Origin of the sequence: Streptomyces beihaiensis (assembly GCF_026274175.1) — a bacterium.
GTDB classification, from domain to species: Bacteria; Actinomycetota; Actinomycetes; order Streptomycetales; family Streptomycetaceae; genus Streptomyces; species Streptomyces beihaiensis.
The window spans coordinates 1-55,814 of record NZ_JAPHNL010000024.1; the positions used below are offsets into that span (position 1 = coordinate 1).

General features: G+C 70.4%; 59 protein-coding genes and 3 pseudogenes (1 of these 62 running past the window's edge). 22 read left to right on the forward strand and 40 right to left on the reverse strand.

Annotated elements, in window-relative coordinates; translation table 11 throughout:
• The 4 genes and pseudogenes from OFY01_RS03565 to OFY01_RS03580 form a co-directional block, all read left to right on the forward strand.
• A pseudogene (locus OFY01_RS03565) lies at positions 1–371 on the forward strand (hypothetical protein); the annotation flags it as partial.
• A 73-nt stretch (positions 372–444) separates the two neighbouring features.
• Complete coding sequence (locus OFY01_RS03570; RefSeq protein WP_266596197.1) at positions 445–852, forward strand: VOC family protein; 408 nt, start codon at positions 445–447, stop codon at positions 850–852.
• A 162-nt stretch (positions 853–1,014) separates the two neighbouring features.
• Positions 1,015–2,133 carry an SLOG cluster 4 domain-containing protein gene (locus OFY01_RS03575; RefSeq protein WP_266596301.1) on the forward strand — a complete coding sequence of 373 codons (1,119 nt, stop codon included), beginning with the start codon at positions 1,015–1,017 and terminating at the stop codon, positions 2,131–2,133.
• A 363-nt stretch (positions 2,134–2,496) separates the two neighbouring features.
• Positions 2,497–3,198: an LAETG motif-containing sortase-dependent surface protein gene (locus tag OFY01_RS03580; protein WP_266596198.1), complete on the forward strand. Its 702-nt coding sequence runs from the start codon at positions 2,497–2,499 to the stop codon at positions 3,196–3,198.
• Positions 3,199–3,284: 86 nt separating this feature from the next.
• Here OFY01_RS03580 and OFY01_RS03585 read toward each other — a convergent pair whose 3' ends face one another.
• The 7 genes and pseudogenes from OFY01_RS03585 to OFY01_RS03615 all read right to left on the reverse strand — a co-directional run bounded on the left by OFY01_RS03585 (position 3,285) and on the right by OFY01_RS03615 (position 11,452).
• Positions 3,285–4,109: a maleylpyruvate isomerase family mycothiol-dependent enzyme gene (locus tag OFY01_RS03585; protein WP_266596199.1), complete on the reverse strand. Its 825-nt coding sequence runs from the start codon at positions 4,107–4,109 to the stop codon at positions 3,285–3,287.
• Between the two features lie 125 nt (positions 4,110–4,234).
• Positions 4,235–4,517 (reverse strand): annotated as a pseudogene (locus OFY01_RS03590) (helix-turn-helix domain-containing protein); the annotation flags it as partial.
• A 123-nt stretch (positions 4,518–4,640) separates the two neighbouring features.
• Entirely contained in the window at positions 4,641–5,789 is a 1,149-nt protein-coding gene (locus tag OFY01_RS03595; RefSeq protein ID WP_266596200.1) for an ABC transporter ATP-binding protein, read from the reverse strand.
• Positions 5,790–5,797: 8 nt separating this feature from the next.
• A complete protein-coding gene (locus tag OFY01_RS03600; RefSeq protein WP_266596303.1) occupies positions 5,798–7,447 on the reverse strand; it encodes an ABC transporter permease in 1,650 nt (549 codons plus the stop codon).
• A 62-nt stretch (positions 7,448–7,509) separates the two neighbouring features.
• On the reverse strand, positions 7,510–8,559 hold the full coding sequence (locus OFY01_RS03605; protein ID WP_266596305.1) for a thiamine ABC transporter substrate-binding protein: 1,050 nt from the start codon (positions 8,557–8,559) through the stop codon (positions 7,510–7,512).
• A 316-nt stretch (positions 8,560–8,875) separates the two neighbouring features.
• Entirely contained in the window at positions 8,876–9,982 is a 1,107-nt protein-coding gene (gene rlmN / locus OFY01_RS03610) for a 23S rRNA (adenine(2503)-C(2))-methyltransferase RlmN (RefSeq protein ID WP_266596201.1), read from the reverse strand.
• Between the two features lie 168 nt (positions 9,983–10,150).
• A complete protein-coding gene (locus tag OFY01_RS03615; RefSeq protein WP_266596202.1) occupies positions 10,151–11,452 on the reverse strand; it encodes a restriction endonuclease in 1,302 nt (433 codons plus the stop codon).
• 608 nt (positions 11,453–12,060) lie between these two features.
• Between OFY01_RS03615 and OFY01_RS03620 the strand changes: the two genes are divergently transcribed.
• Positions 12,061–12,408, forward strand: coding sequence for a hypothetical protein (locus OFY01_RS03620; protein WP_266596203.1), 348 nt, complete (start codon positions 12,061–12,063; stop codon positions 12,406–12,408).
• Between the two features lie 293 nt (positions 12,409–12,701).
• Here the strand turns inward: OFY01_RS03620 and OFY01_RS03625 are convergent, their stop codons facing one another.
• Entirely contained in the window at positions 12,702–13,472 is a 771-nt protein-coding gene (locus OFY01_RS03625) for a hypothetical protein (RefSeq protein ID WP_266596204.1), read from the reverse strand.
• Positions 13,473–14,284: 812 nt separating this feature from the next.
• Between OFY01_RS03625 and OFY01_RS03630 the strand changes: the two genes are divergently transcribed.
• Entirely contained in the window at positions 14,285–14,845 is a 561-nt protein-coding gene (locus tag OFY01_RS03630; RefSeq protein ID WP_266596205.1) for an HD domain-containing protein, read from the forward strand.
• On the opposite strand, the gene OFY01_RS03635 is transcribed toward OFY01_RS03630, so the two are convergent.
• Positions 14,833–15,303, reverse strand: coding sequence for an NUDIX hydrolase (locus OFY01_RS03635; protein ID WP_266596206.1), 471 nt, complete (start codon positions 15,301–15,303; stop codon positions 14,833–14,835). The genes OFY01_RS03630 and OFY01_RS03635 overlap by 13 nt on opposite strands.
• A gap of 48 nt (positions 15,304–15,351) precedes the next feature.
• Positions 15,352–16,083: an XRE family transcriptional regulator gene (locus tag OFY01_RS03640; RefSeq protein ID WP_266596207.1), complete on the reverse strand. Its 732-nt coding sequence runs from the start codon at positions 16,081–16,083 to the stop codon at positions 15,352–15,354.
• 162 nt (positions 16,084–16,245) lie between these two features.
• Between OFY01_RS03640 and OFY01_RS03645 the strand changes: the two genes are divergently transcribed.
• The 13 genes from OFY01_RS03645 (at position 16,246) to OFY01_RS03705 (ending at position 23,721) form a co-directional block, all read left to right on the forward strand.
• Entirely contained in the window at positions 16,246–16,602 is a 357-nt protein-coding gene (locus tag OFY01_RS03645; protein WP_266596208.1) for an SCO3933 family regulatory protein, read from the forward strand.
• Positions 16,603–16,605: 3 nt separating this feature from the next.
• On the forward strand, positions 16,606–17,961 hold the full coding sequence (locus OFY01_RS03650) for an FtsK/SpoIIIE domain-containing protein (RefSeq protein ID WP_266596209.1): 1,356 nt from the start codon (positions 16,606–16,608) through the stop codon (positions 17,959–17,961).
• A gap of 82 nt (positions 17,962–18,043) precedes the next feature.
• Positions 18,044–18,250: a hypothetical protein gene (locus OFY01_RS03655; protein WP_266596210.1), complete on the forward strand. Its 207-nt coding sequence runs from the start codon at positions 18,044–18,046 to the stop codon at positions 18,248–18,250.
• Between the two features lie 2 nt (positions 18,251–18,252).
• The gene (locus tag OFY01_RS03660) at positions 18,253–18,447 is read left to right on the forward strand and encodes a hypothetical protein (protein WP_266596211.1); all 195 of its coding nucleotides are present in this window, start codon (positions 18,253–18,255) and stop codon (positions 18,445–18,447) included.
• Between the two features lie 74 nt (positions 18,448–18,521).
• A complete protein-coding gene (locus tag OFY01_RS03665; protein ID WP_266596212.1) occupies positions 18,522–19,172 on the forward strand; it encodes a DUF2637 domain-containing protein in 651 nt (216 codons plus the stop codon).
• Positions 19,173–19,191: 19 nt separating this feature from the next.
• Positions 19,192–19,383: a mobile element transfer protein gene (locus OFY01_RS03670; protein ID WP_266596213.1), complete on the forward strand. Its 192-nt coding sequence runs from the start codon at positions 19,192–19,194 to the stop codon at positions 19,381–19,383.
• A gap of 13 nt (positions 19,384–19,396) precedes the next feature.
• The gene (locus tag OFY01_RS03675; RefSeq protein ID WP_266596214.1) at positions 19,397–19,552 is read left to right on the forward strand and encodes a hypothetical protein; all 156 of its coding nucleotides are present in this window, start codon (positions 19,397–19,399) and stop codon (positions 19,550–19,552) included.
• 24 nt (positions 19,553–19,576) lie between these two features.
• Positions 19,577–19,894, forward strand: coding sequence for a SpdD-like protein (locus OFY01_RS03680; protein WP_266596215.1), 318 nt, complete (start codon positions 19,577–19,579; stop codon positions 19,892–19,894).
• Between the two features lie 90 nt (positions 19,895–19,984).
• On the forward strand, positions 19,985–20,185 hold the full coding sequence (locus OFY01_RS03685; RefSeq protein ID WP_266596216.1) for a hypothetical protein: 201 nt from the start codon (positions 19,985–19,987) through the stop codon (positions 20,183–20,185).
• A complete protein-coding gene (locus OFY01_RS03690) occupies positions 20,182–20,874 on the forward strand; it encodes a DNA cytosine methyltransferase (protein ID WP_266596217.1) in 693 nt (230 codons plus the stop codon). The genes OFY01_RS03685 and OFY01_RS03690 overlap by 4 nt, the downstream gene beginning before the upstream one ends.
• Complete coding sequence (repSA, locus tag OFY01_RS03695) at positions 20,871–22,259, forward strand: replication initiator protein RepSA (protein WP_266596218.1); 1,389 nt, start codon at positions 20,871–20,873, stop codon at positions 22,257–22,259. Before OFY01_RS03690 ends, repSA begins: the two co-directional genes overlap by 4 nt.
• A 2-nt stretch (positions 22,260–22,261) precedes the next feature.
• The gene (locus tag OFY01_RS03700; RefSeq protein ID WP_266596219.1) at positions 22,262–22,459 is read left to right on the forward strand and encodes a helix-turn-helix transcriptional regulator; all 198 of its coding nucleotides are present in this window, start codon (positions 22,262–22,264) and stop codon (positions 22,457–22,459) included.
• Positions 22,459–23,721, forward strand: a complete 1,263-nt coding sequence (locus OFY01_RS03705) for a tyrosine-type recombinase/integrase (RefSeq protein WP_266596221.1) — start codon at positions 22,459–22,461, stop codon at positions 23,719–23,721. The genes OFY01_RS03700 and OFY01_RS03705 overlap by 1 nt, the downstream gene beginning before the upstream one ends.
• Positions 23,722–23,893: 172 nt before the next feature.
• On the opposite strand, the gene OFY01_RS03710 is transcribed toward OFY01_RS03705, so the two are convergent.
• The 6 genes from OFY01_RS03710 to rpsB all read right to left on the reverse strand — a co-directional run bounded on the left by OFY01_RS03710 (position 23,894) and on the right by rpsB (position 29,315).
• On the reverse strand, positions 23,894–24,340 hold the full coding sequence (locus tag OFY01_RS03710; RefSeq protein ID WP_266596223.1) for an SRPBCC family protein: 447 nt from the start codon (positions 24,338–24,340) through the stop codon (positions 23,894–23,896).
• A 173-nt stretch (positions 24,341–24,513) separates the two neighbouring features.
• A complete protein-coding gene (locus OFY01_RS03715; protein ID WP_266596225.1) occupies positions 24,514–25,710 on the reverse strand; it encodes a phosphatidate cytidylyltransferase in 1,197 nt (398 codons plus the stop codon).
• A gap of 32 nt (positions 25,711–25,742) precedes the next feature.
• Complete coding sequence (gene frr, locus OFY01_RS03720) at positions 25,743–26,300, reverse strand: ribosome recycling factor (RefSeq protein WP_266596227.1); 558 nt, start codon at positions 26,298–26,300, stop codon at positions 25,743–25,745.
• 158 nt (positions 26,301–26,458) lie between these two features.
• Entirely contained in the window at positions 26,459–27,229 is a 771-nt protein-coding gene (pyrH, locus tag OFY01_RS03725) for a UMP kinase (RefSeq protein WP_266596229.1), read from the reverse strand.
• Between the two features lie 171 nt (positions 27,230–27,400).
• Positions 27,401–28,237, reverse strand: a complete 837-nt coding sequence (gene tsf / locus OFY01_RS03730; RefSeq protein ID WP_266596231.1) for a translation elongation factor Ts — start codon at positions 28,235–28,237, stop codon at positions 27,401–27,403.
• A gap of 175 nt (positions 28,238–28,412) precedes the next feature.
• Positions 28,413–29,315, reverse strand: coding sequence for a 30S ribosomal protein S2 (gene rpsB / locus OFY01_RS03735; RefSeq protein ID WP_266596233.1), 903 nt, complete (start codon positions 29,313–29,315; stop codon positions 28,413–28,415).
• A gap of 47 nt (positions 29,316–29,362) precedes the next feature.
• Here rpsB and OFY01_RS03740 point away from each other — a divergent pair, with 47 nt between their 5' ends.
• Positions 29,363–29,548 (forward strand): hypothetical protein, encoded by a 186-nt coding sequence (locus OFY01_RS03740; RefSeq protein ID WP_266596235.1) that lies wholly within the window; start codon positions 29,363–29,365, stop codon positions 29,546–29,548.
• A 134-nt stretch (positions 29,549–29,682) separates the two neighbouring features.
• Positions 29,683–30,570: pseudogene (locus tag OFY01_RS32505) on the forward strand (peptidoglycan DD-metalloendopeptidase family protein); the annotation flags it as partial.
• Between the two features lie 94 nt (positions 30,571–30,664).
• On the opposite strand, the gene OFY01_RS03750 reads toward OFY01_RS32505, so the two are convergent.
• From OFY01_RS03750 to proS, 18 genes are all read right to left on the reverse strand, one after another.
• Positions 30,665–31,222: a TetR/AcrR family transcriptional regulator gene (locus tag OFY01_RS03750; protein WP_266596237.1), complete on the reverse strand. Its 558-nt coding sequence runs from the start codon at positions 31,220–31,222 to the stop codon at positions 30,665–30,667.
• Positions 31,223–31,389: 167 nt separating this feature from the next.
• Positions 31,390–32,229, reverse strand: coding sequence for an RNA polymerase sigma factor WhiG (whiG, locus tag OFY01_RS03755; protein ID WP_266596239.1), 840 nt, complete (start codon positions 32,227–32,229; stop codon positions 31,390–31,392).
• A 319-nt stretch (positions 32,230–32,548) separates the two neighbouring features.
• Positions 32,549–33,769 carry a DNA-processing protein DprA gene (gene dprA, locus OFY01_RS03760; RefSeq protein ID WP_266596241.1) on the reverse strand — a complete coding sequence of 407 codons (1,221 nt, stop codon included), beginning with the start codon at positions 33,767–33,769 and terminating at the stop codon, positions 32,549–32,551.
• A gap of 305 nt (positions 33,770–34,074) precedes the next feature.
• The gene (locus tag OFY01_RS03765; RefSeq protein WP_266596243.1) at positions 34,075–35,694 is read right to left on the reverse strand and encodes a YifB family Mg chelatase-like AAA ATPase; all 1,620 of its coding nucleotides are present in this window, start codon (positions 35,692–35,694) and stop codon (positions 34,075–34,077) included.
• The gene (locus tag OFY01_RS03770) at positions 35,694–36,116 is read right to left on the reverse strand and encodes a YraN family protein (protein WP_266596245.1); all 423 of its coding nucleotides are present in this window, start codon (positions 36,114–36,116) and stop codon (positions 35,694–35,696) included. Before OFY01_RS03770 ends, OFY01_RS03765 begins: the two co-directional genes overlap by 1 nt.
• 58 nt (positions 36,117–36,174) lie before the next feature.
• Positions 36,175–36,483 carry a DUF2469 domain-containing protein gene (locus OFY01_RS03775; protein WP_003965949.1) on the reverse strand — a complete coding sequence of 103 codons (309 nt, stop codon included), beginning with the start codon at positions 36,481–36,483 and terminating at the stop codon, positions 36,175–36,177.
• Positions 36,484–36,538: 55 nt separating this feature from the next.
• Positions 36,539–37,027, reverse strand: coding sequence for an NUDIX hydrolase (locus OFY01_RS03780; RefSeq protein ID WP_266596307.1), 489 nt, complete (start codon positions 37,025–37,027; stop codon positions 36,539–36,541).
• A gap of 103 nt (positions 37,028–37,130) precedes the next feature.
• Positions 37,131–37,871, reverse strand: a complete 741-nt coding sequence (gene lepB, locus OFY01_RS03785; RefSeq protein ID WP_266596247.1) for a signal peptidase I — start codon at positions 37,869–37,871, stop codon at positions 37,131–37,133.
• 92 nt (positions 37,872–37,963) lie between these two features.
• A complete protein-coding gene (gene lepB / locus OFY01_RS03790; RefSeq protein ID WP_407700272.1) occupies positions 37,964–38,851 on the reverse strand; it encodes a signal peptidase I in 888 nt (295 codons plus the stop codon).
• Between the two features lie 4 nt (positions 38,852–38,855).
• The gene (gene lepB / locus OFY01_RS03795; RefSeq protein ID WP_266596251.1) at positions 38,856–39,980 is read right to left on the reverse strand and encodes a signal peptidase I; all 1,125 of its coding nucleotides are present in this window, start codon (positions 39,978–39,980) and stop codon (positions 38,856–38,858) included.
• Positions 39,973–40,695, reverse strand: coding sequence for a signal peptidase I (gene lepB, locus OFY01_RS03800; RefSeq protein WP_266596253.1), 723 nt, complete (start codon positions 40,693–40,695; stop codon positions 39,973–39,975). Before lepB (OFY01_RS03800) ends, lepB (OFY01_RS03795) begins: the two co-directional genes overlap by 8 nt.
• 78 nt (positions 40,696–40,773) lie before the next feature.
• Positions 40,774–41,124, reverse strand: coding sequence for a 50S ribosomal protein L19 (gene rplS / locus OFY01_RS03805; protein WP_266596255.1), 351 nt, complete (start codon positions 41,122–41,124; stop codon positions 40,774–40,776).
• A gap of 132 nt (positions 41,125–41,256) precedes the next feature.
• Positions 41,257–42,078: a tRNA (guanosine(37)-N1)-methyltransferase TrmD gene (gene trmD, locus OFY01_RS03810; RefSeq protein WP_266596257.1), complete on the reverse strand. Its 822-nt coding sequence runs from the start codon at positions 42,076–42,078 to the stop codon at positions 41,257–41,259.
• Positions 42,075–42,629 (reverse strand): ribosome maturation factor RimM, encoded by a 555-nt coding sequence (gene rimM / locus OFY01_RS03815; protein ID WP_266596259.1) that lies wholly within the window; start codon positions 42,627–42,629, stop codon positions 42,075–42,077. Before rimM ends, trmD begins: the two co-directional genes overlap by 4 nt.
• Before the next feature lie 81 nt (positions 42,630–42,710).
• Positions 42,711–42,950, reverse strand: coding sequence for an RNA-binding protein (locus tag OFY01_RS03820; protein ID WP_014176063.1), 240 nt, complete (start codon positions 42,948–42,950; stop codon positions 42,711–42,713).
• A 2-nt stretch (positions 42,951–42,952) separates the two neighbouring features.
• Positions 42,953–43,372: a 30S ribosomal protein S16 gene (rpsP, locus tag OFY01_RS03825; RefSeq protein ID WP_266596261.1), complete on the reverse strand. Its 420-nt coding sequence runs from the start codon at positions 43,370–43,372 to the stop codon at positions 42,953–42,955.
• A 203-nt stretch (positions 43,373–43,575) separates the two neighbouring features.
• Complete coding sequence (locus tag OFY01_RS03830; RefSeq protein ID WP_266596263.1) at positions 43,576–44,172, reverse strand: hypothetical protein; 597 nt, start codon at positions 44,170–44,172, stop codon at positions 43,576–43,578.
• A 240-nt stretch (positions 44,173–44,412) separates the two neighbouring features.
• A complete protein-coding gene (gene proS / locus OFY01_RS03835; RefSeq protein ID WP_266596265.1) occupies positions 44,413–45,834 on the reverse strand; it encodes a proline--tRNA ligase in 1,422 nt (473 codons plus the stop codon).
• 180 nt (positions 45,835–46,014) lie between these two features.
• Between proS and OFY01_RS03840 the strand changes: the two genes are divergently transcribed.
• Positions 46,015–46,908 carry an SAM-dependent methyltransferase gene (locus tag OFY01_RS03840; protein WP_266596267.1) on the forward strand — a complete coding sequence of 298 codons (894 nt, stop codon included), beginning with the start codon at positions 46,015–46,017 and terminating at the stop codon, positions 46,906–46,908.
• Positions 46,909–46,923: 15 nt separating this feature from the next.
• On the opposite strand, the gene ftsH is transcribed toward OFY01_RS03840, so the two are convergent.
• The 6 genes from ftsH to nsdA all read right to left on the reverse strand — a co-directional run.
• Complete coding sequence (ftsH, locus tag OFY01_RS03845; RefSeq protein WP_266596269.1) at positions 46,924–48,864, reverse strand: ATP-dependent zinc metalloprotease FtsH; 1,941 nt, start codon at positions 48,862–48,864, stop codon at positions 46,924–46,926.
• Positions 48,865–49,105: 241 nt separating this feature from the next.
• The gene (ffh, locus tag OFY01_RS03850) at positions 49,106–50,665 is read right to left on the reverse strand and encodes a signal recognition particle protein (protein ID WP_266596271.1); all 1,560 of its coding nucleotides are present in this window, start codon (positions 50,663–50,665) and stop codon (positions 49,106–49,108) included.
• A gap of 177 nt (positions 50,666–50,842) precedes the next feature.
• A complete protein-coding gene (locus OFY01_RS03855) occupies positions 50,843–53,371 on the reverse strand; it encodes a [protein-PII] uridylyltransferase (protein WP_456115281.1) in 2,529 nt (842 codons plus the stop codon).
• Between the two features lie 53 nt (positions 53,372–53,424).
• Entirely contained in the window at positions 53,425–53,763 is a 339-nt protein-coding gene (locus OFY01_RS03860; RefSeq protein WP_266596273.1) for a P-II family nitrogen regulator, read from the reverse strand.
• Positions 53,760–55,055 carry an ammonium transporter gene (locus OFY01_RS03865; RefSeq protein ID WP_266596274.1) on the reverse strand — a complete coding sequence of 432 codons (1,296 nt, stop codon included), beginning with the start codon at positions 55,053–55,055 and terminating at the stop codon, positions 53,760–53,762. Before OFY01_RS03865 ends, OFY01_RS03860 begins: the two co-directional genes overlap by 4 nt.
• A gap of 379 nt (positions 55,056–55,434) precedes the next feature.
• Positions 55,435–55,814 carry the 3' portion of a transcriptional repressor NsdA gene (gene nsdA, locus OFY01_RS03870; protein WP_266596275.1) on the reverse strand. Its footprint extends 1,105 nt past the window's final position, so the window shows 380 of its 1,485 coding nt (coding positions 1,106–1,485); its start codon lies beyond the right edge, outside the window; it ends in the stop codon at positions 55,435–55,437.

A 55,814-nucleotide genomic window follows, 5' to 3' on the forward strand; every position in this document is an offset into this window, starting at 1 on the left:
GGCTGCTGGCCGGGCGGGTGCTCCAGGAAGAGGCGCGGCGCATCGGCCGCCCGCTCGGCGTGGTGTGCGCGGTCGCCTCGGCGGCGTACGCGGCGGGCGCGCTGTACGGCGCGGCCACGCCGGACCTCGGGCCACTGACGGCCCTCGGCTCCCTCCTTGTGGCGGGCTGCGCCGTGGCGACCCTGGCCACGGCGGCCGTGGAGGCACGTCAGGCCCGCAGGCACACCGTGACCGCCCTGCTGCGCCTCGGCGCGCCCGCGACGATGCTGCGCGGCGCCGCGGCCCTGCGCGCGGGCGCCCTGCTGGCCGTATTCGGACCGCTGACCTGGGTCGTCGCCGAACTTTCGGCGGTTCCGCTGATCCGGCGATGAGTTTCGCGGGGTGCGCGGGTCTCCACCCACGTACGACATGACACCACCGCACGGAGAAAGCGCAGGACATCAGATGTTCCAGCAGATGATCTTCCCGAACCTGGCCGTGAGCGACCTCGAAGCGGCCAAGAAGTTCTTCACCGACCTCGGCTACTCGATCAACCCGCAGTTCTCCGACGACACCGCGGCCTCCGTGGTCATCAGCGAGCACATCGTGATCATGCTGCTCACCAAGGAGAAGTACGCGAGCTTCACGAAGAAGACCATCGTCGACTCGCGCACCGACAGTGAGGTGATGCTCGCGCTGAACGCCGAGAGCCGGGAGAAGGTCGACGAGCTCGTCGAGAAGGCGATCGCCGCGGGCGGTTCCGAGACCGGCGAGAAGCAGGACCACGGCTTCATGTACGGGCGCGCCTTCGACGACCTGGACGGCCACACCTTCGAGGTGCTCTGGATGGACCCGGCGGCCGTCCAGGGCTGAGCGGGAGGGCCGGGTCCGGCCGGCGCGCGAGACGCGGCTGCCTAGCATGGCCGGGTGCAGCCGACACCGTCTTCACCCACACCCCAGCAGCCGCCTCGCCCACCCGAGTCCGGGCTCGAATCCGAGTCCGGGTCCGGGTCCGGGTCCGGGTCCGGGTCCGGGCTGGAGCCTGCCCTGCCCGCCACGTCCTTCGACCGGGAGATCGGGACGCTCGCCGAGTTCGACGCGGTGCTCGCCGAGCGCGGCACGCTCGCCGGGCACCGGGTGCAGGCCGTGGACCTGACGGGCCGTACGAGCGCGCTGCTCACCGCCGACGTCTCGGGCGCCGTCTTCCTGGGCTGCCCGATGGAACCCCGGGCGGGGGCGCGGGTCAGGGCGGCCGGGGCCCTGGTCTTCCCGCCGGTCCCGGGGCTGCCGTTCGACCCGTACCGGGCTCACCTCTACGCGCCCGACGAACTCTTCGCGGGACTCGCCGGCGAAGGCGGGTACGAGGCGACTCCCGACGCCCGCGCCTACGCGTGGTTCCGGCGCACCAAGGCCGACGGGGACGTGTTCGCCTCGATGCTGCGAGCCGTGCACGACGACTCCGTCTCGGACGCACTCGACGAACTCCTCGCCGGCGCAAGGGTAGTGGGTGTCATGGGCGGGCACGCCATGGGCCGCGGCACCGACGCGTACGCCGGTGCGGCCCGGCTCGGCCGCTGCCTCGCGCGGGCCGGTTTCACGGTCGCCACGGGCGGCGGCCCCGGAGCCATGGAGGCCGCCAACCTCGGCGCGTACGCGGCGCCGCACGACGACAAGATGCTCGCCGCGGCGCTGCAACTCCTGGCCAGGACAGCGACGTTCACGCCGTCGGTCACCGCGTGGGCGCGCGCCGCGTTCGAGGTCCGCGAACGGTTCCCGGACGGCGGCACCTCCGTCGGCATCCCCACCTGGTTCTACGGTCACGAGCCGCCGAACGCGTTCGCCTCGCACCTCGCCAAGTACTTCGCCAACGCCACGCGCGAGGACGGCCTGCTCGCCCGTTCCGGCGCCGGTGTCGTCTTCCTGCCCGGCGCGGCGGGCACGGTGCAGGAGATCTTCGACAACGCCACGCCCAACTATTACGAGTCGCGCGGCGAGCCGACCCCGATGGTCCTGGTCGACGAGGCGCACTGGACGCGGCACCTGCCTGCCTGGCCGCTGCTGCGGGCACTGGCGCGCGACCGCGCCATGAAGGGGCGTATCGCCCTCGTCGAGTCGGTGGACGACGCGGCCGGAGCGCTGGAAGCGATGGGCTGAGAGCAGGTCCGACGGAAACGGGCGCTGGACGGAGACGAGCGCTGGACGGAGACGAGCGCTGGACGGAAACGGCCCCGACGTGGAAACGAACTCGATGGGGAAACGGACTCGGGGCTGAAACGAAACCGGAGTTGAAACGGACCCGGAGTTGAAACGCACGCCGGGTCAAGGTCCGGTCAAGTCTCCCTGCGTGGGCCTGGTTTGGCCCGGTAGCGTATTGACGCTGCGTCGCCGTCCCTTATAGACGTGAGGTGACCGTGGGGGACTTGAGGTGAAAGTGTCCGGGGGTGTTTCCGCGCGGCCGCCTCGCTCCTCCTCCGCAGGTGCTTCGCGCCTGACTCCCGCAAAGGACGATCACCGACCGTGTCCCGAACCCCTCACACCATTCCGCGCGCCCTGCGCATCGCAGGAACCACCGGCGCCGCGGCGGCCCTGATCTTCGGCGTCGCCGGTTCCGCCTCCGCCTGCACCATCGGCGAGTTCACCGCCGCCGCGACATGCACCGGCGGCAAGGGCGCCATCACCGTCACCGACAAGGACGCCTCAGGCACCCAGGCCACCGTCTCCGTCTACCGCGCGTCGGGCGGCGCCGAGAAGCTGGTCGGCACCAAGGAGGTCACGGGCTCCCTCAAGGGCGTCACCGTGTCGTTCGCCGAGGACTGGCAGCCGAACACGACGTACCGCGTGCACGTCAAGGCCGGTACCTATGTCGACCAGGACATCAAGCCCGTCCTGACCACGCCCGCCAAGGGCTGCGCCACCGCGACGCCGAGCCCCTCCACCAGCGGGACGCCGTCCGGCACCCCTAGCCCGAGCGCGTCGGCACCGTCGGCCACCGCGACCCCGAGCGCCTCCGCGTCGCACTCCAGCGCCGCGTCGCACTCCAGCGCCGCGTCGCCGGTTCCCTCCGCGCCCAACTCGGCCTCTCCCGCCGGAGGTTCGAACCTGGCCGAGACCGGAGCCGACTCCCACACCCCGGTGATCGCGGGCATCGCCGCGGCTCTCGTCGTCGCGGGCGGCGCCGTGGTGTTCGCGCTGCGTCGCCGTGGTGCGTCGCAGAAGTAGCGAGCCGGTGTACGAAAGGGGCGCTCGGTCGTCACGGCCGACCGCCCCTTTTTCGTGTCGCCCGAGGCGACGACGATCCGGCGAGGTCACGCGAAAGCGGACCGCTCCAGCCAGAAGTCGATCAGCTCGCGGTCGCCGAGCACCTCGACGCGGCCACCGTCGGTGAGCGGCTCGCGGCGCAGGAGGGTGAGCAGCACATCGGTGAGCGGGCCCCGCAACGCGGCGTCGGCCTTCTCATGGGCACGGCTCCATGCGATGCCGTCGTCGCCCAGCTCGATCAGCCACTCGGCGGCGATCTCCGGGGCCGTGTCGGTGGCGTGCAGGTGGAGGGTGCGGCCGCCCGCCTTCAGCTGCGCGATGTCCTCCTTGATGCCGGCGTCCTGGAAGAAGCGGACGATGCGCAGCCACTCGTCGAGCGCGTCGGCGGCGACCTCGGGGGCCGCCTCGTACGCGGCGCCCACGGTGAGCGCGGCGTCGGCACGGTGGATCAGCGTCTCGTGGGTCATGCGGCGGGCCCAGAACCCGGAGTGCGACTCCCAGCCCCAGCTCCAGCAGGCGAGGCCGGGACCGGCCTCGCGCAACACGTCCACCAGCAGCCGTGCGCCCTCGGCGAGCCAGGCGTCCAGGGCGGCCGGGTCGCCGTCCCTGACCGGTTCGACGGCACTGAGGATCTCTCGCAGGGAGACCCGTTCGGTGGCCCTCGTCCGCACGATCGTCTCCACCCAGCGGTGCGCGCCGCCGACATGCGCGGCAAGGTCACGCAGCGTCCAGTCGGGGCAGGTGGGCACGGCCATGCCGAGGTCGGCACCGGTCAGGTGGGATCTCAACAGGTCGGTCTGGGCGATGATTTCGTCACAGTAGCGGTCGTGCGAGAGGCGTCCGGGGGCGTGGCGCATGTCGTCGTCGGTCATGTGTACGAGCCTAGGGTCTGCCCGACGGGTCAGGACGGGATTCGGTCGCACGCGTGCGACCGGCGCTGCCGAGCGGGGTCCGGCCTACTCCGCTCTCCCCCGGCTCTCACGGGCCCGGGGAAGCTCAGGCCCGCGATGCGGGCCGGTCCCGGCGGCGCAGCAGACGGACCTTGACGATCCGCCGCCCGGTGCGGGTCGGGGTCCGCCGTGGGCTGGGGCGGGGGCGGCTGAGGCGGTCGGTCATGCCCGCCTCGCCGTGCTGCCGGTAGCGGTCGGCCCACCGCTTGGCGGTGCTCGCGGAGACCTGGAAGCGTTCCGCGGCCCGCCGCGGGGCCAGTCGTCGTCCACCACGCAGCGGGCCAGGCGCAGGCGTCCAGTCTCGGTCAGCGGTGCGTAACGGTCAGGCATGAGGGCCTTTCTGGTCGCCGGTGCAGATCTCGCAATCCGCACCGAGCCAGAAGGCCCTCACTCATTTCGAGATCGGTCAACCGTGAGCCCTGTCACCGTCCACAACCTCCCGGGACAGAACACCTATGGCGCCAGGTCCCCGCCCAACACCACGATTTCCGCCGGGTCGAAGGTGACACCCACCTCGGCTCCCGGCTCCGGGGCCTCGCGCAGGGCGCACGCCGCCTCGATACCGGGGCTGTCACCGCGGGGCCGCAGGTGCAGGGCGACGTGGGTGCCGCGGAAGGTGCGGGCGGTGACGGTGCAGGTCAGCGCGGCGTCGGACGGGTCGGCAAGGCGTACGCCCGCGGGCCGTACGAGGAGGTGGCGCGCGCCTCCCGCGGGGGCCGCGCCCTGCCGGGGCCCGGCGGGGAGCCGGAGCCTGCCCCAGGGCGTGTCGGCGGTGTCCCCGGCAGCGGCCACCTTCGCCTCGACCACGTTGTCGAAGCCGAGGAAACGGGCCACGAAGGCGTCCGCCGGGTGCTGCCACACTTCGAGCGGGGTGCCGGACTGGGCGATCCGGCCGTCCCGCATCACCACGACCCGGTCGGCCAGGGCGAACGCCTCGCCCTGGTCGTGCGTGACCGCGAGTACGGTGGTCCCCAACTCGCCGAAGAGTTGCCGCAGTTCGACCACCAGGCGTTCACGCAGGGAGCGGTCGAGCTGACCGAGCGGCTCGTCGAGCATCAGCAGCCGGGGGCGCGGTGCCAGGGCGCGGGCGAGCGCCACGCGCTGCTGCTCGCCGCCGGAGAGCGCGGAGACGGCGCGGCGCTCGGCGCCGGGCAGGCCGACGAGTGCCAGCAACTCCCGTACGTGTTCGGCCTGTTCGCGTCGGTCGACGCCGCGCACACGCAGGCCGAAGGCGACGTTGCCGCCGACGTCACGCTGCGGGAAGAGCTGGTGGTCCTGGAACATCAGGCCGACGCCGCGCCGGTGTGCCGGCACCCCACGCTGGTCGTGACCGTCGAGCGAGATCCGGCCGCCGTCCAGGTGCTGAAGCCCGGCGACGGCACGCAGCAGCGTCGACTTGCCGCTGCCGCTGGGCCCGAGCACGCAGACGATCTCGTGCCGGGCGACCTCCAGGTCGACGGCGTCGAGCGCCGCGCGACCGCCGAACCGTACGGTCGCGTCGTCCAGCCTGAGCAGCGCCGAAGCGCCGTCGGCCGGGGCCGGGCCCCGGGCCGGAGCACGGGCCGGGGCGGGCGGGCCTTGGACCTTCTTCAGCTCGGTCATGGGACTCCTCAGAACTCCCCTGTCGAGGCCTTGGCGGGCCGCAAGCGTTCAAGGACCAGCAGTGCGACCGCGCAGACGATCATGAGGACCGTCGAAAGGGCCATCGCCTGCCCGTAGTTGAGGTCACCGGCCCGCCCGAGCAGCCGCGCCACCGCCACCGGCAGCGTGGGCCGGTCGGGCCGCGCGATGAACACGGTCGCGCCGAACTCGCCGAGCGACACGGCGAACGCGAACCCCGCCGCGATCAGCATCGCCCGCCGCACCATCGGCAGGTCGACCTCCCGCCACACCCGCAGCGGCGACGCCCCGAGCACGGCCGCGGCCTCCCGCAGCCGCCCGTCGACGGCCCGCAGCACCGGCAGCATGGTCCGCACCACGAACGGCACTCCGACCAGCGCCTGCGCCAGCGGCACCAGAATCCAGGAGCTGCGCAGGTCGAGCGGCGGCTTGTCCAGGGTGATCAGGAAGCCGAAGCCGACGGTCACGGCGGAGACGCCGAGCGGCAGCATCAGCAGCGCGTCGAGCCCGCGCACGAGCCGCCCGGCGGAGGTGGTCCCCCCGGTCGAGTCCGTTCGGGGCCGGGGGAGGGTGAGCGCGGCGGCGGCGAGCGAGCCGATGACGAGCGCGATGGCGGTGGCGGCGAACGCGTACCGCAGCGAGTTCCCGATCGCGTCGATCGGCGGCACGAGGAAGGTCCCGCCGTCGGCCGAGGTCAGCGCCCTGTAGTACGCGAACCCGTACCCGCCGGGGGTGTCGAGAGAACGGGCCACGAGCACGCCGAGCGGAAGCAGAAGGAGCAGGCCGATCGTGGCGAGAACACCGGCCAGGAGCCCCCACTGCCCCGCGCCGCGCGGCCTGCGCGCGGTGTGCGCGGCGTCGACGAGCCGCAGCGCGCTCTCCCGCCGCCGCACGGTCCGGGCGTGCACGGCGAGGATCAGCCCGACGGCGGCGAACTGGACGATGGTCAAGGCGGCGGCGGTGGACAGGTCGAAGATCTGCGCGGTCTGCCGGTAGATCTCGACTTCGAGGGTCGAGTAGCCGGGGCCGCCGAGAATCTGCACGACACCGAACGAGGTGAAGGTGAACAGGAACACCATCAGCGCGGCCGCGGCGACGGCCGGGCCGAGCGCGGGCAGCGTGACCTTCCGCCAGGCGGCGAACCGCGAGGCACCGAGCATCCGGGCGGCCTCCTCCTGGCGCGGGTCGAGCTGCGCCCACAGACCGCCGACCGTGCGCACCACGACGGCGTAGTTGAAGAAGACGTGCGCGATCAGGATCGCCCACACCGTGGTGTCGAGCCGCACGCCCCACAGCTGGTCGAGCAGCCCGCCCTGCCCGAGCAGCGCGAGGAACGCGGTGCCCGCGACGACGGTCGGCAGCACGAACGGCACCGTCACCACGGCCCGCAGCACCTGCTTGCCGGGGAAGTCGAGGCGGGCGAAGACGTACGCGCCCGGCAGTGCGACCAGCAGCGTCAGCGCGGTCGAGGCGAGCGCCTGCCACACGGTGAACCACAGCACGTGCCGGACGTCCGGCTGGCCGAGCACGTCGAGGATCCGTCCGGCCCGCCGGCCTCCGTCGCCGTACAGGCCGCGCCGGACGATCGCGACGACGGGGTAGGCGAAGAACACGCCGAAGAACGCGACGGGCCCGGCCATGAGGACGAGCCGCGCCGCGCCGCCCCGGCGACTTGCGTCGGCCGGGGCACTCTTCACGGGACCTACTTCAGGACGATCGAGGACCACGACTTGACCCAGTCGTCACGGTTGTCGGCGATCTTGCGTGGGCTCATCGTCTCGGGGTGGGCCACCTTCACCTCGTACTTGGTGTAGTCGGCGGGCGGGGTGGCGTTCTCGGTCACCGGGTCCACGAACATGTTCAGCGGCATGTCCTGCTGGAACTCCTTGGTGAGCAGGAAGTCGATGAAGGACTTGGCGCCCTTCACGTTCTTCGCGCCGTGCAGCACCCCGGCGAACTCGATCTGCCGGAAGCACGTCCCCGTGGAGACGCCGACCGGCGACGTCTCGGGCTCGGGCTTGGTGTAGATGGCCTCGGCGGGCGGCGAGGAGGCGTAGGAGACGACGAGCGGGCGCCGACCGCCGGCCTTCTTGCCCGCGGAGCTGCCGGAGAACTCCTTGTTGTATGCCTGCTCCCAGCCGTCGACGACCTTCACACCGTTGGCCTTGAGCTTCTTCCAGTAGCTCTGCCAGCCGTTGTCACCGTACTGGGCGGCGCTGCCGAGCAGGAACCCGAGGCCGGGCGACGACGTGGAGGCGTTCTCGGTGACGAGGAGGTTCTTGTACGCGGGCTTGGTCAGGTCGGCGAACGACGTCGGCGGCGTCAGCTTGTGGTCGGCGAAGTACTTCTTGTCGTAGTTGACGCAGATGGAGCCGGAGTCGATGGGCGTGACCCGGTGCTTGGCGGCGTCGAGCTGGTACCTCGCGGGGACCTGGTCCAGGCCCTTGGCCCGGTACGGCGTGAACAGGCCGTTGTCGAGGGCCCGGGAGAGCAGGGTGTTGTCGACGCCGAAGAAGACGTCGCCCTGCGGGTTGTCCTTGGTCAGGATCGCCTTGTTGACGGCCTCGCCCGCGTCGCCGTCCTTGAGGACCCTCACCTTGTACCCGGACGTCTTCTCGAAGTCCTTGAGCACCTTGTCGGAGACGGCCCACGAGTCGTGGCTGACGAGGGTGACGGTCTTGGACCCGCCGCCGTCGGCGCTGCCACTGCCCGAGCCGCCCGAGGACGACCCGCACGCGGACAGCGCCACCATTCCGAGGCCGGTGGCCACGGCCACGGCGGCGTATGTCTTCTTGCTCGTGTTCTTCACGTTGCTCACGTTGCTCACGTGAAATTCCTCCTGGAGTGACCAGGAGAAGACGCGGCCCCGCCCGGGGCCCCGAAGGGCCGCCGGGCAGGGCGCAACAGCTTGAGTGGTGACCGAACTTCCTACCCAGAATGACCTGGGCGAGGTTCAGAGGGTCTGCGGCCCGGTGGTTCCCTTTCGGACTCCCGGCGGCCGCACTCTCAGCGCTGTGGCGCTCCCCTGTCGGAATATGCGGATGTGTGTACGGGGTCAGGCTACCGTGCTACCGCTCGGTGGCGGCGAGCTGTCCACAGGCTCCGTCGATCTCCTGGCCACGGGTGTCCCGGATCGTCACCGGTACGCCGTGCGCGGCGATGGCCTCGACGAACGCCTTCTCGTCCTCGGGCCGCGAGGCGGTCCACTGGGAGCCGGGCGTCGGGTTGAGCGGGATGAGGTTGACGTGCACGGGCTTGCCCTTGAGCAGCCGCCCGAGCCGGTCACCGCGCCATGCCTGGTCGTTGATGTCACGGATGAGCGCGTACTCGATGGACAGCCGACGCCCCGACTTCGCGGCGTACTCGAACCCGGCGTCGAGCACCTCGCGCACCTTCCACCGCGTGTTCACGGGGACGAGGGTGTCGCGCAGCTCGTCGTCGGGCGCGTGCAGCGAGATGGCGAGCCGGCACTTGAAGCCCTCGTCGGAGAACCGGTTGATGGCGGGCACGAGCCCGACGGTCGACACGGTGATGCCGCGCTGCGAGAGCCCGAGCCCGTCCGGCTCGGGGTCGGTGAGCGCGCGGATGGCCCCGACGACCCGCTTGTAGTTCGCGAGCGGCTCTCCCATCCCCATGAACACGATGTTGCTGAGCCGTGCGGGTCCGCCCGGGATCTCGCCGTCCCGCAGCGCCCGCATCCCGTCGACGATCTGGTGCACGATCTCGCCGGTCGACAGGTTCCGGTCGAGTCCGGCCTGCCCGGTGGCGCAGAACGGACAGTTCATGCCGCACCCGGCCTGCGACGAGATGCACATGGTGACCCGGTCCGGGTAGCGCATGAGCACGGACTCGACGAGCGTGCCGTCGAACAGCCGCCACAGGGTCTTGCGGGTGGTGTCGTTGTCGGTCGACAGGTGGCGGACGACCGTCATCAGCTCGGGGAAGAGCGCCTCGCGCAGCTTCTCCCGCGATCCGGCCGGGATGTCGGTCCACTCGGCCGGGTCGTGCGCGAACCGCGCGAAGTAGTGCTGCGAGAGCTGCTTGGCGCGAAACGGCTTCTCCCCGACGGCGGCGACCGCCTCCTTCCGCTCGGCGGGCGAGAGGTCGGCGAGGTGCCGCGGGGGCTTCTTGGCTCCGCGCGGGGCGACAAAGGTGAGTTCTCCGGGCTTAGGCATAGCTTTACCAGTGTCGCAGATGAATGGGCGTGACCTGGAGCCGTCGTCCTGGACACCTGTCACTGACGGTCGCCGCTGGTCACTGCTGAGCGGCCTCGGACGGCCCAGAGACGGCCCAGAGCTTGCAGCTGCCCCATGGTCTGACCAGCGGGCATCCCTTCTGAACCGCTACTCGAGCAGAATCTCCTCGGGCCGCCGGTTCGTGACCGCGGTCTCACGCTGGGCGAGTGTGTACTCGATACAGGCTTCCAGGTCTCCCCCGTGATCGTCCCGGGCCATGCCCCTGAGCTCCCGAGCCAGGTCCAGCCCATTGATCAACACGATGGGGTACTGATCTTCGATCATCTCCGTCTGCGCAGGTACGGAGTACGCCCCGGTCGTGACGTACACCCCGATCCAGCCGCGGCGGAGGCGGGCCACCACACGAGCGATCTGCTCCGCGGTGACCAAATTATCGAGCTTGACGCACTTGGCCTGCCCGAGAACGACAAGGCTGGTCCCCGCCAGCCCGCTGCCGATGTCGAGCCGGCCTACGAAGTCCGCTCCCCCATCGCCTGACCTGCGAGTCAGCCAGCCTTCAACGTAGCTGTTACCAGCTCCGCGCAGTACGCGTGCTGCGACCGCAGAGGCCACAGCCTCGAAGTCGTGCTTCCGCCCGTCGAAATACTTGTAGATCAGCTCCAGGTCCTTGGCCTCAGGGGAGCCCGGCTTAGGTCGCTGCTCGGGCACCTTGGTGACCTTGGCCCGAGCCACCCGCCGGCGGAGCCTGGGCAGGGCCGAGTGCCCATGCTTGACCCACTCGCGCCAAGCCTGAGGGGCGAGCTCAAGCGTCTGCGCGTCGGCCACGTTCTTGTCCCGCCGGGCGTCGATCCACGCCCAGTCAACCTTGTCGTCCTCAGCAGTGAGATCGATAAGGGCGATGTCATAGACGTAGTTCGTGAACGTCGTGTGGTCGGCGCCGCCCCACTGCACGAGCCGCTCAGCCCGCTCGATCACCCCCAGCCCGCAGAACTCGACGTGCCCCTTGACCTTGCCGCTCCGTGAGACCGCGCGGAACAAGAGCAGCGGAACGGCGCTGGCTCGCTCCGCGGGGGTGCGCCCCTGGTGCCCCGTGAACGCGTCGAGCAGAGCTGCGTTGCCCGTGGTCTTGCCGGGCGCCACGGTGGTGGTCGCCTTGTGATCGCCGAAGTAGCGGACGTGCCCGTTGTCCATGTCGAACACGTCGTGCCACGGCGTCTGCTCGGAGCCAGCCTTCCAGGGACTCGACCGGATGAGGATCACGGGCCGGCGCTCACCGCCCGCCGTCCGAACCTTGGCCATACCGTTGATCCCTGCCTCTAGCAGGGCTCGCACGCGTTCCGGCGAGTGAGTCACGTGATGGAAGTTGGGGAACCCCTCGATCGTTGGCGGCTTCGGATCCTTCCCCGTCGCGTAGCGAAAGACCTGACCCACACGCAACTGACCACCCACGTGAACCCCCGTATCAGAACCAGCTTGACGATCTCCACGACTGTAACGGCCCGCACTGACAGTGGCTGTCTCTCGGGCTCTGAGCTTGGGAAGCTCGGTTTTTGTAAGGGGAGTTGGGCGCCTGAGCTGCGGGGGAGCGCCGCCCTAACAGCTCTACGACACGGCCGGCCTACTGCCCACCGTTCCCCGTGGGTCCCCGTCCAACCTGGCACGTGTCTGGCACGGGCAACTGCCGGGGTCCGGTGGGGACTACTCAGGACGCCGATCGTGCGTCACGCGTGCGACCACCCCGCGAGCCGCCTCTTACTCCCACTGGTTTGGCTTCCGCCTGGGGCGCCCCCGGGCGCCGGTTGTCGGGACAGGATGGCAGTACAGTGCTACGGCGCCGAGCTCGGCGGCTTTGTCAGCCGACGGCTTCGTCCCGAAGTAACTTGAATGGGTGCGCTGCCTTGGGCTCGTAAGCCTCTTACCCGTGCTGATGGTCCGTAGGTGTCCGCGCTCGTTCGCCACTGTTCGTCGGCGCTGTCACGCAGTTAGACACTCACCACGGCGCCGACGCCAACGACCAAGGCTTCCCTGCCACTCAGTGGTCACCGCATAGTGCAAGGGTGAAACTAGCGATCACCATCCTGACTGTAGCCAGCGGCGCACTGCCGGCGCTTGGCGTCTGGCTGCTGTGGCGGCGGATTGACGGCCGACGAGATCACCTCAGGCGGAAACTCCGAAGGTACGAAGAGATCATGGGAGATCCTGAACTCTCAGAGGAAGAGCGTAGGACCAGGCTGGAACGGGAGGCACCCAGCGAGAGCACGATCGGGGACCTTCTGCACATCCGAGAGCGGATCGAGCTTGTAGGTCTTGAGCAGTCCCCAGACTTCACAGCTCCCGCCGTCCTCGCTTCCATCGGCCTGATATGCGCGACTATCGCGGGTCTGCTGTCGACGTGGTTTGACTGACGTCGCGCGCGTCCACAGCAAGCCCAGCTGTCCTTCCACGGCCCAGGACGGCCCGCGAGGCGCTCGTGCGTGATCACCGTTTTAGGAGCGAGGTTGGGTGATTAGGTGTATGACCTGCGGATTCCATGCCTTGGGCGGAGTCTGGCTGCGCACACCCCTGCTTATCTCGATTCCCCGTGAGCCCCCGTCCGTTCTGGCACGAGAGTGGCACGCCTAGGGGGCCGTGCCATCACTGGGCTCCGCCCGGTTGTTGTGGCGTCGTTCACCCTGCCCTTGCGGTCGCTGGCAGTAAGTCAGGGGCGCGGACTGCCGTTGAGGGACGCGGTCTGTCTCTTCGGTCTCCGCTTATTCGGCTTCGGATTTTTCGGTTCCTCTTTCCAACCGAGGCGCTGGGGCCCGCTGTCAAGGATCTTGGTGATGATCTGCTTCCGTACCTCGTCCTGATGCTGCTCACCCAGTTTGCCCGCGATGCGCTCGGCGGCCAGGTGGTAGCCGTTCAACACCGGCTGGTCGAAGTAGCGGTTCAGCTGCCCGATCGATTCCTTGTACAGGGTTAGATAGGTTCGGTTGAGGTAGCCGGACAGGAGTGTGCTGAGTGTGGCGAGACCGCCGATGAACCAGCGGACCTGCTCGAACGGCACCCAAGCTCCTGCTACGGCTGCGCCGACCAGGAGGAGCATGCCCAAGCTCATCGCGATACGAGACGACTTGAAAGATTTGTCGGCCTGGCCGGTGACGATGCGGTGGTAGGTATCAATCTGTTCCTGGTTCAACTGCATGAGCGTTGCCAGTTCGCTGGCCTGCTTCAGCTTCTCCATCGCCTGCGTGTGGAGTTCCCGTTCTTCTTTGAGGCGTTGGGCGAACGTGACGTTCTGGTTCTGCATATAGGTGCGGCGAGCGATGAACCAGGGGATCGACGCGGCCACGATCAGTAGTAGGGTGACGAGCCCGATGATTTCGAAGATGCGGATCGTGCCCGGCGAAAGGGAGGCCCCTTTCTGGTCGCCACCGAGCAACGGCGCCAATGCAGATAAGAGGGCGGCGACTGCCGCCGACGTGGCCATGGACAGAGAAAACCGACCTGACCGTGCCCTCGTGGAGGCGTGCACCGCTGCCTCCCTCCGGCGTAGGCGATCTGCGAGATCTTGTTCGCGTGCACGCGCGCGTCTGTATTCGCTTTGGAGAGAGGCCGTGCGAGCGGCGTCATCTGATGGTTTGCTATCTGGCATTTGTGCCCCCGGCGTGTATAAGGCGGCAGAGTAGCCCCTGGCCACTCCTGGCGACAGGAGCTCTTCACGTTCCGTACCCGGTTCGTTACCACGTCACCGACCGCCTGGACCGCAGCTCCTAGCCCAGTCCTCGTCCCACCACTCACCCTGCTCCCATCCCGTCCGCCGTCGACCCACACATCTGTGGAGCGGGCGTGGTTCAGGGGCGTCAAGGTGGAGCGCGCCACTGTACGAACGACCTTGACGCCCCTGGGCCGCGTCTGCTCGGCTTTGCCTGGGTCGACGGTGGACGGGATGGGAGCCCACTAGGCTCGCCACGATGCGCCCGCGGCCGGGAACGGCGCCCCCTCCCTACCCGGTGCCGGCCGATCCCCCGCCGGAGGCATCGTCTGTGACCGTGGGCCGAAGCCGTCGGGCGCTCGACTCATGACCTCCGGGCCTATCCACAGTGGGCGGGCGTCGGCGCAGCCGGGGCAGCGCGGGCCGAAGGCATGAGCGCAGCCCCGAGCGGAGCCGGAAAGCCCGCCCGGAGGAGCGGAGCGACGACGGGTGCTTGATGAAGTAGGGAAAGTTCCACCGCACGGGGCCCGGCGCTGCGGCTCCATCGGCCTGTCGGCTACCTGCCCTTTTGGGCTACGGTGCGGTTCATGCCCTCTTCACTGGACACGCCCCAAGGCGCGGCTCGGCTGGCTGAGTCGCTGTTGCCCCCGCTCGGGAACCGCTGGCTGCACACACAGGCCGTAGCGGCCCGTGCGCGTGCGGCTTCGACGGCTGTGTCTGAAGAGGACCGGGATCTACTCGTCGCCGCTGCGTGGCTGCACGACATCGGCTATGCGCCGGAGCTGCGGGCAACTGGGTTCCATCCGCTCGATGGTGCGCGTCACCTGGAGACTCTCGGTGCGCCGTCGCGACTCGTACGGCTGGTCGCTCACCACTCCGGCGCCGTGTATGAGGCTGAACAACGTGGCCTGTCGGCTGAGCTGGCCGTGTATGAGCGGGAGGACTCCCCGGTCCTGGACGCGTTGATCTACTCCGACATGACGACCGGGCCCGCCGGCCAGTCGTTCGACTTCGACGGGCGCATTGATGAGATCTTGGAGCGGTACGAGCCGGGTAGTGAAGTGCACACCGCGATCAGCAAAGCCCGCCCGTACCTCAGTGCCGCCGTTGAGCGGACGCGGGCACGCCTCAGCGATCAGCCAATGTAGGGCTCGGACCGGTCGGCCAAGCCGTGATCAATCCGCATCCGCATGGACGGATGGATGTTGAGCTGGTCGAGTCGGCTCGGGTGCACGAACGCCACCTCTTTGCTCTCGCTGCTGGTCCGTAGCTCACCGCCGGTGATCCGTGTGCGGAAGCAGATGGAGAACTGTTGGCGCACCTCGCCGTCGTCGTACGCCATGACGTGCGCGGGGTTGGTGTAGATGCCGACCAGACCCGTCACCTCGACGTCGAAGCCGGTCTCTTCCTTCGTCTCGCGTACGGCAGCGTCGGGTGCGGATTCGCCGACATCGACGCCGCCGCCGGGAACGGCCCACAGATCGTTGTCCGTCTTGTGGATCAAGAGGACTTCGCCCGCTTCGTTGAGCGCTACAGCAGTGACCGACGGCACGATGCTGTTCGCCTTCGGGGCGTTGGGGTCGTTGAAGTAGTCGACTCGGGCCATGCCTCAAGCGTCGCATGTCCGGCTGTCGAACGTGTCAGCCGGTCTCGCCTACGCGGGCCGACCGCGCTCCCAGGTGTAGTCAAAGCTCCGCATGTAGTGCCGGAACGTCCGGGCGCCGGGAAGGTACCGGAAGTGCAGAACCGGGTTCTGCCCCGCCGGGGCTCCGAGCACGTGAGGGTTCACCAACACGTCATCGTCGAACCGGTAGATCGAGTTGTAGAGGATCGTGTCGTGAAGCCGGACCTCGACGCCGGGCGTCGTCATGGCGGGTTCGAGGTAGCGCCGCGTGATCCGGGCTCGCGCGGCCAGGTCGCCGCCGATGCCCTCCTCTTCGCCCCGCTGCTGGACCATCGCCGACTCGGGGTCACCGAGCAGCACGCGAACCTGCGCCCCGGCCTTGGCCTTCTCAGCCAACTGATCCGGCAGGTCCGGGTGGCTGTCGAAGAGGAACAGCCCTGCGTACACGAGGATTTCGACTTGGCTCGTTGCCTTCTCGATCAGCGATGACCAGAGCGACGCCGGGACCGCGCCCCGGTGCGGGTAGTACGTGATCAGCTCGGACGTGCTCGCGGCCTCGGCTCGCTTCTCCACGGAGGGCCAGAGGTAGACCTCATCGGCTCCAAGGAAACTGGCTGCCTTCCAGCGGTGCCCACGGTGAGGTGTGCGGTTGGTCGTGATCCAGCGCTCCACGCTTTTCGGGTCGACGCCGACGTGTTGAGCCAAGGATTGGATGGTCTCGCCCTGTGCTGAAATCGCCGCGCGCAGACGCTCGTTCGCCATGACGTGCCCTCTCCTAGGACGTCTCAGGGACGTTTTGACGATAGCTCAGACGTCCCTAAACGTCCATACGGACCGTGATACGTCCACCACCTTCTGCGGTCTTCTGGTCTCACCGACGAACGGTCGGTTCCAAAACTCTCCGCGAGATCAGGAGAACAGACGATGCGTCAGATCCCCGTCGACACGAACGCCGCTCAGGTCATGGCCGCTGGGCCCGCTGAGCCGAAGGTCAACCGTCAGACCGGTGAGGTCCAGACGGACCGCGAGACCGGCGCGAAGCTCGTCACCGTGAACGTGATGTTCGCTCTGGAGGGCAACGCCCCGGAGATCCTCACCGTGACCGTCCCGGACACCGGCGTGACCGGTGAGCTGACCATGGGTACCCCGGTCGCGCTCACGGGTCTGGTTGCCCGGCCGTGGGAGAACGAGTTCAACGGTCAGAAGCGCAGCGGTATCGCCTTCCGTGCGGTCGCCGTCACCTCGCTCGCTGCCGGTGCCTCGAAGCCGAAGGCGGCCTGAGCCATGAACTGGCTGGCCGTGGTGCTGTTGCTGGTCGTCGCTGCTGCGGTTGTTCTGCGGTGGCGGCGCCCTGCCTGGTACTGGATGAGCTTCGGCGTCACGCTGGCCGTGGTGCGGGTCCTGTTCCGCTACGCCTCGGTCATGGACGCCTGCGGGCTCACCGTCCCGCCCCCGCGCTGGCGCCTGACGCTGGCCCGGCTGACGAACCGGCCGGTTCCCCGTCCTCGTGCCCCGCGCGTCCTGCGGGTGCGGCCGACCCGTACGGGCCTGGCGCTGAAGCTCAAGCTCCGGCCCGGTCAGGATGCCTTCGATGTGGCGGCCTCGTGTGACCGGCTGCGGCACTCGTTCGCGATGTACGGCGTCACCTCCCGCGAACTGCGCTCCGGCGTGGTGGAGGTGCGGATGACCGGCTACGACGTGCTCAAGCGGGTGCAGATGCCCGCCAAGACCGACACCCGCCCAATGCGGGTCCCAGTCGCCCTGCGCGAAGACGGAGCCGTGCACTACCGCGACTACCGAGCCGTCCCGCACGCGCTCACCATCGGCGCCACGGAGTCCGGCAAGTCCGTCTACCAGCGCAACCTGGTGGCCGGCCTGGCGCCGATGAACGTCGCGCTCGTCGGCATCGACTGCAAGCAAGGGGTCGAGCTGTTCCCGCTGGCCCGCCGGTTCTCCGCACTCGCCGACAACCCTGACACCGCCGCCGACCTCTTGGACGCGCTGGTGTCGTACATGGAGGACGTGTATCAGCTCATCCGTGCTGAGCAGCGGATCACGTCGGATGTGCCGGACGCGGAGATCGCCTCCGACATCTGGGACCTGCCCGCCGGCCTGCGGCCGGTGCCGGTCGTGGTCATGGTCGACGAGGTGGCCGAGCTGGCTCTGTTCGCGACCAAGGCGGAGGAGAAGCGGCGGGACCAGATCATCACCGCGCTCGCCCGCCTGGCCCAGCTCGGCCGTGCCGCCGGGATCTACCTGGAGGTCTGCGGGCAGCGCTTCGGCTCCGAGCTCGGTAAGGGCATCACTATGCTCCGCGCCCAGCTCACCGGCCGCACCGCCCACCGCGTCAACGACGAATCCTCCGCGAACATGGCCTTCGCCGACATCGCCCCGGACGCCGTCCTCGCCGCGATCCAGATCCCGACCGACATGCCCGGTGTCGCCATCACGGGCGATGCGACCGGCGGCTGGGCCCGTATCCGCGCCCCGCACACGTCCCTGCGGCAGGCCGTGAACACCTGCAACCGGTACGCCGACCTGACCCCGGACCTGCCTGCCCTGGCACCGTTCCGGCCCGTCCTCGGCATCCCCGCCCCCAAGGACGCTCCGGCCGTCGAGTCCATCCCGGCCACCGTCTGACCCTCACCGCACCACGGTCGGCGTGACCGCATCACGCCAGGTCCCTACCCGAGCCATGCCCGAACGAAGGAGATCACCCGCCATGTGCCCGCACTGCGACGACTACGCCCGCACCGTGGTGATGCTCGGCGACCTCGCCCTCTACGCCGACATGACCAGCGCGGACCAGCACTTCGTCGACGTCATCGGCCCGTCGCTCGCGGCTTCTCTGCCCGAGCCGCCGCCCGGCGTCTTCCCGGCCGGCTACGACCCGAACGAGGGCCCCGAGTACCCCGGTCAGGGGTGGTGACCATGCCCGCCGCGAAGAAACCCACACGCCGCAAGACCGCCCCGGCCAAGCCCGAACCCGCCAAGTGTCCGGCCTGCGACGGCACCGGAGAAGCGTCCCGCGCCGTCCGGGTCGGCGCCCGCAAAGGCCGCCTCACCGACCACCAGCAGACCGGACTCTGCCTCACCTGCTGGGGCACCGGCGAAGCCACCGACTGAAGCCGCCGTGACGGGGCGGCCGGACATCGATCCCCGCCCCGCCCCTGGCCCAACCCGTAAAGGGAGGTGACGACATGACCCGCTCGATCCGACCGGACGCCGTTCTCGTACAGGCCGTGATCGCCGGAGCCCTGTCCTTCGCCCACCTGCACGACCTTGCCTCGGCGGCCGGACAGTCCGGCTGGAAAGCCTGGGCCTACCCCGTCTCGGTCGACCTACTCCTTGTCGCCGCCTGGCGACGGCTTCGCACCGATGGCCCGTCCCGGCTGGCCTGGTGCTGGTTCCTCGTCGCCCTGGTCGCATCCCTCGGCGCCAACATCGCCACCGCCGGATTCCTCGACCTGAACCACCCGCCGGCCCTGCTCCGCCTCGGCATCGCCGGATGGCCCGCACTCGCCTTCCTCGGCGGCACCCTCCTCGCCCACTCCCCGAACCAATCCGCCAGGCATCAGGCGCCGGTTCCTCCGGCACCCACAGTCCCGGCCCCCGTACCCGACCCGGAGCCGGCCCCCGTCGTGGAGCCTGAATCGGCCCCGGCTCTGCCCGTCGCCGACCCGGAGCCTGCTCCGGCGGTGCCGGTGCCTGCCGCGTTGGTCGAGCACGCCCGCAAGGTCGCTGCCGACCACGAGGGCCGTACCGGCGCCCGCATCGACACCGACACCCTGCGCGCCCGCCTCGGCGTTCCCGCCCCGATGGCCGAAGCCATCGCCGCACAACTCGCCTGACAGATAAGGAGATCAGCTCATGCCTGCCCGCGACTTCTTCCACTCCGTGATGAGCATCGGCCCCGTCCAGCTCGGCACCCACCGTGACCGGCACGGCCGTACCAAGTACGCCGCCGTGTGCACCACCGATGACTGCGGCTGGTCCGCCGACTACTCCACGCAGTCCGCCGCCCAGCTCGCCGCCCGCACCCACCGCTGCAAGGTCCGCTAAGGAGGCCACTGTCATGCAGGTTCCGCTCTGGCTCGCTCTCCTCGTCGTCGGCTACCTCGGCGTCAAGCTCATGCGCCCGCCCGCCTGGCTCATCGCCGTACTCCTCCTCGGCGGCTTCCTCCTCGCCGACAGCGTCCTCGCCCCCGCAATCAACAGCCTCATCAAGTAGCGCAGCCCAGAAGGGAGATCACTCGTGTTCCGTCCCAAGGTCCCGACCATGCCCACCCCGACCGGCGTGACCACCCCACCCGCCGTCGCCGAGCCGACCACCATCGTCCCGAGCACCCCGGCCCCGCCGATCACACCGGTAACCCCGGCGCCCTCGCGGCCCACGGTCCAGCTCACACCCGGCACCGCGCTCGCCCTCGTCGGGGGCGGCACCGCTGTGGTCCTGGTCGTCGGCGCCGTCCTGGTCTCGCTCCTGCTTGCCGTCGCCGTCACCGGCGCCTCGGTCGCCTTCTGCGCGCTCGTCGTGCGCTCCCTGCTCGCCTCCGAGGCCAAGCGGCGCTGACCGGCCTCCGGGCGGCCTCCACTGCCAGGTTTCCGCCGCCCGGACGCCGTGCCCCTGCCCGAACCAACCGATCCGGAAGGAACCTCCATCATGACTCGTCCCACCGCCTCGACCGGCCGCAACGAGCGGATCTGCAAGAACTGCGACGGCTTCGCCTCCATCAAGGTCACCCTCGGCGGACGCGACCGCCACGGCCACCTGCGCACCATCACCGTCCACTGCACCACCTGCCACGGCACCGGCACCCGCACCCCGCGTCAGACCCGCGCCGGCCTGGAGGTCTCGGCATGAACCATCTCCGGGTCCTGGACCTGTTCTGCTGCGCTGGCGGCGCCGGTCGGGGCTACCAGCTCGCCGGCTTCGATGTCGACGGCTGCGACATCGCCGACCGGCCCCGCTACCCGTTCGCCTACCACCGAGGCGACGCGCTCGAATACCTCGCCCACCTCACCGCGACGGGCGAGATCGAGCGGTACGCGCTCGTGCACGCCTCCCCGCCCTGCCAAGCCGGCTGCGCACTGACCGTCGGCACGAACCAGTCGCAGGGATGGGGCGGAACTCACGCAGACCTCGTCACCGCCGCCCGTGAACTCCTCGACGCGACCGGCCTGCCGTACGTGCTGGAACAGCCCAACGGACGGGCCAGGATCCGCAAGGACGTGTCCCTGTGCGGCGAGATGTTCCACCTCGGCGTGATCCGCCACCGCAACTTCGAACTGGGCCGCTGGGCCACCGCCGCGCCGGTACACCCCAAACACCGGGGCCACGTACGCGGCTGGCGCCACGGCATCTACCGCGACGGTCCGTACGTCGCCGCGTACGGGAACGGCGGCGGCAAGGCCACCATCGCAGAGATGCAACAGGCGATGGGGATCACCTGGACCGGCGTCCACGAGGAACTGACCGAAGCCATCCCGCCCGCCTACACCGCATGGCTCGGCACCGCCTTCCTGACCGCTCGTCAGGAGGTGCTGGTATGAGCGACACCGCCACCATGACGGGCCTGGACCCGGCCACCCTCACCGACCTGCTGAGGGTGGCCGGGCAACCGGGCTTCGACCGCTGGCAGGACCAGATTCGCCGCACCGGCGGCTGCTCCAACCCCATCCACCTGCAAGGTTGGGTCCTGCACAAGGACAAGACGACCGGCGAAACCCTGCACCACTACACCACCGAGGGTGAACCCGGCGGCCGGCTCCGTGTCGCCTGCGGCAACCGGCGCGCCTCCCGCTGCCCGGCCTGCGCCTTCACCTACTCCGGCGACACCTACCACCTCATCCGTGCCGGACTCGCCGGCGACATCGACAAGGACGTCCCGGCCACCGTTCGCGATCACCCACGCGTCTTCGTCACCTTCACCGCCCCCTCGTTCGGTCCAGTCCACAACCGGCCCGACCGTGGCACCTGCCGGTGCGGCACCCGCCACACCGAGGACGATCCCGCCCTCGGTACGGCGCTCGATCCCGCGTCGTACGACTACGCGGGCGCCGTCCTCTTCAACAACCATGCCGGGGATCTGTGGATGCGCCTGGTCAACCGGCTCCGCCGCGAGATCGCCCAACGCGCCGGGCTCACACAGCGCGAACTCGCCGACGCCTGCCGCGTCTCCTACGGCAAGGTCGCCGAATTCCAAAAGCGCGGCGCCATCCACTTCCACGCCGTGATCCGCCTCGACGGCCCCGACGGCCCCGACTCCCCACCCCCGTCCTGGGCCGGCACCGACCTGCTCACCGACGCCATCCGCGCCGCCGCCGCACACGCCTACACGAGCGTCAGCGTCCCGACCGCCGGTGACCAACCGGCCCGGACCTTCCGCTGGGGCACACAGCTCGACATCCGCCCCGTGAAGGCGTTCGGCGACGGCTCCGACCTCACCGAACAAGCCGTCGCCTCCTACGTCGCCAAGTACGCGACCAAAGCAGCCGAGAACACGGGCACCCTGGACCGCCGGATCGGTGAACTCGCCGAACTCGACCGCCACGGCGTCCCGGACCATGCCCGCCGCCTGATCACCGCATGCCGCGACCTCGACAAGCTGTACCCCGAGCGGCGGCTGTGGGCCTGGGCTCACATGCTCGGCTTCCGCGGCCACTTCTCCTCCAAGTCCCGCCGCTACTCGACCACCCTCGGCGCCCTCCGCCAGGCACGCGCCGACTACCGCGCCGCCCAGGAACGCGAAGCCCTCGGCCTCGACGGCAACGAGCCGGACACCGTCCTCGTCCTCGCCGACTGGCAGTACGCCGGACACGGCCACACACCCGGCGAATCCGCCCTCGCCGCCGCCATCGCCCGCGACATCCAACTCAACCGCGAGACCGCCCGCGAAGCCCTGCACGACCAACTCACTCATGAAAGGGAGTGCTGACCATGCCCTCAGACCTGCCGCACCGGTTCCTGACCCCTGACGACCTGGTAGAGATGTTCGAGCTCCCCAGCGTCGAGACGGTCTACCAGTGGCGCCGCAAGCACACCGGCCCCCGCGGATTCCGCGTCGGCCGCCACCTGCGCTTCGACCCGACGGACGTGCGGATATGGGTCGACTCCCAGCTTGGGGAGGCTGCCTGATGGCTGGCCACATCCAAGACCGCTGGTTCAAGACCGAGCCCGGCCCGGACGGCAAGCCGCGCAAGGTCAAGAGCGACCGCCACGGGCTCGGCCTCCGCTACCGCGCCCGCTACATCGGGCCCGACGGCACCGAGAAGTCCAAGAGCTTCCCGGACCGCCAGAAGCGACGCGCCGAGGACTGGCTGACCAACATCGCGTCGGACATGTCGCGCGGCTCCTACATCGACCCTCGCGCCGCGCGGATCACCTTCAAGAGGTACGCCGAGAAGTGGCTCAAGGCTCACACCTCGGACGTCTCCAGTCAGATCGTCACCGAGCAGCGGCTACGCCTGCACGCGTTCCCGGTCATCGGCGCGCGACCGCTGGACTCGTTCCGTCCCGAGCACATCCGACAACTCACGAGTGCCCTGGAGGCCAACCCTGCCGTGAGTGGGGCGTACGCGCGCAACATCTACGGCGACGTACGAGCCGTGCTGAGTGCGGCCGTGGACGACGGCCTCCTCTCCCGCAATCCTTGCTCTGCGAAGTCCGTACGACCGCCGACCGCTGAGCGGCGGCGCGTCGTCCCCTGGCTGCCCACACAGGTGCAGGCGGTTCGTCAGGCTCTCCCCGAGCGCTATCGGGCCATGGTGGACACGGGCGCCGGGTGCGGACTGCGTCAGGGAGAGATCGTCGGACTCGCCGAGGATGCGATCGACTTCGAGGGCGGCATCCTGCGCGTGGTCCGTCAGGTGAAGCTCATCCGGGGCAAAGCCGTGTTCGCCCCGCCGAAGTGCGGCAAGGAGCGGGATGTCCCGCTGCCGTCGTACGTCGCTGAGGCGCTGCGTATCCACATGGATGCCTTCAAGCCAGTTGAGATCACGTTGCCGTGGCGGAAGCCGGACGGCCCCAAGGTGACGGCCCGTCTTCTGTTCACGAATGCCGCGAACGGGATCGTGTGGCGCAGCAACTTCAACGTGCAGGACTGGAAGCCCGCCCTCGCGCTCGCTGGCCTCATCCCGGACGCCGGGCCCGACGGCAAGTACGAGTCGGCACGCGAGCACGGCATGCACGCGCTCAGGCACTTCTACGCGTCCGTCCTCCTGGACGCCGGGGAGAGCATCAAGGCCGTGAGCCAGTACCTCGGGCATACAGACCCCGCACTGACGCTCCGGGTGTACGCGCACCTGATGCCGTCGAGTCAGGAGCGCACGCGCAACGCCGTCGACCGGGTGTTCCTGCCGCCGCCTCACGAGCCTGACGGCCCAGGGACGGCCCAGTAGCTCGAAACGGGCCCCTGATCCGCGCTTAACGCGCAGGTCGGGGGCCCTTTTGCTGCCCGGCTGCTGCCAGTTCTCCGGGCTTAGGCATGGCTGTACCAGTGTCGCACGCGTCCGGGCCCCTCCCGGTCGGCCGCGGTGGGTGGTGACCGGGCTCAGCGGGTCCCCGGCGCTCTCAGCCCTGTTCCAGGTGCTCCTTGAGGCGCCGCTCGCTGTCCGGCAGCTCCTTGCGGGCCTGCGGGCGCACGACGAGCGGGACCAGGGCCTTGCCGACGCCGTGGCCCTCGAAGTCGAGTTCCAGGGTCACGCGGGAACGCCGTCCGTCGTCGAGCGGGGCGACCTCGCCGTGGACGTGTCCCCGTACGGGGCCGTCGATGCCGCGCAGGCTGAAGGCGCGGGGCGGTTCGAACTCGGTGACCTCCATCGTCATGGGGATGTCGCGCTGACCCACGTGCCGGGTGACCCTGATGCGGGAGCCGACGCCGTAAGGGCCTTCTTCGCCGACTCGTTGCGAGGAGAGGGCGCTCTTCTGCCACTCGGGCAGGCGGGACGGATCGGTCATGTACGTGAAGACATCCTCCGGGGTCCGGTCGACCACGATGTCTTCTCGGATGGCGGACATGCTGCCCTCCTTCCAGAAACCCTCACCTCACGCCGATGGCGGCCTCGGGGGGTTCGGGGGCTTACTTCCATATCCTCCCACCGTCGTCGTCCTGCCCACCACCCCGGCCAGGACGCGCGTGTGCCCCCGCCCGTCCCATGGGCGAGGGCACACGCGGAGGAACCGTGGAGCGGTCAGCCGCCTCCCACGAACAGCACCATCAGCAGCCATACGACCGGCGCCGTCGGCAGCAGCGAGTCGAGCCGGTCCATGATCCCGCCGTGGCCGGGCAGCAGGGTGCCCATGTCCTTGATCCCGAGGTCCCGCTTGATCATGGACTCGCCCAGGTCGCCGAGGGTCGCGCTGGCGGCGACACAGGCACCGAGGACGAGGCCCTGCCACCACTGACCGTCGTCGATCAGGAACTGCATGCACAGCACGCCCGCCACCATCGCGAACGTGACCGCGCCGACGAGGCCCTCGCGCGTCTTGCCCGGGCTGATCCGCGGCGCGAGTTTGTGCTTGCCGAACCGCCAGCCGACGGCGTACGCCCCGGTGTCGCTGACCACGGTGAGGATGAGGAACGTGAGCACGCGCCACGCCCCGTCCTCCGCGGTGAGCAGCAACGCCACGAACGTGGCGAGGAACGGCACGTAGAACGCGGCGAAGACGCCCGCCGTGACGTCCCTGAGGTATCCCTCGGGCGGCTCGGTCATCCGCCAGACCAGCACCGCGAGCGCGGTCAGCGCCATCGCCACCCAGGCGCCCTCGGTGCCGCGTACGTACCCGGCGACGACCATCGCGGCGCCGCCCACGGCGAGCGGAACGAGCGGCGCCTTGATGCCCTTGCGCTCGTCGAGCCGCGAGGTCAGCTCCCACAGGCCGACGACGACGGCGACCGCGATGACGCCGACGAAGACCGCCTTGACGATGAAGAGCGACGCGATGATCACGGCGCCGAGGCCGACACCGACCCCTATGGCGGCGCCGAGGTCGCGGCCCGCGCTCTTCTTCTGCTTCGGCTGCGACTGCGGCTCCGGCTGCTGCGGCGGCGTGGCGCTGGGCATGGGCTCCTGCGGCGTCTCGGGAATCTCGTCACGGAACAAGGGGCCGCTCAGCCGAGCGGCCCCCCGGTCACCGTCCTGGTCAGCGGCTCCACCGCCGATGGACGCGTCGGGCATGTCGGGCACGATGGGCATGGGCCGAGTCTGTTCGACCGCGTGCCGTTCGTACGCGGGACCCGCCGGGGCGCGTCCCTGGTCGTACGCCGGGTCATACGCCGGGTCGTACGCCGGGCGCTCGGGGCTCCGACCTGGCAGGGGCCCCTGGCCGCCGTCGGCCGGCCCCCACTGTCCGGGTCCGGCCGGCGCCCCCCAGGAAGAGTCGTTCACGGATTCCTCGAACCTCGATGTCCTGAACCGGCTCAGACTTCGAGCAGCTCGGCTTCCTTGTGCTTGAGCAGCTCGTCCACCTGCGCCACGTACTTGGCGGTGGTGTCGTCGAGTTCCTTCTCGGCGCGGCGGCCCTCGTCCTCGCCGACCTCGCCGTCCTTGATCGCCTTGTCGATGGTGTCCTTGGCCTTGCGGCGGACCGAGCGGATGGACACCTTGGCGTCCTCGCCCTTGGTCTTGGCGACCTTGATGTAGTCGCGGCGGCGCTCCTCGGTCAGCTCCGGGAAGACCACTCGGATGATGCTGCCGTCGTTGCTCGGGTTGACGCCGAGGTCGGAGTCACGGATCGCCTGCTCGATGTTGCGCAGTGCGCTCTTGTCGAACGGAGTCACCACGGCCATCCGCGGCTCGGGCACCGAGAACGAGGCCAGCTGGTTGATCGGCGTCAGCGCGCCGTAGTAGTCGGCCACGATCTTGTTGAACATCGCCGGGTGCGCACGACCGGTGCGGATCGCGGCGAAGTCCTCCTTGGCGACCACGACGGCCTTCTCCATTTTCTCCTCGGCCTCGAGGAGGGTCTCTTCGATCACCACTTGCTCCTGCGTGTCTTGAGTGAGGCCCGGCCGGGCACGGGGCGCGGTCGGCCAAGTCGCGTGTCTTTCCTGCACGGTGTCCGACCGTCAGGACATTGTCCATCCCCCGATGAGCCGTCCCCCGGAGGGCGGAGGGCTCATCGGAGGCGGAGGGGTCAGGCGCGGGTGCCCTGGTCGCCCACGAGCGTCCCGATCTTCTCACCCTTGACGGCGCGCGCGATATTGCCCGCGGCGAGCATCTCGAAGACGAGGATCGGGAGCTTGTTGTCCCGGCACAGGGTGATCGCGGTCGCGTCGGCGACCTTGAGGTCGCGGGTGATGACCTCGCTGTAGCTGAGGGCGTCGAACTTGACGGCCTCGGGGTTGGCCTTGGGGTCCGAGTCGTAGACGCCGTCGACACCGTTCTTACCCATGAGCAGCGCCTGGGCGTGGATCTCCAGGGCGCGCTGCGCGGCGGTGGTGTCGGTGGAGAAGTACGGCATGCCCATACCGGCGCCGAAGATGACGACGCGGCCCTTCTCCAGGTGGCGTACGGCACGCAGCGGAATGTACGGCTCGGCGACCTGGCCCATGGTGATGGCGGTCTGGACGCGGCTGTCGATGCCCTCCTTCTCCAGGAAGTCCTGGAGAGCCAGGCAGTTCATGACGGTGCCGAGCATGCCCATGTAGTCGGAGCGGGCCCGGTCCATGCCGCGCTGCTGGAGCTCGGCGCCGCGGAAGAAGTTGCCGCCGCCGATGACGACGGCGATCTGCGCCCCGCCGCGCACCACGGCCGCGATCTCACGCGCGATGGCGTGCACCACGTCGGGGTCGACTCCCAGACCCCCGCCGCCGGCGAACGCCTCGCCGGAAAGCTTCAGCAAAAAGCGCCCCGCGCCTTTGCCGTCGTCGCTCTTGTCGCCTTTGTCGGCCTGGGTGGTGGTCATGGAAATCTCGCCTCTTTTGCTCGGCACACATACGAAGAAGGCCATTGCCGGTGGGGTGGTTCTCATCCCATGCTCGGCAACGGCCTCCTCGTCACATCTGCGGTCGTCCGGCGGGTTCCCGGACGACTGCTGTCGACCCTAGCGGGGTCTCGCGTCTGGCGCGGTACTGCCTCAGATGCCGACCTTGATGCGCGAGAAGCGCTTCAGGGTGACACCGGCCTCCTGGAGGACCTTCTCGACGGTCTTCTTGTTGTCGAGAGCGTACGGCTGGCCGAGCAGCGTGGCGTCCTTGAAGAAGCCGTTGACGCGCCCCTCGACGATCTTCGGCAGGGCGGCCTCGGGCTTGCCCTCGGCGCGGGTGGTCTCCTCGGCGATGCGGCGCTCGGACTCGACGACCTCGGCCGGCACGTCCTCCTTGGAGAGGTACTTCGGCGCGAAGGCGGCGATGTGCTGCGCGACGCCCTTGGCGACCTCGGCGTTCTCCTTGTCGAGCTCGACGAGGACACCGATCTGCGGCGGCAGGTCGGGCATCGTGCGGTGCATGTACGCGGTGACGTAGCCGCCGGAGAACTGCGCGAAGCGGTCCAGGACGATCTTCTCGCCGAGGTTGGCGTTGGCCTCGTCGACGAAGGCCTGAACGGTCTTGCCGGCCTCGATCTCGGAGGCGAGCAGCGACTCGATGTCGGCCGGGTTCGTCTTGGCGACGTGCGCGGCCAGCTGGCCCGCGACGGCCTGGAACTTCTCGCCCTTGGCGACGAAGTCCGTCTCGCACTTCAGCTCGACGATGACACCGGAGGTGTTGTCGTCGGCGATGAGGGAGACGACGGCGCCGTTCTCGGCGGAGCGGCCCTCGCGCTTGGCGACGCCCTTCTGGCCCTTGATGCGCAGCGCCTCGACGGCCTTGTCGACGTTGCCGTCGGCCTCGTCGAGCGCCTTCTTGCAGTCCATCATGCCGGCGCCCGTGAGCTCACGGAGCTTCTTGACGTCAGCGGCGGTGTAGTTCGCCATGATCCTGGTTCTCTCTACGAAGTCTTCAGCGTCTTCAGCGAAGTCCGGGGAGTTCTGGGAAGTGCGGGGTCGGTCGTGGGTGAACGGCGGGGGCCGCAGTGGCCCCCGCCGTCCTCACGCTTCACCAGGATTCACCCGGGATGCCGGAGCCCGGCCGGGTGGGCCGGGTCCGGTGTCAGGCCTGCTCGGCGTCGGCGGCCGGAGCCTCGGTGGCCGGGGCCTCCGCGGCCGGAGCCTCGGCGGGCTTCTCGTCGGCCTGCTCGGCCTTGGCCTCGTCGGCCTTCGCGTCGTCGGCCTTCTTCTCGCCCTCGAGCAGGTCGCGCTCCCACTCGGCCAGCGGCTCGCCCTGGGCCTTCTCGCCCGGCTTCTGGTCGCCCGCGGCGACACCGGAGCGGGCGATGAGGCCCTCGGCGACGGCGTCGGCGATCACGCGGGTGAGCAGGGTGACGGAGCGGATCGCGTCGTCGTTGCCCGGGATCTTGTAGTCGACCTCGTCGGGGTCGCAGTTCGTGTCGAGGATCGCGACGACCGGGATATTGAGCTTCCGGGCCTCGCCGACAGCGATGTGCTCCTTCTTGGTGTCCACGATCCAGACGGCGCTGGGAACCTTGGACATCTCGCGGATACCGCCGAGGGTCTTCTCCAGCTTGGCCTTCTCGCGCGAGAGCACGAGAAGCTCCTTCTTGGTGAGACCCGAGGAGGCGACGTCCTCGAAGTCGATCTGCTCGAGCTCCTTGAGGCGCTGCAGACGCTTGTAGACGGTCGAGAAGTTGGTGAGCATGCCGCCCAGCCAGCGCTGGTTGACGTAGGGCATGCCGACGCGGGTGGCCTGCTCGGCGATGGCCTCCTGCGCCTGCTTCTTCGTGCCGACGAACATGACCGTGCCGCCGTGGGCGACGGTCTCCTTGACGAACTCGTAGGCGCGGTCGATGTACGACAGCGACTGGAGCAGGTCGATGATGTAGATGCCGTTGCGCTCGGTGAAGATGAAGCGCTTCATCTTCGGGTTCCAACGGCGGGTCTGGTGACCGAAGTGGACGCCGCTCTCCAGCAGCTCCCGCATCGTGACGACGGCCATGGCCGTACTCCTCGTGTGTTCTCGGTTGTGTCCTGACGCCCCGATGCGTGTGCCTGCCGCGTACGCTCACGCTCGTCGCGCTCGTGCTCGAACCTGAGCCCGTGCTCGCTGAGCTGGTCGTACGGGGACCGATAGGCCACATGACACAGAGCCCGCGCATCCCGTCGCTGACGGTCGCCGGGCCCGGTGTCGGGGCGTGCGAAGTCGATCCGGTGGCCCGGATCGCCACATGAAGTGTACGGGACCCGGGAGGTGCCGGGTGACGCCGATGTCCACAACCGCTCGGTAGTCCACATTTCCCGGCCATGATCCCCGCGGCCCGAGCGGGCGGTGGATCGTGTGAGCCATGCGAAAACTACTCAGCGTGATGACACTGCTGGCGCTGGCCTCGGTGGGTCCGGTGACCGATTCCTCGGCGGTTCGCGCGTCGGGGGCGTACTGGCCTGCGGTGCGTGCGTCGGCGGTGTACTCGCCGGTGGTGCGTGCGTCGGGGGCGGATACGTCAGGGGCGCGCGCGTCAGGGGCGCATACGTCCGTGGGGGCGCGCACGCCCGTGGGGGCGCGCGCGTCGGCAAGGGCGCAGGCGCCGGTGATTGATGTGGGGCATGTGGCGGCGGGCAACGGGGGCTCGGGCTGGAGGGCGTATCCGCCGTCGGGGCCGCACACACCGTCGGTCGGCGGCACGTGGGCGGCCGGACAAGGGGCGCCTCGGGCGAGCGCGGGCGTGGGCGCGGGCTCAAGGGCGTACGTGCCGTCGGGAGCGGGTTCACGGACGCCAGGGGAGGTGCCGGCGGCGGGGCACGGAACGCCTGCCGCGTACGCGGGGCCGAGGGCGTATCCCGGGGCGTACGGCGGGGCCTACGCGGTTTCCGGCGACTACGCGGTTTCCGGGGCGGTCTGGCCCGTGGGGGATCCGCCCGAGGTGGTCCGGGGGTGGTCTCCGCCCGCGACGGAGTACGGGCCGGGACACCGGGGCGTCGACCTCGCGGCACCGATCGGCGCCCCCGTGCGCGCGGTGGCGGCCGGCCGCGTCGCGTTCGCGGGCGAGGTGGCGGGGCGGGGCGTGGTCTCGCTCGAACTCGACGCCACGGGGCAGCCGCCCTTGCGCACGACCTATGAGCCGGTGACGCCCACGGTCCGCCGCGGCGACTGGGTCACGGCCGGTGCGCTCCTGGGCACCCTGCAACTTCCGACGGGCCACTGCCCACCGGTGGCACCGTCCTGCCTCCACTGGGGCCTGCGCAGGGGCACCACGTACCTGAACCCTGTCCTGCTGCTGCCGCCCCGGCTCCTGCCCGGTCTGCCGCCGAGGCTGCTTCCCCTCTGGTCCGGCCGAGGGGACGCGGGGCTCAGCCTCGAACCCCTCGCAGGGCCATTCCGACGGTCGCCTCCACGACGGCTGCCGGCTCCTCCGCCGCGCCGAGCTCGATCCGGCGTACCGCCGCGTCCACCATGCCCTGCAACAGCATCGCGGCGAGCCGCGGCTGCTCGTGGCCCATCGCCTCGAGCGCCTCGACGATCATCGCCACGAGTCCGCCGTGCGCCGCCCGGATCTTCTCCCGGGCGCCGGCGTCCAGCTCACTCGCGGAGATGGCGACGACCGCCCGGTGCCGCCGGTCCCCCACCAGCGCCAGCTGCTCGCGCACATACGCCTCGACCTTGCCCTCGGGGGTCATGGCCCGCGCCATCCCTGCCTCGACCTCAGCGGCCCACACCGGGAAGTCGACCGCGCACAACTCCTCGACCACGGCCGCGCGGGACTTGAAGTACTCGTACACGGACGACCGCGCGAGCCCCGTCCGCTCGGCCAACGCCGGGAACGTCAATGCCTCCGTACCGCCTTCGGACAGCAGAGAACGCGCCGCGTCCAGAAGGGCGCCGCGCTGCATCGACCGGTGCTCGGCCACTGAGGCCGCTCGAATCCTTGGCACATCTCCACTCTACGGACGGCGAGCCCCGGGCGGGACCCTCTCCCGCCCGCCCGGACCGCCCCGGGCCCGCGGACCGGCCACCGCTCGGCCGCCCGGCCGAGCGTCGGGCAGGGACGATTCGCCACGGCCGCGCACCACGGTGGTCAGCGACCGAAACTGGCCAGTTTCGCGCGCAACTGCAGCACCGACTTCGTGTGGATCTGACTGACCCGACTCTCTGTGACCCCGAGCACATTGCCGATCTCGGCGAGGGTGAGCCCTTCGTAGTAGTAGAGCGTGACCACGGTCTTCTCCCGGTCCGGCAAGGTATTGATGGCCCGTGCCAGAAAGCGCCGCAGTTCGCGGTCCTCGGCGACCTCGACGGGGTTGTCGGCGTCGCGATCCTCGAGCGTGTCCATGAAGCTGAGCCCGTCGCCGCCCTCCCCGCCGACGTGCAGCAGCTCCTCCAGCGCCACGACGTTCGCGAGGGACAACTGGCTGAAAACCGCGTGCAGTTCCTCAAGCCCGACACCCATTTCGGCGGCCACCTCGGCCTCCGTGGGCGTGCGCCGCAGCTTCGCTTCGAGCGTGGCGTAGGCCCGTTCGACATTGCGGGCCTTCTGGCGCACCGAGCGCGGGATCCAGTCGAGGGCGCGCAGCTCGTCGATCATCGCGCCGCGGATCCGGGTGATCGCGTACGTCTCGAACTTGATCTCGCGCTCGATGTCGAACTTCTCGATCGCGTCGATCAGCCCGAAGACGCCGGACGAGACGAAGTCCGCCTGCTCCACGTTGGACGGCAGGCCCACGCTGACCCGGCCGGCGACATACTTCACCAGCGGCGAGTAGTGGAGGATCAGCTGCTCGCGCAGCCGCTCGTCGCCCGTCGCCTTGTACGACCTCCACAGCTCCTCAAGGGAGGAGGGAGCCGGAGGCCGCGCGTCGGAGGCACGGGCCGCGGGGGGTACCGCGGCCCGGTCCGACCCTGAGGTGTGCTGTGGCATGCGCCGCCTTGTGCCGTTCTGCTGTGTCGTGGTGTCTTGGATCGCTCTGCTGATGTGGATGCCTCGTTGCCCGTCTGGTGATGACTGGTACCGAGCTGCCTGCCTGATTCCGGATCGGGCGACAAACCCGAATCCTGGTGAGCGTAGCGTGACTGAGGCGTCGCGCTGCGCGAAGGCTAGGGGATCGTACCCGCGCAGATACGTTCCGTTGATCGGCCCGCCGAGCCCTCTTCCGCTCGGTGCTCGGTCACGCTCATGCCTCAACTCCCGGAATTGCCAAGGTCATCGGGGTGTCATCCGGACGGCGCAACGCTCCGCGTCAGGAAACCTCGCCTTCCGGAAAGACGGATCGGACCGCCTGGCGTGTCAACTTCCAGCCATCGCCATGTCGTTCGACGAACCCCAACGAGCGCAGTTCGTACAGCCTCGCCACCGCGTCGTCCGTCCCCCGCCCGGCCGCCCGGCCGATCTGCTCACCCGTGCGGGTGCCCTTCGCCGGCAGTATCGCGAGGACACGCGCGGTTTCGGGCGGGAGCAGGTCACGGGGCACCATGGGTCCGCGTCGCTCCGGAGCAAGATCACCCATCTCTCCGACGAGCTCGACGACTTCCGCGGCATCGGTCACCAGGACTGCCTCGTGCCGGAGCAGTTCGTGGACGCCCGCGGAGACACCGCTGGTCACCGGCCCGGGCACGCCCATCACATGGCGGCCGAGACGTCGCGCCCAGCGGGCCGTGCCCAGCGCACCGCTCCGGTAGGCCGCCTCGACGACCACGGTGCCGGCGGTGAGCGCCGCGATCACCCTGTTGCGGAGGATGAACCGGCTGGGCGTGGGGTGCGCGCCCAGCGGCAATTCGCCGATCACGAGGCCCTGTTCCACGATCCGGTCGATCAACTGGACGTGCCCGCGCGGGTAGGCGCGATCGATGCCGCAGGCCAGGACCGCCACGGTGGCGCCGGTGACCCCGAGGGCGCCGCGGTGCGCCGCCGCGTCGACTCCGTAGGCCCCGCCGGAGACGACGACCCAGCCGCGTTCGGCGAGCCCGGCGCCGAGGCTCGCGCCCATCCGCACACCGTAGTCGGTGCAGGCCCGCGCACCCACCACGGCGACGGAGCGCAGCGCCCAGATCCTCAGGTTGGGGGCTCCCCGCACCCACAGGCCCACCGGCCGCGCGTCCCCCAGCTCGTCCAGGCCTCCTGGCCACTCGGCGTCCCCCGGGCACACGAACCGTGCCCCGATCCGAGCGGCCCGCTCCAGCTCCCGCTCCCCCGGTGGCGTCTCACGGGCCCGGCCGAGTAGCCCGGCCCACCGCTCGGCACGCACCCCGGGAAGCGGCGCCGCTTCCCGCCCGGCGCCGATGAGCCGAGCCGTCTCCTCGGCCCCGAACTCCCGCAGCCAGCGTCCGGCCGTCTCCCAGCCAGGTTCCAAGATCCGCGCAAGCCACGCCCGCGCACACCGCTCCCCGTCCCCCGCGCTCGAACCGAGCCCGGCCCCGTCCGTGGGAGGCCCGCCTGAGTACGTCCCACCCGCACAGGCCATGCCGGAACCCGGCCCGGCCGCGCCCGGACCGCCCGAGCAATCTCCGCTTGAAGTCGCCGGGCCCACACCGGCCTCACTCGAACCGGGCCCACGCGGGCCTGACTGGCCTGACCGGTCCGAAGGCGGTTCGGCCGGGGTGTTCCGGCCCGGGGTGTTCCGGTCCGGGGTGTTCCGGTCCGGGGTGTTCTCGGTCCGGCCGGCTCCAGAGCGGTCGGTTCCAGAGCGGTCGGTTCCAGACCGGTCGGATCCAGGCCGGTCCGTTGCCGTCTCGGCGTCATGTTTCGCCCCCGTGGGGCGCCTGTCGGTCATGCCATCGCCTCGATCGCCGTCGGCGCGCCGCGCGAGATGCCGGTGCGAAGTTGCAGGGCCAGCGCCACCTCCTGCGCTCCGGGCCGGTCGTGGCCCGTGAGGTCGGCGACGGTCCAGGCGACCCGGAGCACCCGGTCGAGTCCGCGAGCGGTCAGGAAGCCGCGTTCCAGGTCCAGCTCGGCCTCCTGAAGCGCTCCCGGGGCGGCGGGCCAACGACTGCGCAGGGCGTGGCCGGGCACCTCGCTGTTGGTCCGCCACGGCGTGCCGTCGAGCCGGGCGGCAGCCCGCTGCCTGGCCTCGCGCACCCGGTCGGCGACGGTCCGCGTGCTCTCCCCCGGCGGCCCGCTCCCGACCAGCTGTGCGCGGGTGATCGCGTCCACGTCGACGCGGAGGTCGACTCGGTCGAGCAGCGGGCCGGACAGACGGGCCTGATAGCGCCGCACCGTGGCGGGCGGGCATTCGCACTCGCCGGCCGAGACGCGGTACTGCCCGCACGGGCACGGGTTCGAGGCGAGCACCATCAGGAATCGGGCGGGCAGCCGCACCACTCCCGCGCTGCGGGCGATCACCACGTGTCCGGACTCGAGGGGCTGACGCAGGGCGTCGAGCGCCTGGCCGCTGAACTCGGGGGCCTCGTCCAGGAAAAGTACGCCGCGATGCGCCAGAGAGACCGCTCCCGGCCGCGCCGTGCCCGGACCGCCGCCGACGAGTGACTGCATGGTCGCCGAGTGGTGCGGGGCACAGTAGGGCGGGGTCTCGATGGTCGACCTGCCCGCGGGCAGCATCCCGGCCACGGAATGGATCGCGGTGACCTCCAGGGATTCCTCACGGGTGAGCCGGGGCATGATCGCCGGGAGTCGCTCGGCGAGCATCGTCTTGCCCGCACCGGGCGGCCCGGAGAGCAGGACGTGATGCCCGCCGGCCGCGGCGACCTCGATCGCCGTGCGCGCGGGCTGCTGTCCGACGACGTCGGCGAGGTCGAGCCCCAGCCCTTCGTGTCCCGGCCCCGCCAGGCCGGTGGCGTCGCAGCTGCCGGGCATGGTCAGGCCGGCGAGCAGAGGGTCGGGGCGGCCCCGCTCCGCCGGTTCCTCCTCCGGCACGGGCTCGTCCGTGAGCACCGCGATGAGCTGGCGCAGGCTGCGTACCCCGAGGACCGAAACGCCCGGCACCAGGGCCGCCTCGCCCGCGGTGCACTCCGGCACGACCACCTGTTCGTAGCCCGCGTCCGCGGCGGCGAGGACGGCCGGGAGCACGCCGCGTACCGGTCGGACGCGCCCGTCGAGGCCGAGTTCGCCGATCATCACGATGTCCGCGAGGACTCTCGGGTCGATACGCTCGGCGGCCCCCAGGACGGCGCTGGCCACAGCGAGGTCGAATCCGCTGCCGCTCTTGGGCACGGAAGCCGGGCTGAGTCCCACAGTGAGCTTCTTCTGCGGCCACTCGGCGCCCGAGTTGACCACCGCGGCCCGGACCCTGTCCCGGCTCTCCACCAGGCTCTTGTCCGGGAGGCCCACGAGCGTGAACGCGGCGACTCCCGCCTCCAGGTCGGCCTGTACCTCGACGACGACGCCCTCGACGCCGACGAGGGCCACGGAGCACGTGCGCGCGAATCCCATCAGGACACCCCCCGCACGTGCTCGACGAGCGGCGCGCCGCGCTCCGGCAGCACGACGCCGATCAGGTCGATGCGGATGCCGCCCGGTGGCGCGCCGCCGTGCTCGTGGGCCCAGCGCTCGGCCAGCTGACGCAGCCTGTGGGCCTTGTCCGGCGTGATGGCGGCCATGGGGTGCTCGAAGGCCCGGCCGCGCCCTTCGCCCCGTCCGCCGCGCCCTGCGCGGCGCGTCTTGACCTCGCACACGACGACCGCGTCGCCGTCCCGGGCCACGATGTCGATCTCTCCCGACCTGCCCGCGCGCCAGTTGCGCGCGAGCACGGTCATTCCGGCCTCGGCCAGCCTCCTCGCGGCCAGCTCCTCGCCGTACTTCCCCACTGCACCTCGTGCGTTCACGTCGGCACCACCTCCGGCACCCACACTCACGCACGACCCCACCCAAAGTGGATCTTGGTGCATTACTCACGGGTTGTGGAAAACTCCATCACCCGCCCGGCAGCTCCAGGTCGCTCTTATTGAGCTCCTCAATGTTCACGTCCTTGAACGTGAGCACTCGGACCTGCTTGACGAACCTGGCCGGCCGGTACATGTCCCAGACCCAGGCATCCGCCATCGACACCTCGAAGAAGACCTCCCCCTGAACCGAGTGCACCTGCATCTCGTAGTCGTTGGTGAGGTAGAAACGCCGTTCGGTCTCGATCACGTATTTGAACAGACCGACGACGTCGCGGTACTCCCGGTAGAGCTTCAGCTCCATCTCGGTCTCGTACTTCTCGAGGTCCTCGGCGCTCATGGCATGTTCCCCTTCAGCCGTGCGTCCCCCCATTGTGCGCCAGTACCCAGGCCGTCTAGACGATTTCCGTGTCGAGAACCAGGGGGCGGCTCGGGGGGCCTTCGTCGAGCAGCCGTTCCAGCAGCTCGGCGAGTCTGGTCGGGTACACCGTCTCATGCGCCTGGACCAGTTCCCGGTACGTCCACCATCGCGCTCCCGCGACACTGCGCCGCTCCAGCTCGGTCAGGCGCGCCGCGTCGACGTCCACACGGGGCCCCGCGGAGGTCGTACGGGCCAGGAAGTACCACTCGTCCTGATCCCAGCGGCGGCCGTCGAACGGGAACGAGCAGACCCGCCGCCACAGCACGGGGCCTAGCTCCACGTCGGTGAGGCCGGTCTCCTCGGCCAGTTCGCGCAGCGCCGCCTGCTCGCGCGTCTCGTCCCCCTCCAGGCCGCCGCCCGGCGTGAACCACCAGTCGTTCGCCGTGTCGCCGGGCTCGTGCCCGTGCAGCAGCAGGATGCGGTCGTCCTGGTCGAGCAGGACGACGCGGGCCACCTTGCGCAGCGCACCGCCCGGCCCGGCGCCGGTGCCCTGGCCCGTGCCGGTGTCCTGGCCCGGGCCGGTGCCGCTGTCGGTGCCGATGCCGGTGCCGCCCCGGTCGGCCTCGTCAGGCACGCGCCGGCTCCGCGGCGCGGGACCGCGAGCGCCCCGACCGGCGGGCGATCGGCCCGTACGCGGCGCCACCGAGCACGAGGACAGCACCGGCCACCACGGCGCCGAGCATCAGCTTGAGCGGCCCCGGGTGGGAGATCCCGCCGGGCAGCCCCTCGAATCCGGTGGGCCGTGCCAGCATGCCGTTCATGGGCCAGGCGATGGCGTCCACGCGGGCCCGTACGGCGCCACGCTCCACCGAGCCGTGGTAGGGGTCGCCGAGGTGGACGCTGGAGTCCAGGGAGCCGCTGCGCTCGTCGCCGAGGAGGAAGAGACGGCCCTTGGGGACGGTCGTGGACCTGATCCCGGTGAGCGAAGCGTTCTTCCCGGCCGGAAGATACGGTTCTTCGATCTTCTTGCCGTTGACCGTCAGCTTGCCGTCCGTGCAGCAGGCGATCTTGTCGCCGCCGATGCCGACGACACGCTTGACCATCGGCATGTCGCCCCAGGACGCCTCATGGAAGACGACGACATCGCCGCGCTTGACCTGACTGCCGTCGATGCGCTGGGCGAGGACACGGTCGCCCACGCCGATCGTCGGCGTCATGGAGTCGGTGGGCACGGTGTAGGGCTGGTACACGATGGCGCCCCAGACGAATCCGCCGAGGAACAGCACACAGCCGAGGGCCACGGCGATGCTCGACAGCGTGCTGCCGACGGTGCCGCGGCCCTCACTCGTACGACGTGTCCTGCTCATCCCAGTTGCTCCCCGCGTCGGAGAAATACGATCCTGCAGCCCGCTCCGGACATGGTGCGGGCCGCGGAAGATCGACGATCTGGGACGGCACCCTATCGGGCGCCTCCGGTCGCAGAAACCCGGGTGTTCCCCTCGGTAAGGCGCCGCGTGAGCCTGCGCCTGCGCCACAGCACCAGCGGCACCGCTCCGGCGACCCCCAGCGCGCCCGGGGCCACACCCGCCGCGGCGTTGATGCCCGGCTGGTCGTAGGTGTCCGGCACCGACAGCGTAGACCAGTGCGTGGGCGGCCAGGCGACGACGATGGCGCGGCCCACCACGTTGTCGACGGGGACGAAGCCGTGGTTCTTGTCGTTCTGGTGGTAGCGCGAGTCCGCCGAGTCCTGGCGGTGATCACCCATGACCCAAAGTTTGCCCTTGGGTACCTTCACCTTGAAGATTCCGCCCGCGTTGTCGTCGCTGCACGGGGTGTTGCCCGGATAGACGTACGGCTCGTTCAGCGCCTTGCCGTTGACCTTGAGCGGCCCGGAGCCCTTGCACTCCACGGTGTCACCGCCGACGGCGACGACGCGCTTGATGAGGTCCTTCTCATTGGCCGACGGCATCAGGCCGACCCAGCTGAGCACACGCTGCACCGCGTTCGGCGCCGGGGTCGGTTCGTCGCGCAGCCATCCGTCCGGGTCGTGGAAGACGACCACGTCACCGCGCTCGGGCTTCGCGCCGAACCATGGGGTGAGCTTGTCGACGAGCACCCGGTCGCCGATCCGCAGGGTGTTCTCCATCGACGCCGACGGGATCGAGAACGCCTGGACCAGGAACGTCTTGATCACCAGGGCGAGGACCAGCGCGATGACGACCAGGAGCGGAAGCTCCTTCCAGAAGGAGCGGGGCTGCTTCTGCTTCTTCTTCGCCCCGCCGTCACCCGCGCCGTCACCTCCGTCGGCTCCGGGGCCGTCCGGCCCGCCGGACACGTCGGTCTCCACGGCGTCACTCTCTCCCGGTTCGCGGTCCGTCACGGCCGGACCGACCCCGTCGTCGGTTCGCCCGGACTCGTCTTCGGGACCGTGCCCTGACCGTGCGCCGACCGCCAAGTCCCCCACATCCACTCCTCACTCCGTACCGCTGCCTGATCCCTGCGCGATGCAGGCCCACCACTCCCATAACGAGCGGGAGTTCCGCAGGGGTCGGGAGGGGGATCAATCCGTCCGGATCCGATACGTTCGATACATACGGACCCGGTACGATGCCGTTCGCCTTGGCCACCCTATGCGACGCGCCCGGCGGCGCCATGGCCCCACCTCCTTGCGCGTCGGCCACGGAGGTGAAGGTGTCCGGCTCACCGAGCGAGGTCCAGTGGCCGATCGGCCAGACGATCCAGCGGGCCCGTCCGACCACCGATTTCTCCGACACGGTGCCGTGGAACGGCTCGGTGAGGTGGTAGCGGGAGTCCGCCGAGTCGGCCCGGTGATCACCCATGACGAAGAGGCGCCCCTCGGGAACCTTGACCGAAAAATCGAACTTCGAGGGCGCGTTGCCCGGATGAATGTACGAAGTCTCGTTGAGCGGCGTGCCGTTGACCGTGACCCGTCCCCGGCTGTCGCAGCACTTGACGGTGTCCCCGCCGACGCCGACGACCCGCTTGATGAGATCGCGCTCGTTGTCGGACGGCAGGAGCCCGATCCAGGTCAGGGCTTCCTTGACCTGCTTGATACCGGGCGGCGGGTCCTTCTTCTTCCCTGTCTCCTGCTCGAGCCACTTGCCTGGGTCCTTGAAGACGACGACGTCGCCACGGTGCACTGTGGCGCCGAACCACGGAGTGAGCTTGTCGACCGCGACCCGGTCGCCGATCCGGATCGTCTGCTCCATGGATCCCGAAGGGATCACGAATGCCTGGACGAGGAACGTCTTGAGGACCAGGGCTATGAGCACGGCCACGCCTATAAGAAGCGGTATCTCCTTGAGCGCGGAACGCCTGCGGCGCCGCTTCACCTTGCGCGCGAGTCTGCGCCGCTCCGCGCGGCCCGGCGTCGCGGGGCCCTCGGGGACCCCGCTGCCGGCGGGATGCCGGTCGTCCGCCCGGTGACCGGCGCGGGTTTTGCCACGTCTACCCACGGGCACCACCGGGTGCGGGCACGTGCGCGTAGACGTCCTCCCGCGTCAGGGAGCGCCAGTCGCCAGGTGGCCAGGCGACCCATTCGGCCTTGCCGATGACCTGGTCGACGGGGACGAATCCGCCGCCGGGCGCGCCCAGGTAGTCGCGGGAGTCGCGCGAGTCGCTGCGATGGTCGCCGAGCAGGAAGAGGGTGCCGTCGGGGACCTTGATGTCGAAGGGAGCCTGTGAGGCGGGGTCGTCGGCGTACAGCAAGGAGCGCTCGTCGACGGCCTTGCCGTTCACCTCGATCCTCCCCTTGGCGTCGCAGCACACGACATGGTCTCCGCCGGTCCCCACGACACGCTTGACGTAGTCGGCGTCGCCGAAGTACCCGCTGCCGTCGAAGACGACCACGTCCCCCCGCTGGGGCTCGGCACCGAAACGGTACGCCAGCTTGTTCACCAGCACGCGGTCGCCGACGTTCAGCGAGGGTTCCATCGACCTGCTGGGGATCTCGAAGGGCCGCATCACGAAGACGCCGAACACCAGCAGGAGCACGGGACACAGCAGCAGCGCGAGGGTGGCGCGGCCGCCGGGCAGCCACGCCACGAGCTCGCCCACCGCCCCGGAGAACGCAGAGGAGCGCGACCGCCCCTCCAGGCGCTCGCCCTCCGACGTGGTCCGAGGGGGCTGGGGGGAGCGGTCGCGCTCCATGTGCTGTGCTTCGGTGTCCATCGGGGCCAGATGCTATCCGGCGTGCCTGTGGACCCCGCAGGCGAGATGCGTCGGCGCCCGCGCGGGGCGCCGGACGGCTCAGTTCTCGCGCTTCTCCTTGATCTTGGCGGCCTTGCCGCGCAGGTCGCGCAGGTAGTACAGCTTGGCGCGACGGACGTCACCCTTGGTGACGAGCTCGATCTTCTCGACGATCGGGGTGTGCACCGGGAAGGTGCGCTCGACGCCGACGGAGAAGGAGACCTTGCGGACCGTGAAGGTCTCGCGGACACCGGCGCCCTGGCGGCGGATCACAACGCCCTTGAACTGCTGCACACGGGAGCGGTTGCCCTCGATGACGCGGACGTGGACGTTGACGGTGTCACCCGGGCGGAAGGCCGGGACGTCGGTGCGCAGCGACGCGGCGTCGACGGAGTCGAGCAGGTTGGACATGATCGTCTGCTTTCTTCGCCGATGCCACAGGTCATCGGCGGGAGGTATGCGATGAGTTTCGGTAGCTGATCGCGTCGGACCTACGTCGTCTCCCCCTGTGGCAGGGGCGCAGGCTGGACGTACAGCAGCGGCCTATTCTTCCACGGCCCCGGGCATTGGCCCAAATCGCCCGTCGGGTCCCGGACCCCAGCCCAGTATCGAGAGCATCTCGCGGTCCTTCTTGTCGAAGGCCCTCGGGTCGGTGCGCCCGATGAGGTCGGGGCGGTTGCGCACGGTGCGGCGCAGCGCCTCGTCGCGGCGCCACCGGGCGATCCTGCCGTGGTGGCCGCTGAGCAGCACGTCCGGGATGTCCCGGCCGCGCCACTCGGGCGGCTTGGTGTAGACGGGTCCTTCCAGGAGGTCGGCCATGGCTCCGGGCGCGAAGGAGTCGTCCTGGTGCGAGGCGGCGTTGCCGAGCACGCCCGGCAGTAGGCGCGCCACGGCCTCCGTGACGACGAGGACGGCGGCCTCGCCGCCCGCGAGGACGTAGTCGCCGATGGAGACCTCGTAGACCGGCATACGGGTCGCGTACTCGTCCACGACGCGGCGGTCGATGCCCTCGTAGCGCGCGGGCGTGAAGACCAGCCAGGGGCGCTCGGAGAGTTCCACGGCGAGCTTCTGGGTGAAGGGGCGGCCGGAGGGCGTGGGGACCACCAGAACGGGCCCGTGCGCCCCGCTCTCGTATCCGTCGGCGAGCACGTCGTCGAGGCACTCGCCCCACGGCTCGGTCTTCATGACCATGCCGGGGCCGCCGCCGTAGGGGGTGTCGTCGACGGTGTTGTGCCGGTCGTGCGTCCACTGCCGCAGATCGTGCACCTGGACGTCGAGCTGTCCACGCGCGCGTGCCTTGCCGACGAGGGAGACGTTCAGGGGGTCGAGGTACTCGGGGAAGATCGTGACGACGTCGAGCCTCATGCGGACTCTTCCCCGGCGTCGCGGGCCGAGGCGATCTCCGCGCGGTCGTCGATCAGGCCGGGCGGCGGGTCGATGACGGCCTTCTGCTCCTCCAGGTCGATCTCCGTGACGATCTCCTCGACGAACGGGATCATGACCTCGCTGCCGTCGGGCCGCTCCACGATGAACAGGTCCTGTGAGGGCAGGTGCGAGATCTCGGTGATCCGGCCCACCTCGGTGCCGTCGGCCGTGACGACGTCGAGGTCCATGAGCTGGTGGTCGTAGAACTCGTCCTCGTCCTCGGGGAGCTTCTCCGGGTCGACCTCGGCGATCAGCAGGGTGCCCCGCAGCGCCTCGGCCGCGTTCCGGTCGCGCACGCCCTCGAAGCGCAGCAGCAGGCGGCCGCTGTGCACCCGGCCGGACTCGATGGTGAGCGGTCCCGTGGAGGCGGGGTCGGTGGCCAGGCGTGCGCCGGGGCCGAGCCGCAGCTCGGGTTCGTCGGTGCGCACCTCGATGGTGACCTCGCCCTTGATGCCGTGGGCGCGGCCGATACGCCCCACTACCAACTGCACGTCGGAAACTCTCCTGTCATACGGCTCGGGCCGGGGACGGCCCGTAAGCCCTCCCCGGCCCGAGCCGGTGTTCAACTGTTCTCAGCGGACCTGGTCGACGTCGACGAGGTCGACGCGGACTCCACGGCCGCCGATGGCGCCCACGACGGTACGCAGGGCGCGTGCGGTGCGGCCGTTGCGGCCGATCACCTTGCCGAGGTCGTCGGGGTGGACCCGGACCTCGAGGACGCGTCCGCGGCGCAGGTTGCGCGAGGCGACCTGCACGTCGTCGGGGTTGTCGACAATGCCCTTCACGAGGTGCTCAAGAGCCTCCTCGAGCATGCTCAGGCCTCGGTCGACTCGGACGCAGCCTCAGCCTCGTCCTTCTTCTCAGCCTTCTTCTTCTGGGTGATGGCCTCACCCTTGCCCTCGTCCTCGGTCGACAGCGCGTCGAAGGAGGGGCGGGCGGCCTTCGGCTCGGCGACCTTCAGCGGCTCCGGGGCCGGCAGGCCCTTGTGCTTCTGCCAGTCGCCGGTGAGCTTCAGGATGGCCAGGACCGGCTCGGTCGGCTGCGCGCCGACACCCAGCCAGTACTGGGCGCGCTCCGAGTCGACCTCGATGCGCGACGGGTTCTGCACCGGGTGGTACAGACCGATCTCCTCGATGGCCCGGCCGTCACGGCGGGTACGGGAGTCGGCGACGACGATGCGGTAGTGAGGCGAACGGATCTTGCCCAGACGCTTCAGCTTGATCTTGACTGCCACGGGAGTGGGTTCTCCTGGTTTGACGTGGGTGGGCACTACGAGATGCCGCGTGGGGTTGCGGTACCCGAACGGCCCGATGGACGCGTCAGCCGGAGGAGAGAGGGGTCCTGTGCGACTGTCGAGTACAGCTAGCCATTGTGCCACACCCCGGCGGGGCGGCCGAACCGGGCCGGAACCGGCTCCCGACCGCCTCACCAGGCCGCTCACCCCGCCGCGGCGCCCACGGGCTCCGGGATGCGGAACGGTTTGCCGCAGCCGCCGCACATGATGGGCGCCTGGGCGAGTACCGACGGGACGACGCGGACATTGCGCCCGCAGTCGCAGACCGCCTTGACGCGGACGCCACCGCCGGAGGAGCCGTGCCGTGCGGCCGGGCCCCGGAAGCTGCGCTTGGTGTCCGCCGCGGTCGCCACGGTGTGCGCCTTCAGCGCACGCTGAAGGCGCTCGATGGTCTGCCGGTACCGCTGCTTGGCCTGCGGGTCGAGCGTGACCAGGGAGAAGCCGCTGCTGGGGTGCGGCTCGTCCGGATGGTCGAGCCCCAACTCCTCGGCGATGGCCAGGAATCTGCGGTTGTGATAGCGGCCGGCGCGCGAGGTGTCGCGGATTCCGCGCGCGGCGGCGATGCCATGGACCGCTTCATGGAGCAGTCGTTCGAAGGAGAGTTCGTGCCCGCAGGCGGACGACGACTCCCCGATCAGGGATTCGGGCGCGGCGAGGTCCGGCAGTTCCGGGTGGTGCCGCTGAATGTCGGCCCACGCGGCTGCCAGCTCCGCGGCGAGGACTGGTGGTGTCGTGCTCACGTCGTGACAACGAGCCTGGGTGCCTCTGTGTTCCTATTCCGGGGCATCCCAAATAATTTGCACGTACCAGTCAGTCGGCTGTGATGTGGGATGACGTGCGCGTCTGCGTCTTTCTACGGAGAAGACGCACAGCTCACACCAAGGTGGTGCGTAGTCACACCTACGCCCCGGCGCGTACGCAAAGGCGCGCGCCGGGGCGTATCCGCTTCGGGACCGCTTCGGAAGCTGCCGGGGCCGGGCTCAGTACGCGCGAGCCACGACCGCGACGTTACCGGGTGCGTCGTCGGCGTCCGGCACCGCCCCGTCCTGAGCGATCAGACACCGTACGGAGATCCCGTGCCCGGCCAGCCGCTCCTCCCCCGCCTCGCCGAGCGCGGCCCACGGGATGCGGGCCCAGCCGCCGGCGAGGACCGCCTCGACGGCGCCGTCGACCGTGGTGACGTCGCTCGTGCGGGACCGGCGGCGCTCGCGCGACTGGCGCAGCAGCAGCGCCTGGTCGTCCTCCAGGACGCCCGGCAGCAGCCCGGCCAGCGCCGCCGGGTCGGCGGACACCGGCTCCTTGCCGCCGGGGATGCGCCGGGCCAGCACCGCCGTGCCGCTCTCCAGGTCGCGCGGCCCCACCTCGACGCGCACCGGTACGCCCTTGAGCTCCCAGTCGACCGCGCGGCGCCCGAAGGGAACGTCGGCGCGGTCGTCGACGTGGACGCGGATACCCGCCGCCTTCAGGGCGGCGCCGATCTCTCGCACCTTGGTGAGCACCTGGTCGTCTGCCTTGACGGCGAGGACGACCACCTGGACGGGGGCGAGCCGCGGCGGCACGCGCAGCCCGTCGTCGTCGCCGTGCATCATCACCAGGGCGCCGATCATGCGGGTCGTCGAGCCCCAGGAGGTCTGCCAGACGAGCTCCTGCGTACCGTCCTTGGAGAGGTAACGGGTCTGGAACGCCTCGGCGAAGTTCTGGCCCAGTTCGTGGCTCGTGCCCATCTGGAGCGCCTTGCCGTCGCCCATCATCCCTTCCAGGGTGAGGGTGTTGATGGCGCCCGCGAAACGCTCCGCGGGGGTCTTGCGGCCCAGGACGACGTCCATGGCGAGCACGTCGCGCATGAAGTCCGCGTAGACGTGCCGGTGGATGTGCGCCGCGAAGTCGCGCGCCTCCTCGTACGTCGCGTGCGCCGTGTGGCCTTCCTGCCACAGGAACTCCGTCGTCCGCAGGAACAGCCGCGGACGCAGCTCCCAGCGCACCACGTTGGCCCACTGGTTGATCAGCAGGGGCAGATCGCGGTAGCTCTGCACCCACTTCGCGAAGTAGTCGTTGATGATCATCTCTGAGGTGGGGCGGACGACGGCGGGCTCCTCCAACTCCTTGCCGCCGCCGTGCGTGACCACGGCCAGCTCGGGCGCGAAGCCCTCGACGTGGTCGGCCTCCTTGGCCAGGTACGACTGGGGGATCAGGAGCGGGAAGTACGCGTTCTGCGCGCCCGTCTCCTTGATGCGTGCGTCCAGGTCCTGCTGCATCCGCTCCCACAGGCCGTAGCCGTACGGTCGGATGACCATCGTGCCGCGCACCGGTCCGTTGTCGGCCAGTTCGGCCTTGGTGATCAGGTCCTGGTACCAGCGCGGGAAGTCGTCCGCGCGGCGCGTGAGAACGGGTGCTTTGGCCATGCGGCGCATGCTACGGCGCGGGCCTCACCGCACGGGACCGGTTTTCGCCGGGCCCCGGACCGGCCCCGAAGGCACGACGGGCCGACAGCCTCTGGACGCGGCGCGCGATGCGGAGTTCTCTGGCATACGGGGAGCGCGACAGCGCGCACACGGCGGTCCGCGGCGGATTGGGGCATTTCCATGACACCTACGCTCACCCGGCGGCACCTTCCCCGCTCGACCCCCGCTGTGTGCGCGGACCTGCGCGCACGCGCGCGTGACTGGGCGGAGATCCAGGAACGGATGCTGGTGCCTCTCTATGAGGCGGTGTACGAACGTCTGGAGGTCGGGCCCGGCACCCGGCTGCTCGGCCTGGGCTGCGGCAGCGGTCTCGCACTGCTCATGGCGGCCACGCGCGGTGCGTCGGTGACCGGCGTCGAGTCCACGCACCCCGAACGGCTCGCCCTGGCCAGGCAACGGCTGCTGCCCGACGACTGCGGCTCCCCCGTACGCCCGTGCCGGTTCGCCGAGGGCGCCGCCCGGCTGACGGACGGCCGCGACGCCGTGGCCGCGACGCCACCAGACGCGACGCCGCCCGGCGCGGCTCCGTACAACCTGGTCACCGCTTTTCAGCCGATCGGGTGTACGGAGGGCGACGCTGAGGGCCTCGGGCCGCTGCTCGCGGGTGCCGCGCCGCTGGCCGAGCGGGGGGCCGCGATGGTGCTGGCCGGATGGGGGCCGCCGGAGCGGTGCGCGACCTCGTCCGTGCTCCGGGTCGCCGCCCGGCTCGCCGACCCGCTGCGCGCCACGGGGGCCTGGCGTCCGGCGCACCGCGACGACCTGGAAGAGGTGGTGCGGCGGGCGGGGCTGCGGCCCGACGGATCGGGCCGGGTGGCGTGCCCGTTCGGCTACGCGGACACCGACAGCGCCGTACGCGGACTGCTCTCGACGGGGTTGTTCGACGCCGCCGTGGGTGCCACGGACCCGGCACAGGTCGACAAGGAGCTGGTGGAGTCCCTCCAGCCGTACGTACGCGCCGACGGCACGGTGTGGATGCCCAACGTCTTCCGGTACGTCCTCGCTCGCACCACCTGAGGGGCCCCGGGCCGGTCACTCCTTGTGCAGGCGCGTGACACCGGCGATCCGGTACGCGTCCGACTCCTCCAGCGTCTCGCTCTCCAGCAGCGCCTGTGCCAGCGCGTCCAGCTTGTGACGGTTGTCGCGCAGCTTGTGGCACGCCTCCTCGTAGCACTCGTCCACGATGCGGCGCATCTCGCCGTCGATCGCGTCGAGGGTCTCGGGCGCCGCGGCGAGCCCGTACGCCTGCTGGGCGTCGCCCGGCAGGGCGGACAGCCGGCCGACCTTCTCGCTCATGCCCCAGCGGCCGACCATGCCGCGCGCGATGCTGGTGACCTGCTCCAGGTCGTTCTCGGCGCCGGTGGTGATCACCCCGTAGACGACGTGTTCGGCCGCCATGCCGCCGAGCGCTCCGATGATCCGGCCGCGCAGATACTCCTCGGTGAACGCGTACTTGTCGGACTCCGGCGTGGACAGGGTGACACCGAGCGCACGGCCGCGCGGGACGATGGTGATCTTGCGGACCGGGTCGGCGCCCGGCTGGAGCATGCCGAGCAGGGCGTGACCGCTCTCGTGGTAGGCCGTGCGGCGGCGCTCCTCCTCGGGCATCACCAGTGGCCGCTCCGCGCCCAGCTGGACCTTCTCCAGGGCCTCGGACAGGTCGGCCTGGGTCACCTGCCGCTGCCCGCGCTTGACCGCGATGAGCGCCGCCTCGTTGGTGAGGTTGGCGAGTTCGGCGCCGGTCATGCCCGGTGTCGTACGGGCCACCTGGGCGAGGTCGACGTCGGGGGCGAGCGGGATGTCGCGGGTGTGGATGTCGAGGATGGCCTCGCGGCCGCCGCGGTCGGGCGGCGAGACGTTGACGATGCGGTCGAAGCGGCCCGGTCGCGTCAGGGCCGGGTCGAGGACGTCGGCCCGGTTGGTGGCCGCGATCACGATGACGCCTTCGGAGCCGGTGAAGCCGTCCATCTCGGTGAGGATCTGGTTCAGCGTCTGCTCGCGCTCGTCGTGTCCGCCCATGCCGCTGCCGCCGCCGCGCGCCCGTCCGATGGTGTCGATCTCGTCGATGAAGATGATCGACGGGGCGACCTTGCGGGCCTCGGCGAACAGTTCGCGTACGCGTGAGGCGCCGACGCCGACGATCATCTCGATGAACTCGGAGGCGGAGGCCGAGAAGAACGGCACCCCGGCCTCGCCCGCGACCGCGCGCGCGAGCAGCGTCTTTCCGGTGCCTGGCGGGCCCGCCAGGAGCACGCCGCGCGGCATCTTGGCGCCCATCGCGCGGTACGCGTCGGGGTTCTTGAGGAAGTCGACGACGTCGTTGAGTTCACCCTCGACCTCGTCGATGCCGGCGACGTCGGCGAAGGTCGTGCGCTTCTTGCCCGGTTCGAGCTCCACCGGTTTGGGCGGCTGTTTGCGGCCGAGCATGCCGCCCGCGCCGCCCATGCCCTGGCTCATCCGGCGCGCGATGAAGATCCACAGGAAGACCAGGAGGAACATCGGCGCGAGCGAGATCAGCAGGTTGGACAGGAAGCTGCGCTCCTTGACGACCGGTTCGGCCGTCACGGTGACGTGGTGCTTCTCCAGGTCGGACCACAGGTTGTCGTCGGCGAAGGACGGGCGCTCCGTCTTGAACTTGGTGTAGTTCTTGCCGCCGTGGCCGCTGCCGGACGGGGTGGGCTGCTCCTTCTTGAGCTGGCCCTGGATGGTGTCGCCCTTGGAGTAGATCTTGCTGACGTTGCCGTCGGCGACCTGCTTGCTGAACTCGGTGTACGAGATCGTCGCCTCGGTGCCCTCGTTGAAGAACGAGAGGATCAGGTTGGCGACGAGGTAGACGACCAGGGCGGTCAGGACGAGTCCGACCCACCCGCCGGGCATCTTCCGCTTGGGCGGCTGCGGGGGCGGCGGGGGCGGGGCGCCCTCGGACCGCCAGGGCTGATCGGTGCGGTCGCGCGGGGGTACGGGGTTCGCCACGCCTGCCTCTCCTCCTGCCGGTCCCTGCGGCCATGTGCCTTCGGCCCATCACCGCACAGACCGCCGGGGCCCGCCACTTGGTGGGGTCATGGACGCGGGGGCTCGGTGACGGCATGTGCAACGGCATGTGTAAGGGGCGACCACCTGGGTGATCGCCCCTTACCTGCGTCTTGTCTGCGTCGCCCGGGCCTCAGCCCGGCCTCGGTCTCGGACTCGGACTCGGCCTCGGCCTCGGTCTCACTCAGCCCATGAACTTCTTGAACTCGTCCGGGAGCTCGAAGTCCTTGCCGCCCTGCTCGCCGGCGCCGGGCAGGCCGAGCGCGCCGCCCGCCTGGGCCGCCGCGGCACGCCGCGCGGCCTCCTCCTGCTCCTGCTGCTTGCGCTTCATCGGGTTGCCGGAACGCTGCTTGCCCTTGGCCTTCTTCGGCTGCTTCTTCTGCCGACCCGGACCGCCACCCATGCCGGGCATCCCCGGCATTCCCGGCATGCCGCCGCCCTGGGCCATGCGGGACATCATCTTGCGTGCCTCGAAGAACCGCTCGACCAGGTTCTTCACCGCGCTGACCTCGACACCGGAACCGCGGGCGATGCGGGCGCGGCGCGAGCCGTTGATGATCGTCGGCTCCTGGCGCTCGGCCGGGGTCATCGACTTGATGATGGCCGCGGTGCGGTCGACGTCGCGCTCGTCCAGGTTGTTGATCTGGTCCTTCATCTGGGCCATCCCCGGCAGCATGCCGAGCAGCTTGGAGATGGAGCCCATCTTCCTGACCTGCTCCATCTGCGCCAGGAAGTCGTCGAGCGTGAAGTCCTGGCCCTTCTTGGAGGCCAGCTTGGAGGCCATCTTCTCGGCCTCCTGCTGCGAGAAGGTCTGCTCGGCCTTCTCGATCAGCGTGAGCATGTCGCCCATGCCGAGGATGCGGGACGCCATGCGGTCCGGGTGGAACGCGTCGAAGTCGTCCAGCTTCTCGCCGTTGGAGGCGAACATGATCTGCTTGCCGGTGACGTGCGCGACCGACAGGGCGGCACCACCGCGGGCGTCACCGTCCAGCTTGGAGAGCACCACGCCGTCGAAGCCGACGCCGTCGCGGAACGCCTCGGCGGTGTTGACCGCGTCCTGGCCGACCATCGCGTCGACGACGAAGAGGATCTCGTCGGGCGAGACGGCGTCCCGGATGTCGGCCGCCTGCTGCATCAGCTCCTGGTCGATGCCGAGGCGTCCGGCGGTGTCGACGATCACGACGTCGTAGACCTTGGAGCGCGCGTACTCGATGGAGTCCTTGGCGACCTGGACCGGGTCGCCCACGCCGTTGCCCGGCTCCGGTGCGTAGACGCCGACCTCGGCGCGCTCGGCGACGACGCTCAGCTGGTTCACGGCGTTCGGGCGCTGGAGGTCACAGGCGACCAGGAGCGGCGAGTGGCCCTGGGCCTTGAGCCAGCGGCCGAGCTTGCCCGCGAGGGTGGTCTTACCGGCACCCTGCAGACCCGCGAGCATGATCACGGTGGGCGGGTTCTTGGCGAAACGCAGGCGCCGGGTCTCGCCGCCGAGGATGCCGACGAGCTCCTCGTTGACGATCTTGATGACCTGCTGGGCGGGGTTCAGCGCCTGGGAGACCTCGGCGCCGAGGGCGCGCTCCTTGACCTGCTTGATGAACGCGCGGACGACGGGCAGCGCCACGTCGGCTTCCAGCAGGGCGATCCGGATCTCGCGCGCCGTGGCATCGATGTCCGCCTCACTGAGGCGCCCCTTGCCGCGGAGGTTCTTGAATGTCGCTGCGAGGCGATCGGAGAGAGTGTCGAACACGGCGGTCGCGAATCCTCAGGTCGGGTGGCTGTACGTCTGCGTCGCCCTCCAGGGTATCGGGCGAGCGCGGCGTGGTCAGTGCCCTGGTCACAACGGTGCCGCCCGCGAGGGTGCGACGCCGCCCGCGGCCGGTGTCGCCAAGGGCGCGGAGAACGGTGCGCCCAGGCGCCGCGGCGGTCAGGCGGAGGCCGGTTTCAGGGCCTGTTCCAGGCTCCGGGCGACCGAGGCCGCCGCCTCGTGCGGAAGCGGCTTGCCGTCTTCCCCGGTGACGTAGAACGCGTCCACGGCGTCGGCCCCCAGGGTCGAGGCGTGCGCCGAGCGCACCCGCACCCCCGCTTCGTCCAACGCCCGCCCGATCCGGTGCAGAAGGCCGGGAGCGTCGTGGGCGCGCACCTCGATCACCGTCGCCAGCCGGGACCCGGCCGCCGCGACCGTCACCCGCGGCGGCGGCGCCACCACGCCCCGACGCCGTGGATACGCCGCATCGCGCTCCGCCAGCCGCGCCGCGATGTCGAGGGAGCCGTCCAGAGCCCGCACCAGGTCGGCGCGGAGCCGCGCGGCCTGCGGCAGCGACCCGTACTCGGCGGCGACGCGCCAGTCCAGGAGCAGCGCCGTGCCCTCCACCGCACCGGGCAGTTCGAGGGCCCGCAGTTCCGCCGTGCGCACGGTCAGCCGGTGCATGGCGAGCACCCCGGCCACCGCGGGCAGCACCCCGGGCTGGTCCGGCACCGCGATCAGCAGCTCGACGCCGAGCGGTTCGGGCCCGGCCGCGCCGTGCGCCCCTTGCGCCCCCTGGGCCGCTTGCGCCGCTTGCGCCCCCTCCTCCCCGTCCGCTCCCACGCCCGCCGACTCCGGCCGCGCCCGCAGCGACAGCACGGGCCCGCCCGTCCGCAGCGCCTCCACGGCGAGCCGCTCCTGCTCGGCGGTCGGCTCGGCCGCGTCGGGCGTGCCGAGGTCGTCGGTGTCCCCGGAGAGCGCCGCGCCGACTCGCTGGACCAGGTCGGCGACGAGCGAGCCGCGCCAGGACGACCAGGCCGCGGGACCGGTGGCCAGCGCGTCGGCCTCCGTCAGGGCGTGCAGCAGTTCGAGCGTGCCGGCCGAACCGACCGCGTCCGCCACCGCCCGTACGGTCGCCGGGTCGTCCAGGTCGCGCCGGGTGGCGGTCTCGACGAGCAGCAGGTGGTGGCGGACGAGCGTGGCGATCACGGTGACGTCGGCGCGGTCGAAGCCGATGCGGGAGGCCACGTCCCGCGCGATGATCTCGCCCGCGACGGAGTGGTCGCCGGGCCAGCCCTTGCCGATGTCGTGGAGCAACGCGGCGACCAGGAGCAGGTCGGGGCGGTGCACATGGCGGGTCAGGCCGGCGGCGCGGACCGCCGTCTCGACGAGGTGCCGGTCGACGGTCCAGGTGTGCACGGCGTTGCGCTGCGGGCGGCAGCGTACGCGCTCCCAGTCCGGCAGGAACCGCGTGACCAGGCCCTCGGCTTCCAGGGCCTCCCACACCTCGACGGTGGGGCGGCCCGCGCCGAGCAGCGTGACCAGCTGTTCGCGCGCCTCCGCGGGCCACGGGGTGGGCAGCGGCCGCGCGGCGGCGGCCATGCGGCGCACGGCGTGCAGGGAGAGCGGAAGCCCGGCCTGGGCGGCCGCGGCGGCGGCGCGCAGCGGCAGGACGGGGTCCTTCTCGGGTTTGGCGGCGCGGGCCAGGACGACCTCGCCGTCCATCTCGACGACGCCCTCGGCCAGCGGCGAGCGCTCCACCGGTGCCTGCCTGCCTGCGCCCAGCAGAGAGCGCAGCTTCGGCCGCGCGGCGCGCGACTTGAGGACGCGGCCGACCTCGCGCCAGGTGACGTCACTGGCGTAGGACACCGTGCGGGCGGCCTCGTAGACCTGACGCAGGAGCGTGTCGGCGTCAAGGAGGCCGAGTTCGGCGGCGACCTGGTCCTGTTCCTGGAGGGCGAGTCGGTCGGTGGCGCGACCGGTGGCCAGGTGGAGCGCGTCGCGTACGTCGAGCAGGCGACGGCGCGCGTCGGCGAGGCCCTCGCGGGGCGCGTCGGCCAGCCAGGACGCGGCGACGGCGCGCAGAGCGGTGGCGTCGCGCAGGCCGCCGCGCGCCTCCTTGAGGTCGGGTTCGAGGAGGAACTGCAGCTCGCCTTGGCGTTCGGCCCGTTCCTCGCACAGTTCGCGCAGCTCGGGCAGGCGTTTGGGCGCCTGGTTGCGCCAGTCGGCCAGGACGGCGGTGCGCAGGCCGGCGGTGAGGCCGAGGTCTCCGGCGATGTGGCGGGCGTCGAGCAGGCCGAGCTGCACCTTGAGGTCGTCGCCCGCGGTCTTGCGCGCCTGGGACGGCGTGCGCACCGAGTGGTCGAGGGCGAGGCCGAGGTCCCAGACGGGGTACCAGACGCGGTCGGCGAGCGCGGCGATCTCGTCGGCGCCCGCGCTGCCGTCGTGCAGGAGCAGCAGGTCGAGGTCGCTGCGCGGGGAGAGTTCGCCGCGCCCGTAGCCGCCGACGGCGACGAGCGAGGCGCCGGGCACGTCCTTGCCGAAGAGGCCGGCGAGCCAGTCGTCGGTCAGCTCGGCCAGGGCGGAACGGCGCGACGGCCCGGGCCGCGCCTCTCCTTGGAGGAGGCGCAGCCGGGCCGCCGCGTACCCGCCGGGCTCGGGGTTGTCGTCGTCCGTCGCTTCGGTCCGTACGTCGTTCACACGCGTCACCCGGCGGTTCCCGCTTTCGTCCATGAGGCTCGTTACGAGGTTTCGAGTCCCGGTTACAGCGCGTCCGGGCCGCGTTCACCGGTCCGGACGCGTACGGCCGTCTCGACGGGCACCGCCCAGACCTTGCCGTCTCCGATCTTGCCGGTTCGGGCGGCCTTGACCACGACATCGACGAGCTGGTCGGCGTCGTCGTCCTCGACGAGCACCTCGATCCGGATCTTGGGGACCAGGTCGACGGTGTACTCGGCGCCGCGGTAGACCTCGGTGTGGCCGCGCTGGCGGCCGTAGCCGCTGGCCTCGGTGACGGTCAGGCCCTGGACGCCGAAGGCTTGGAGGGCTTCCTTGATCTCGTCGAGCCGGTGGGGCTTGACGACGGCGGTGATGAGCTTCATGCCTCAACCTTCTTCGCGGCAGCGTCGCTGCCCTGGGTGGTCCGAGGGGTCGGGGTGACGGCTGCGGAGGAGACCATGTGGGCGCCGGCCGCCGAGGTGAAGTCGTACGCGGTCTCGGCGTGCTGGCTCTGGTCGACTCCGGTGAGCTCGTCGTCCTCGGCGGCACGGAAGCCGATCGTCTTCTCGATGACGAGGGCGAGGACGTACGTGACGACGAACGTGTAGCCGATGACCGAGCCCGCTCCGATGGCCTGCGAGACGAACTGGTCGAAGCCGCCGGCGCCGTTGATGGCGAGGAAGCCGACCATCAGGGTGCCGAGGATGCCGCCGACCATGTGGACGCCCACGACGTCGAGCGAGTCGTCGAAGCCGAGCTTGTACTTGAGGCTGACGGCCCAGGAACAGACGGCACCGGCGACGACACCGATGAGCAGGGCGCCGAAGGCGTTGACGTTGCCGCCGGAGGGGGTGATGGCGACGAGACCGGCCACGGCGCCGGAGCAGGCGCCGAGCGTGGTGAACGCGCCGTGCCGGATCCGCTCGTAGATCAGCCAGCCGATCATGGCGGCGGCGGTGGCGATCTGCGTGTTGTAGGCCATCAGTCCGGTGGTGCCGTCGACGCCGAGTTCGGAGCCCGCGTTGAAGCCGAACCAGCCGAACCACAGCAGAGCCGTGCCGAGCAGGACGAGGGGCAGGTTGTGCGGGCGCATCGGGTCCTTCTTGAATCCGATCCGCTTGCCGACGACGAGGACCGCGGCGAGGGCGCCGACACCGGCGTTGATGTGCACGGCGGTACCACCGGCGAAGTCGATGACGGCCGGGTGCAGCTGGGCGAGCCAGCCGCCGCCCCAGACCCAGTGGGCGACCGGGAAGTACACGACGGTGACCCAGACCCCTATGAAGATCATCCAGGCGCTGAACTTGACGCGGTCGGCGAGGGCGCCGCTCATCAGGGCGGCGGTGATCACGGCGAACAGCATCTGGAACAGGGAGAAGGAGAAGAGCGAGATCTTGTGTCCCGCGAAGTTCAGCATGGTGCTGTCGGGCTTGACGCCCTTGAGGCCGATGAGGTCGAAGTTGCCGATGAAGCTTCCCGAGCCGCTGAAGGCCAGGGAGTGCCCGTACAGCACCCACAGGATGCTGACGATGCCCAGGGAGATGAAGGACATCATCAGCATGTTCAGAACGCTCTTGGACCTGACCATGCCGCCGTAGAAGAGGGCGAGACCAGGCGTCATCAGCATGACGAGCGCTGCGCTGATCAGTACGAATCCGGTATCTGTGCCGTTCAAGGCCGGTGTCTCCTCGTCGTCGGAAACGGCCCGTGCGGAGGCTCACGCTGTGGGGAGAGGGCCGACTGTGGTGAGGAGACTGACGCAGGCCCGTTTCGCGGGGCGCGCCGGAATGTTGCGGGCGGATGACGAAGGCGGCCGCCGCGTTACCACTGGGTGAAACGCCGGATCGCCGGTGGGGCGATCGTTATCGTGGCGCAACGTCGCCCGGGGCCGCCCGGGGAAAGGAACCGGCCGCGGCCGCCCGCCTCCGCTGACCTGGCGTGGGAGAGCCGAGTCGGACAGTCTCGGGGGCGGCGGGCCGCGGCCGGGGTACGGGGCCGTGCCGGAGCGGGTGTGCCTGAGTGCGGGCGCGCCCGGGTGCGGGGCGTGCCCGGGGTCAGACCGCCGCTTCGGCGGTCTCGGGCAGCTGGACGGCGAGCTGCTCGGCGAGCTGGTTGACGGCGGGGACGTCCCCGAAGTCCCGCACGGCGGTGTCGACCGTCTTGCGGATGCGGGTGTTGACCCGCTCGGAGCGCACCTTGCGGGCGATGCCCAGGGCCTTCTCGGCGAGGACCGTGGACTGTTCGGGCTCCTTCTGCAACAGGTGCACGGTGGCCATGCCGATCAGATTGAGCGCGTACGAACGCTGGTGCTCGGCGTCCTTGCCGAACAGGTCGACCGCGCGCTGCATCAGCGGCTGTGCCATGGACGCGTACGCGGGGCTGCGCCCGGCCACGTAGGCGAGGTCACGGAAGGAGTGGCTGTTCTCGCCGTGCA

Coding starts and splice junctions, on each gene's coding strand:
- OFY01_RS03570 (WP_266596197.1), top strand. CDS start 445: ATGTTCCAGCAGATGATCTTCCCGAACCTGGCCGTGAGCGACCTCGAA.
- OFY01_RS03585 (WP_266596199.1), bottom strand. CDS start 4,109: ATGACCGACGACGACATGCGCCACGCCCCCGGACGCCTCTCGCACGAC.
- OFY01_RS03595 (WP_266596200.1), bottom strand. CDS start 5,789: ATGACCGAGCTGAAGAAGGTCCAAGGCCCGCCCGCCCCGGCCCGTGCT.
- OFY01_RS03600 (WP_266596303.1), bottom strand. CDS start 7,447: ATGGCCGGGCCCGTCGCGTTCTTCGGCGTGTTCTTCGCCTACCCCGTC.
- OFY01_RS03605 (WP_266596305.1), bottom strand. CDS start 8,559: ATGGTGGCGCTGTCCGCGTGCGGGTCGTCCTCGGGCGGCTCGGGCAGT.
- rlmN (WP_266596201.1), bottom strand. CDS start 9,982: ATGCCTAAGCCCGGAGAACTCACCTTTGTCGCCCCGCGCGGAGCCAAG.
- OFY01_RS03625 (WP_266596204.1), bottom strand. CDS start 13,472: ATGGCCACGTCGGCGGCAGTCGCCGCCCTCTTATCTGCATTGGCGCCG.
- OFY01_RS03630 (WP_266596205.1), top strand. CDS start 14,285: ATGCCCTCTTCACTGGACACGCCCCAAGGCGCGGCTCGGCTGGCTGAG.
- OFY01_RS03635 (WP_266596206.1), bottom strand. CDS start 15,303: ATGGCCCGAGTCGACTACTTCAACGACCCCAACGCCCCGAAGGCGAAC.
- OFY01_RS03640 (WP_266596207.1), bottom strand. CDS start 16,083: ATGGCGAACGAGCGTCTGCGCGCGGCGATTTCAGCACAGGGCGAGACC.
- OFY01_RS03645 (WP_266596208.1), top strand. CDS start 16,246: ATGCGTCAGATCCCCGTCGACACGAACGCCGCTCAGGTCATGGCCGCT.
- OFY01_RS03650 (WP_266596209.1), top strand. CDS start 16,606: ATGAACTGGCTGGCCGTGGTGCTGTTGCTGGTCGTCGCTGCTGCGGTT.
- OFY01_RS03655 (WP_266596210.1), top strand. CDS start 18,044: ATGTGCCCGCACTGCGACGACTACGCCCGCACCGTGGTGATGCTCGGC.
- OFY01_RS03660 (WP_266596211.1), top strand. CDS start 18,253: ATGCCCGCCGCGAAGAAACCCACACGCCGCAAGACCGCCCCGGCCAAG.
- OFY01_RS03665 (WP_266596212.1), top strand. CDS start 18,522: ATGACCCGCTCGATCCGACCGGACGCCGTTCTCGTACAGGCCGTGATC.
- OFY01_RS03670 (WP_266596213.1), top strand. CDS start 19,192: ATGCCTGCCCGCGACTTCTTCCACTCCGTGATGAGCATCGGCCCCGTC.
- OFY01_RS03675 (WP_266596214.1), top strand. CDS start 19,397: ATGCAGGTTCCGCTCTGGCTCGCTCTCCTCGTCGTCGGCTACCTCGGC.
- OFY01_RS03685 (WP_266596216.1), top strand. CDS start 19,985: ATGACTCGTCCCACCGCCTCGACCGGCCGCAACGAGCGGATCTGCAAG.
- OFY01_RS03690 (WP_266596217.1), top strand. CDS start 20,182: ATGAACCATCTCCGGGTCCTGGACCTGTTCTGCTGCGCTGGCGGCGCC.
- repSA (WP_266596218.1), top strand. CDS start 20,871: ATGAGCGACACCGCCACCATGACGGGCCTGGACCCGGCCACCCTCACC.
- OFY01_RS03700 (WP_266596219.1), top strand. CDS start 22,262: ATGCCCTCAGACCTGCCGCACCGGTTCCTGACCCCTGACGACCTGGTA.
- OFY01_RS03705 (WP_266596221.1), top strand. CDS start 22,459: ATGGCTGGCCACATCCAAGACCGCTGGTTCAAGACCGAGCCCGGCCCG.
- OFY01_RS03710 (WP_266596223.1), bottom strand. CDS start 24,340: ATGTCCGCCATCCGAGAAGACATCGTGGTCGACCGGACCCCGGAGGAT.
- pyrH (WP_266596229.1), bottom strand. CDS start 27,229: ATGACCACCACCCAGGCCGACAAAGGCGACAAGAGCGACGACGGCAAA.
- tsf (WP_266596231.1), bottom strand. CDS start 28,237: ATGGCGAACTACACCGCCGCTGACGTCAAGAAGCTCCGTGAGCTCACG.
- rpsB (WP_266596233.1), bottom strand. CDS start 29,315: ATGGCCGTCGTCACGATGCGGGAGCTGCTGGAGAGCGGCGTCCACTTC.
- whiG (WP_266596239.1), bottom strand. CDS start 32,229: ATGCCACAGCACACCTCAGGGTCGGACCGGGCCGCGGTACCCCCCGCG.
- dprA (WP_266596241.1), bottom strand. CDS start 33,769: ATGGCCTGTGCGGGTGGGACGTACTCAGGCGGGCCTCCCACGGACGGG.
- OFY01_RS03765 (WP_266596243.1), bottom strand. CDS start 35,694: ATGGGATTCGCGCGCACGTGCTCCGTGGCCCTCGTCGGCGTCGAGGGC.
- OFY01_RS03775 (WP_003965949.1), bottom strand. CDS start 36,483: ATGAGCGCCGAGGACCTCGAGAAGTACGAGACCGAGATGGAGCTGAAG.
- lepB (WP_266596247.1), bottom strand. CDS start 37,871: ATGAGCAGGACACGTCGTACGAGTGAGGGCCGCGGCACCGTCGGCAGC.
- lepB (WP_266596253.1), bottom strand. CDS start 40,695: ATGGACACCGAAGCACAGCACATGGAGCGCGACCGCTCCCCCCAGCCC.
- rplS (WP_266596255.1), bottom strand. CDS start 41,124: ATGTCCAACCTGCTCGACTCCGTCGACGCCGCGTCGCTGCGCACCGAC.
- trmD (WP_266596257.1), bottom strand. CDS start 42,078: ATGAGGCTCGACGTCGTCACGATCTTCCCCGAGTACCTCGACCCCCTG.
- OFY01_RS03820 (WP_014176063.1), bottom strand. CDS start 42,950: ATGCTCGAGGAGGCTCTTGAGCACCTCGTGAAGGGCATTGTCGACAAC.
- proS (WP_266596265.1), bottom strand. CDS start 45,834: ATGGCCAAAGCACCCGTTCTCACGCGCCGCGCGGACGACTTCCCGCGC.
- OFY01_RS03840 (WP_266596267.1), top strand. CDS start 46,015: ATGACACCTACGCTCACCCGGCGGCACCTTCCCCGCTCGACCCCCGCT.
- OFY01_RS03860 (WP_266596273.1), bottom strand. CDS start 53,763: ATGAAGCTCATCACCGCCGTCGTCAAGCCCCACCGGCTCGACGAGATC.